The sequence below is a fragment of the Chryseobacterium sp. CG10_8 genome (assembly GCF_058117085.1).
The window spans coordinates 1-57,671 of the sequence record NZ_JBYVEB010000002.1 but is presented as its reverse complement, the minus strand read 5'-3'; the positions used below and the strand labels follow the sequence as shown (position 1 = coordinate 57,671).

Below are 57,671 nucleotides of genomic sequence, written 5' to 3'. Positions count from 1 at the left end.
TTTTAAAAAGGAGTATTTATCGACAATTGAAAGGAGTATTTCGTTTTTGATGGTGATGGGATTTTCAAATTTCAATGTTGCATTCTCTTGTTTAAAATATAAACCATCATCCGAAATTTCGACGTTTTTAATCGTTTTTCCATTCCAGAAAACTTTTTTCAACGGTTGTTTCCCAATCCATTCAATCCAAATTATGGTGTGATTTTCTGACAGAAAGCGTCCCCATTTGAGCTCTGTAATTGGAAGTTTCCAAGGCGCAAAATTCATTTCCAACGTTTCAGCATAACCTAGTCCATAAAAAGAGTAATCTCCACATCTTACTTCAAAATTTGCTTTTGGGTGGTGGCAATTCCAATATAGTTTTTTACTATTATTTTGTAATAGAACTTCTGAAAATCCATGGTCAATTTTTTCCCAATTTCCACAAATTTGATATGAATTTAATAAATGAAAACTGGCTTTTTTTGATGTTATGACCGTTGCTTTTTTAAGAAATGATTTTTCTAACGGACCATCTGAATTTGAAATGATAAATGAAGAATAAGGAATTGGTATCCCAAATAAAGAGAGTTTTGCAGAATACAAAATTATTGTATTTCCTTTGTCATCTATCCCGTCGAAATAGTGTTTTTTTATTCTAAACATCAATTTGAAAAAACTAAAATACAAAAAAAACACCTTCCAAATGGGAAGGTGTTTTATAAATACGAGATTTAATCTTAATCATAACCTAATTAATATCCTCCTTTTTCCACAAAATGTGCTGCAATTTTTTCAGTTAATGCAATCACGTTCGGGTTATTGGTGTACTTTGTAAATCTTCTAAGAGCAGAAAGCATCATTCGTTGCTCATCGCCTTCGGAGAAAGAAAGGATTCCTTCTTTTGCTGCTACAATGATTTTTTCAACCGCTTTGTAAAGATTCAGTTGAGCCATTGCTGCTTGGATAGAATCTGGTGTGAACGATTTTTCAGCTCTCAAAATTGCAGATTCAGCCATGTAAATTTGATTCAAAATTTCTGAAGCATTCAACAAAAGATGTTGATGTTTTTCGATTTCCATCATGTATTTCTGCAACGCAGCTCCAGAAACCATCAAGAATACTTTTTTCAAATTCGCAATTAGCGCTTTTTCTTCACTCATAAAAGCAGAATAATCTGGAACTTCGAAAGATGGAAGTCCCATCATTTCTTTTTGAATGGCCATTGCAGGCGTTAACAAATCTAATTGTCCTTTCATCGCACGTTTAATCAACATTCCTACCGCTAAAAGTCGGTTAATTTCGTTGGTTCCTTCATAGATTCTTGCAATTCTTGCATCTCTCCACGGTGCTTCCATGGGAGCATCTGCAGAGAATCCCATGCCTCCATAAATTTGAATTCCTTCATCGGCTGTATTTTGGGTAAGATCTGAAACAAATACTTTAAGAATGGAACACTCTACTGCAAATTCTTCCACACCCTTTAATTCTGCTTCTTGATGATTCATTCCTCCAGCAACCAATTCATCGATTTTATTCTGAACATCTTTTGCTGCACGATAAGACCCTGCTTCAGAAACGAAAACTCCAGTAGCCATTTCTGCTAATTTTTTGCGAATAGCTCCGAAAGTGGAAATTGCAACTCCAAATTGTTTTCTTTCGTTGGCATATTGTAAAGAATAATTCAAAATTCTTCTTTGTCCATCGAGATTTGCAGCTGCTAATTTAATTCTTCCAACATTCAAAGCGTTCAATGCGATTTTGAAACCGTTATTTCTTTCACCCAAAAGGTTTTCAACAGGAATTTTCATATCATTAAAGAATACCTGTCTTGTTGAAGAAGAACGGATTCCCAATTTGTGTTCTTCTTCTCCCATTGTCAAAGAGTTTGGATCTTCTAGTTCGCTTCTGTTCACCACAAATCCAGTGATGTTTTTATCATCATCTATTTTAGCGAAAAGTGTGAAAGTATCGGCAAAACCTGCGTTAGAGATCCACATTTTTTGACCATTAATGATATAATGTTTTCCATCGTCGGAAAGTTTAGCTTTCGTTTTTCCAGAATTAGCATCCGAACCGGCATCGGGCTCCGTTAAACAATACGCTCCAAACTTTGTTCCACCTGCCAAATCTGGCAAGTATTTTTGCTTTTGTTCTTCGGTTCCGTAAAGAAGAATTGGAAGGGTTCCGATTCCAGTGTGCGCTCCATAAGCCGTTGCTAAGGAACCGTTTGCTCCAGAAGCCATATCACATGCTAACATGGTGGTTACAAATCCCATTCCGAGTCCACCGTATTCTTCAGGAACGGCGATTCCCAAAACGCCCATTTCTCCCAATTTCCGCATACATTCTTCTGTTAATGCGTAATCTTTATGCTCGAAACGCTCACGAAGTGGAACGACTTCTTTGTCAATAAATTCTTTGATGGATTCGCGAAGCATTATTTGTTCTTCGCTAAGGTTTTCTAAAGTGAAAATTTCGTTTGCAGGGGTTTCCTTGATTAGGAATTCTCCGCCTTTTAATATTGTGCTCATTACTTAAATTTTAAATTATGGATTATAAATTTTAAATTATGGATTCGGTGTTATAAATTTTCAGATGAAGTTTTAATTATCTTGGTCAAAATATTAATGATGCTTTCAACTTCTTTTAAATGAGTTTCAATATCTATTTGAACCAAATTTGAAGATTGATAAAGTCTTAACCAATATTTTGTTTCACGAGCTTCTTTGTTAGCTATTGAAAGTTTAGAAATAAAATCTTTCTTCGATTGAGCTGCAATTGCTTCTTCTACATTGGCTCCGATTGAAGTACCACAACGAAGAATTTGTTTTGATAAAATAAATTCATTTTGAGACTTACATTCTTGATAAAATTTGATTATCAATAAAGCAAAATCAAAAGTTTTTATTTGAATTAAATTATCTTCTTTGAAGCTCATTTCATCTAAAATTTATAATTTAAAATCTATAATTTTTAAAGAAGTTCAAATATACTCGCCGCACCTTGTCCTGTACCGACACACATGGAAACCATTCCGTATTTGTTGCCACGTTTTCTCATTTCGTCTAACAATTGAACGGTTAATTTTGTTCCAGTACAACCAAGTGGATGTCCAAGAGCTATTGCGCCACCGTTTACATTGAGAATATCAGGATTAAGGTTTAGTTCTTTTTTGATGGCAACCGATTGAGAAGCAAAGGCTTCATTCAATTCAATTAAATCGATATCATTCAGTTGAAGTCCAGCTTGTTTCAATGCTTTTGGAATCGCATAGATTGGTCCCATTCCCATGATTCTTGGTTCAAGACCTACAGTTGCGTATGCCGCTAATCTTGCTTCAGGTTCAAGTCCTAATTCTTTAACCATTTCTTCGCTCATCACAATCACAAAAGCGGCACCATCACTCATTTGAGATGAATTTCCGGCAGTTACACTTCCTCCGTTTGCAAAAACTGGTCGAAGCTTTCCTAAACCTTCCAAAGTCGTATCTGCTCTTGGTCCTTCATCAATAGTGAAATCAAACTTTTTGGTTTGCATTTTTTGATTTTCGTCCAAGAAATTATATTCAACTGGAATTGGTGCAATTTGATTCGCAAAACGATTTTCAGAAATGGCTTTCAAAGCTTTTTGATGCGATGCAAATGCAAATTCATCTTGCTCTTGGCGAGAAATATTAAATTCCTTGGCAACCGCTTCCGCAGTGTAACCCATTCCCCAATAATAATCGGGATTGGATTTTGCGATATCCGTTTCAGGAACAGGTTTGTAACCTCCCATTGGAATGTAACTCATGCTTTCTGTTCCACCCGCAATAATGCAATCTGCCATTCCTGCTTGGATTTTTGCAGAAGCAATCGCAATCGCTTCACTTCCAGATGCGCAATATCTGTTCACTGTAACACCTGGAACTTTGTCTGTATCTAATCCCATCAAGGAAATTAGACGAGCAACGTTAAGACCTTGTTCTGCTTCTGGCATTGCGTTACCAACGATAAGGTCGTCAATTCTATTTTTGTCCAATTGAGGTACTTCCGCCATCAGTTTTTTAATCACTGTAGCGGCCATTACATCAGGACGGGTAAATCTGAGACTGCCTTTCGGTGCTTTACCGACAGCAGTTCGGAATCCTTTTATTATGTATGCTGTTTTCATTTAGATTAGAGATTTAAAGACGAGAGATTTGAGACTCTCATCTACTTTAAATAATTCTTTTGTTGATATTTTCTTTAAAAACATAAATCATTTTTTGAACTTCATCAAGCTTATTTAATAAAGGTTCAATAATTTCTTCAGAAATAAAATTCAATCGATGACAAATTATTAATTGAGTTTGTAGTTCATAAGAAGAACCATAGGCAATATTCAAAAAATAGAAAAACTCTTTATTCCTTTCTCTTCCTGCTCCTTCTGCGATATTGGAAGAAATTGAAACAACGGCTCTTTTAATTTGTGAAGAAAGTCCATATTTTTCATCATTAGGCATATTCGCTAATGCTTTGTAAACTTCAACACACAAATCAATTGATTCATTCCAAATTTTCAATTTTTTAATATTGTGCATAAATGGTTTAGATTTAAGTTTTGTTATCTTTTAGTCTCGAGTCTTAAAGTCTCAAGTCTAATTCCTTAGCGGTTTCCCATTCTGTAACATGTATTGAATTCTTTCCAGCGTTTTTCTTTCGCCACAAAGTTGTAGGAAAGTCTCACGTTCTAAATTCAATAGGTATTGTTCCGTCACTAAAGTTGGTTCTGAAAGATTTCCGCCAACCATAACATTCGCTAATTTGTCCGCAATTTTTTTGTCGTGGGCAGAAATGAAATTTCCAGCTAACATTTGGTCTGTTCCAACATAGAACATTCCGAGTGCGTCTTTACCTAAAACCGTTACTTTTTGTTCAATTGGTTGCGTGTAACCTTGTTCGGCTAAAAGTTTTGCAACTTTTTTAGCTTCAGCGATTTGACGATTTTTGTTCACGACCACAATGTCTTTACCTTTCTCCAAAATATGCATGTCATAGGCTTCGTAAGCAGAAGTTGCCACTTTTCCCATCGCGATATTCATGAAAGCATCACGAAGACGGTTGTTTTTAACGTCATCTTTAACAAATTCACGGGAAGTTCTTAAGGTCATTTCTTTGGTTCCACCACCACCAGGAATTACTCCGACACCTACTTCAACCAAACCGATATACGTTTCAGCGGAAGCAACCACTCGGTCTGCATGAAGCGTCATTTCGCAACCACCACCTAAAGTCATTCCGAAAGGTGCAACCACAACTGGAATAGAAGAATATCTTACTCTCATCATCGATTTTTGGAAATAAGCAATCGCCATATTAAGGTCATCCCAATCTTGGTCAACAGCCATCATCAAAATCATCGCAAGATTAGCTCCGACTGAGAAATTTGCCCCTTGATTGGCGATAACCAATCCGTCATATTCTTTTTCGGCTAAGTCAATCGCTCGGTTCAAACCATCTAAAACACCACCACCAAGAGAATTCATTTTGGAACGGATTTCAAAATTGATGATTCCGTCTCCTAAATCTTCGATTGCTGATTCTGAATTGCTCCAAAGCGTTTTGTTTTTTCTAATATTATCAAGGATGATAAAGGATTCTTGACCCGGAATTTGGTTGTAGTTTTCTGAATTTTTATCAAAGAAAATACTTTGACCTTCGTTACTTACTTTGTAAAACGTTTCACCTTTTTCAGCCAATTGTTTCACCCAATCCGAAACGCTGTAACCCGCTTCTTGAGCCAATTCGATTCCTTTGGAAACACCAACTGAATCCCAAATTTCAAAAGGTCCGTTTTCCCAACCGAAACCTGCTTTCATGGCGTCATCTATTTTGTAGATTTCGTCTGAAATTTCAGGAACTTTGTGAGAAACATAGGCAAACAAAGCACCTAAAGATTTTCTGTATAATTCTCCAGCTTTGTCTTTTCCGTTAATTAAAACTTTAAATCTATCCAAAGGTTTATCAATGGTTTTGGTCAGCTCCAAAGTTGGGAACGACGATTTTCGTTGCAACTCGTATTGCATGGTGTCCAAATTCAATCCATGAATTTCAGACTTACCTTCAGCATTTTTAACTTTTTTGTAGAAACCACCATCAGCTTTAGAACCTAACCATTTATTATCCATCATTTTTTGGATATATTCAGGCAAAGCAAAAACATCATTAAAATCATTAGCTTCCATACCACTTTGTCGAACGCCGTTTGCAACATGAACCAAAGTGTCTAAACCAACAACATCCGCTGTTCTAAACGTCGCTGATTTTGGACGACCAATGACAGGTCCTGTTAATTTATCCACATCAGAAACGGTTAATCCTAATTTCTGAACGTTGTGCAACAAATCCATCATGCTGAAAACCCCAATTCTATTGGCAATAAAAGCAGGAGTATCTTTCGCAAGAACGGTAGTTTTTCCTAAAAATTGAGCGCCATAATTCATGTAGAAATCTGCAACTTCAGGAAGTGTATCCTTGGTTGGAATAATTTCTAAAAGCGGTAAATATCGAACAGGGTTAAAGAAGTGAGTTCCCGCAAAATACTGCTTGAAATCGTCGCTTCTTCCTTCTGTTAGGAAATGAATAGGAATACCCGAAGTGTTGGAAGACACCAAAGTTCCAGGTTTTCTGAATTGTTCAATTTTTTCGTAAACGGATTTTTTGATGTCCAATCTTTCAACCACGACTTCTATAATCCAATCCGTATTTTTGATTTTTGCCATGTCGTCATCAAAATTTCCGGCAGAAATTCTATCCGCAAATTTCGGTGAGTAGAGTAGAGCAGGACTTGCTTTCTGAAGTTTAGCAAGATTCTCTGTGGCAATACGATTGCGTACCACTTTGTCTTCTTTGGTAAGACCTTTTTTCTGTTCCGCTTCAGTCAGTTCAAAAGGGACAATGTCCAAAAGTAGAACTTCGACGCCAATGTTGGCAAAGTGCGCCGCAATTCCGCTTCCCATAATCCCAGAACCGAGAACGGTAACGTGTTTGATTCGTCTTTTCATATATAATAGTTGATTCGTTTTAATCGTTCGATGTAACCTTTCGGTTTCATTTTTATACGTTATTTCTTAATCTCAGTCTGAACCTATTTCTTATTATTGAGTTCCTGAGCTGTTTTCATGATGGTGTTCATCACTTCATAAAAAGTGTCCAATTTGTCTTGAGGAACTTTGTTAACCACCCTTTGATTAAAGCTGACAACAACATCTTTGGAAATATCTCTATGTTCCATTCCTTTTGGAGTCAGTTTAATAATGACCTCTCTTTTGTCGCGAACAGTTTTTTCCTTATAAATGTATCCATTGTCTTCAAGGAGTTTTATAATTCGGGTCAAAGACGTGGGCTCAATGGCCATTTTTGGTCCCAAATTGGTGCTTCTTGTTCCTTTTTTGGGGTCAATCTTCAATAATGTTAAAGCCTGAACAGCTGTTGAATCATATTCCGAAGCCAGATCCGAATACATCTTTGCGACAGCTAACCATGTGGATTTCAGGACTAAATCTATTTCTAGTTTTTCTTTTGTAGTGTTTTTCATGTTAAGGGTTTTACTTCCTTTTCAAATATAATAAATATTATGCATGCATAGTATATTGATGCTGTTAAATTTTATTAAATATTGATAATCAATTAATTAAATCTTATGAAAAGCATAATTGATTTTATTAAATATTTGTTGTTTTTAGCAATGTTTAAGGGCTTTCGTAATGATTGGGAGGTATGTTGAATTGAATTTTAAAAGTGTGGTAATTTTGTTGAATATTTTGTAATTGGGATTGCCTGAAAACGGTATTGAATCTTTAATTTATTGATAGAAGACTTTAATTCCTCAAAGATTTAGTGTTAAGAAATAAATGTTTTTGCTGAATTCAAAGGTTTAATTTTAAATTCAGATTGTGGGAGAAAGGGTAGAAGTTAGGTAGGGAATTCTCCTTTAAAATATTTAGATTTAAATTATTTCTGAAGGTAAATTCTAATGAGTTATCACCTATTTGGAAGTTAGCTTCACAGGTTGGAGTTTAAAATTCAGAAAAGAATAGCTGATATTTTGATGGTATCAATTTCTACCAGTTTTGGTCGATGATATAGACGATTTGCGCCATCGTAACTGCGCCTAAAAGTAATTCTCGGCGATTGACTTTTTCGAAGGTGTCTTCAGAAGTGTGGTGGATATCAAAATATCTTTGCATGTCCGGAACAAGTTCCGCTAAAGGAATATTTTGCTTTTTGAGTGGCGCAATATCTTGACCCGAATATTCTTGGTCAAAATCATAAACTCCAAAAGGTTCAAAATACTTTTTCCAATCGAAAATCTGCTTTCTTCTTTGAGGAATCATGTCCAGCGAAATTCCACGAGGTGTAAAACCTCCAGCATCACTCTCAATCGCGAAAAGGTGCTTTTCTTCACTTTTTTTTACTTGATATGCATAGGTTTCTCCTCCAGTAACACCATTTTCTTCATTAGCAAAAAGCACCACTCTGATGGTATGCTTTGGTTGAATTCCTAGAGCTGTAAATGCTCGAAGGACTTCCAAACATTGTACAACACCAGCTCCGTTGTCATGTGCTCCTTCAGTAATATCCCAAGAGTCGAGGTGAGCAACGACGAGAATCACGCTATTGTCACTTTTTCCTGGGATTTCACCAATGACATTATGATCGATTTTTTCGCCTTTAGTCCCAGAAGTTGAATTGATTTTAGCGGTTACTTTCCCTTTTTTGAGCATTTCCTCTAATTCATCCGCACTTTTTGCACCAATAGTCAATGCAGGAATTTTGTTGACAACATCATTATCATAATACATGCTTCCTGTATGCGGAACATCGTCAAAACCTGAAGTGGCTGACCTTGTAATAATGGCTTTGCAACCTTTTTTGCTTACTTGATTAGGAGCTGACCAACGGTACTTTCCTGCAATTAGATAAGCTTCTGCGGGATTAATGATGGTTTGGTCAAAGGCATAATTAAAGAATATAATCTTGTCTTTGACATCCGCGGAAAACATTTGACTGAATTCTGCCATATTCTTGACAAGCAAAATTTCCCCTGTCAAATCCTTACCCGCTGTCCCTTCGGAACCGCCTAAAGTCAGCGTTTTCAAGGATTTCCAGTTGCTTTTATCTGTCTTTATTTGTAGAGAAGTATTTCCTCGTTGCCAGTCAGGAGATTTAACTTCTTGTTTCCAAACTTTGGTTGCACCAGCTTTTTTAAGCTCTTGCTCTGCCCAAGTAACTGCTTTTGCATAACCAGGTGTACCGCCAAAACGGGGTCCAATACCTTTGGTGAGTTCTCTTAAATTTTGATAAGCATCGCTATTCAGTAAAATTTCGTCCGATATTTTTTTAAACATTTGAGGATAATCCACGGTTTTGACAGCCGTTTTTTTCTGCCCGAAGAAAAGGGTAGAAATGAAAACAGCACATAGCCAGAGGAACTTATTCATAGTCTAATTGTAATTATCGGATTTAATTCAATCTCGATGGTGGGTCACAGAAGCCTACTTCATGTCATACATTAACAATGCAGTCACAAGTTTTGGTTCGATAAAGGTACATTTTGGAGGCATACTGATTTTATTGTCCGATATCTTCAACATTTCGTTGAAACTTACCGGATATACTCCAAATCCAACTTCGTACTTGCCAGAATCCACAGCATCTTTTAATCTCAAGATCCCTTCAATTCCTGAATTTCCTTTCAAGTAATCGATGTTTTCTGATTCGTCGGTTTTTTCAATTCCAAGAATATCTTTAAAAACAAGTTTGTCCAACAAGTGATGGTCTAAGTGGTTCATGTTGATATCGTCGGAACGCAAATCATGTTTGACGTGTAACGAATAGAATTTACCATCCATATACATCGAAATGTGAAATTTCTTAGATGGGAAATAAGGCGTTTCACCTTTTTCATGTATCAAGAAAGAATCTTCTAATTTTTTCAAAAAGACATCTTTAGGAACTCCATGAAGGTTCTTCAAAAGTCTATTGTAATCGTGAATCTTAATCGATTGATTAGAAACAATGAATGAGTAAACGAAGTTATAAGGCTCGTTACCTGTATGTCTCTTATTTTTTTCCTTTTGGTGTTTTGCGTGAAGAGCAGTGGAACCCATTCTGTGGTGTCCGTCAGCAATATAGAACGAATCAACTTGGTCGATTACTTCTTTTAGCTGTTGCATCTTTAGTCTGTTGTCAATTTTCCAAAGTTTGTGTTTGATTCCCAAACTATCTTCGTAATTAAGGATTGGAATATTTTTCTCCTCATGATTCATGAGAAGCTCTACTTTGGAATTGGCTGGATAAGTCAATAGAACAGGTTCTGCCTGAATGTTGACTTTATCCAAATAATGAGCTAGTTTTTCTTTCTTTTTCTGAATGGTACTTTCGTGACGTTTGATTTTGTCATTCCAAAAATCTTCCACACTTACCAAGCCCAAAAGTCCACGAAAAACATTTTTGTTAGGATAAATTTGTTCGTAGAGATAGTACGCACCTCTGTCTTGATGCAATACATTTTTCTCCAATAATTCCTCATAATTATGCCGAATCTTTCTCAGATTTCTATCGACGTCTTTGGACTTACTACATACATAGGGTTTAATCATCTGTATGTACGAATTTTCAATCTGTGCTTTTTTATTAATTTCTTCTTGAGTAAAATTATCTAAAGGATGAGATGGAAAACAATCCACAAATTCGCCTTGAGGTCTTACTCCTCTTAAAGGTTTGAAAGTTGGCATATCTTATTACAATTGCTTTTGAATTTCTATAATCTGTTCTGCAAGTTCGGTTCCTATTTTTTCCTGCGCATCCAGAGTGTTACCACCCAAATGCGGTGTAAGCGAAAGTGCAGGATTCATAAGCAGGGCGAGTTCTGGATTGGGCTCATTTTCGAATACATCCAATGCGGCTCCTGCAATTTTTCCCTCTTCGATAAAGTCTAACATGGTCTTTTCGTTAATCACACCACCTCTTGCTGTATTCACAATAAATACGCCGTCTTTCATTATTTCGAATTCGGGGGTATCAAGGATATACTCACTGGTTTTCGGGGTGTTAAGACTTAGGAAGTCAACATCTTTTAGGAAGTCTTTCATGTCATTGGTGGAAGTAATTTCGAATTCCACTTTTTGACCGTCAAAAAATTCTAGGCTTAGTTTTTCGGTTTTTGGTTGTCTGGTGCAGACTTTAACTTTCATTCCAAGGGAAATACCAATTTTGATGACCTCTTTTCCTATTCCACCAAAGCCAATAACTCCAAGAGTTTTTCCTTGAAGCTCAACTGCATTGGTATAAGCTTTTTTGAGTTGATTGAAATTAGTATCGCCTTCAAGCGGCATCATTCGATTAGATTCGTGCAAAAATCTAGCTAAAGAGAAGAAGTGTGCAAAAACCATTTCCGCAACAGAACGAGATGAAGCATTAGGAGTATTAATCACATGAATTCCTTTTGCTCTTGCATATTCGACATCGATATTGTCCATTCCAACACCTCCTCTTCCGATGATTTTGATGCTTGGACAAGCGTCGATTAAATCTTGGCGAACTTTGGTTGCGCTTCTAACCAACAAAACCTCCACTTGATTCTCATTGATGAAGTCAGCAAGTTGTTCCTGGGCAACTCGATGGTCAAGTAATTCCAAACCACCATTTTTTAGTGCGTTTTCACCTGCTTTAGAAATTCCGTCGTTGGCTAGTATTTTCATTAAATCTGACTATAATTTAAATTATTTCTTAAAAAATCTTTTAGGACTAGATAGATTTCATTACATCTACAAGAACTTGTACGCTTTCAATTGGAAGAGCGTTATACAAGCTTGCACGATATCCTCCTAAACTTCTGTGTCCATTAAGTCCATTGATTCCAGCAGCTTTCCAAGCATTATCAAAAGCTTCTTTTTTGCTTTCGTCTAATAATTTGAAGGAAACATTCATGTTAGAACGATCTTCTAATACACAGAATGTCTCAAATAATGGATTGCGATCGATTTCGTCATAAAGCAATTTTGCTTTCGCATTATTTCTTTCTTCTGCTGCAGCAATTCCTCCATTTTTTTCTAAATGTTGAAGTGTTAGCAACGAAGCATATACTGGGAATACAGGCGGAGTGTTGAACATTGACTCCTTCTTGATGTGCAACGCATAATCCAAGTAAGAAGGGATGTCTCTTCCTGTTTTTTCTAAAATTTCTTTTTTAACCACAACTAAAGTTGTTCCCGCAGGTCCCATATTTTTCTGCGCCCCTGCATAAATCAAGTCAAACTTGGAAAAATCCAACTGTCTCGAAAATATGTCAGAACTCATATCACATACCATCAAAGTATCCACTTCTGGGAATTCTTTCATTTGAGTTCCGTAGATGGTATTGTTAGAGGTACAGTGGAAATAATCGTAAGAACTATCTACGGTATAATCTTTTGGAATAAAGGAATAGTTTTGTTCTTTGGATGAACCAACAACATCAACATGACCTAATTTTTTAGCTTCTTTGATGGCGCCACTAGCCCAAGTTCCTGTGTCTAGGTAAGCTGCTTTTCCTCCAATTTTTAATAAATTGTAAGGAACCATCAAAAATTGCAAACTAGCACCTCCTCCAAGATAAAGCACTTCATAATCATCATTAAGGTTCAATAATCTTTTGACAATGGCTCTGGCTTCATCCATTACCGGAACAAAATCTTTGCTTCGGTGAGAAATTTCTAACAACGAAAGTCCAATACCGTTGAAATCTAGGATTGCTTCTGCTGATTTTTGAAATACTTCTTGTGGTAAGATACACGGTCCAGCGCTGAAGTTATGCTTTTTCATAAAAGGTAAATGATTTTGGGGTGAAAGATATTACAATTTTTAGAACTATTCTTGATGTAAGAAAGCTTTTTTTGTTAACAACGATTCTTCCGATTCTACGTGGCTGTCATCAGGGATACAACAATCAACTGGACAAACTGCAGCACACTGAGGCTCCTCATGGAAACCTTTGCACTCTGTACATTTGTCTGGTACAATGTAGTATACATCATCGCTTACAGGTTCTTGTGGTGCATCTGCGTCTGTAGTAAGTCCTGATTTCAAAGTTACCATTCCTTTGAGGGAAGTTCCATCGGAAGCTTTCCAATCGACAGCTCCTTCGTAAATCGCATTGTTTGGACATTCTGGCTCACAAGCCCCACAATTGATACATTCGTCAGTTATTACAATAGCCATTGCTAATTATTTTTTAAATTTGCGCAAATTTACTAAAAATTTGTCAATTTTACCGTAATATGGGTCGCGAAAAACTAATTATCAGTCTTGCAAAATTGGGTCACTATATCCAGGGATTTTTTGAAAAAAATCCCGAAAATTATAACAATAATGATTTGATTTTCTTCGAGAAATTAAAGAGATCCGAAATCGAGAATCCTTGGTTTACTCAAGAAAATCTCCGATTTTGTCTTACACAATGGTCAAATGTACTGACTGAAGAAAAAATAGAGAAATGGCTTTCTCATTACGGATTTTCTAATTCGGGTAAAAGAGTAGGGTTAATTCTTGCCGGCAATATTCCTATGGTTGGATTTCATGACGTACTCTGTGTTATTTTGAGTGGTCATTTGCCTTTGATTAAATTGTCTTCTAAAGACAAACAATTAATTCCATTTCTGTTAGAAAAATGGAATGAGTTTTCAGGTGGTGAGGTCAAATATGATTTTGTTGAAAGGTTGGTGGACTTTGACGCAGTAATCGCAACAGGAAGTAATAATACCGCGAAATACTTGGATTATTATTTCAAAGATAAACTCTGTATTATCCGTAAGAACAGAACTTCAGTCGCCGTAATCAAGGGTGATGAAACTGATGAAGAAATTCAATTGTTAGCGGAAGATATTTTTAGATATTTTGGGTTAGGTTGTCGCAATGTTTCTCGAATTTTTATTCCTCAGAATTTTGAATTAAGTAGGTTATTCGAGAATTTTATGGGGTTTCAAGATGTGATTAATCATCATTCTTATTGCAATAATTATGACTATCACAAAGCTATCTATCTGTTGAACCAAGATAATTTTTGGGATAATAATTTTGTGATGATGAAGGAGGAAGAATCTTTGTTCGGGCCTTTGTCTGTTTTGAACTTTTCCCGTTATGTAAACCTTCAAGAAGTTAAAGATTTTCTATCGAATAACGAAAAAGACATCCAGTGCATCGTCGCAAAACCTGAATTGGGACTAGCCTCTGAGAATTTTGGTCAGGCACAAAATCCAGCCCTTGATGTGTATGCAGACCATATTGATACCATGAGATTTTTGGAGGTTATCTAAATTGTAACATTTTTAAAAGCATAAAATTCTGTTATTCTTTGGTTCTATGATTTTTTCTGGTCTTGGAAAAGTTAAGATTGATAAATATAGTATGTGTATTTTATAGAAAGTGTCAGACTAAGTTCGTCGAAGGATAAGATGAATTTTTTAGATAATTTGGCCTAAGTCCCTACGTAAATTTCTATTGAGTTGATTTTTTGCATTATTTTTTTAGTTATATTTATTAAAAATTTTAACCATGAAAAATAATCAACTTCTCTTGCGTGCGCAAGAACCAATGGCGGGCTATATTTATAGGGTTTTCTATGATGCTCCTTCTCAGTTCACTAATCCCATGATGCTTGCATCTTGGAAGATTTCAGAAAAAATAATCAATAATAGAATTTGATATGAGAAGAGTTGATAAAATATTTGTTGCGTTAAGTGTAGTCGCTTTACTCTATTTTGTTTTTTTGTCCACATTTAGTGGTTGGCCGGAAAAAATTAGAAATTCGGAATTTGTCGATATGATGATTGCATTTTTAACAGTGCCAATGTACGTTTTTGTATTTACAATGCTCCTTTTGAGTTGCTTTCGACTTTTTAAAAAGGATAAAAATTACTGGTTGGTACTCATCATCAATCTGGTTAGTGCCGTCTTTATTACCATTAAATTGTTAGAAAATTAAGATACTCTATTTTGAATAAAAAAACCTTTCCATATTTTTGGAAAGGTTTTGTTTTTTTGGTTGTAGACAATGTCTTAAGACAAGTCAATAGAACCCAGTACTTTTTTAGAAAAAGCATTTAGGGCATCTTTTTCTATCATACCATTTTTTACGCTTTCATGGACTTCAAGAGCACCACAAATATTGGTGATTAGTTCTCCAGCAACGTTGATATCTTCTTCACTCACACCGCGAAATTCTGTGAAACTTTCCAAAACTTCTAAAGTTTTTTCGAGGTTTTCTGGTGTTTGATTTTGATAGAGTTGTCTTATAATTGGGATTTTCATCTTTTTATAATTTTAAATGAAACTAAATTATTTGCTCTCCGCAAAAAGTTGATTCAAGCTTTCTGCTTGATTCGTTTGCACTTGGTTAACCAACGCTCCGTTTTTGAAGACGGCAAAGGTTGGTAAATTGTCAACTTTCGCTAATTTTCTACTTTCAGGAAGTTTTTCTGCATCAACATAGTAGAAAGGGATTTCTTCATTTTCAGAAGCCAATTTTTTGAATTTTGGTTTCATGATTCGGCAATTTCCGCACCAAGTTGCGCCGTATTGTACTACTACTATTGGGTTTTCGTTCACAATATTTTGAAGGGTATCTTCGGTAAGTTCTGTGTACATTGTTTTAGATTTTAGGTTAAAAAAATGAGATTTAACCAAGGTCAAATCTCAAATTTATAGATTAAGGTTTTCCCTCTTAATTAGTGAGAAGCAAGATATGCAGCTGTTGACTTAAGGTCAGCGTTCATTGCATCTTTTCCTTCCTCCCAGTTAGCTGGACAAACTTCACCATGTTTCTGAACGTGGGTGTAAGCGTCAACCAAACGGATATATTCTTTAACGTTTCTTCCAAGTGGCATATCGTTTACTGATTCGTGGAAGATTTTTCCAGTTTCGTCAATAAGGTAAGTAGCTCTGTAAGTTACGTTAGAACCAGTGAAAATTTCGTTACCATCTTCATCATATTCGAAATCTTGGTCAACAATTCCTAAAATGTTAGCTAATTGTCTGTGTGTATCAGCAAGGATTGGATAAGTTACTCCTTCGATTCCTCCATTATCTTTTGCAGTGTTTAACCAAGCGAAGTGTACTTCGTTAGTATCACAAGATGCAGCGATGATTTTGGTGTTTCTTTTCTCAAATTCTGGTAGTGCCTCTTGAAAAGCGTGCAATTCTGTTGGACAAACGAATGTAAAATCCTTCGGGTACCAAAATAATAGTACTTTTTGCTGATTTTTTGTAGCTTCTTCTAATACGTTGATTCTTAAGTTGTCACCCATTTCTGACATCGCGTCAACGGTAACATCTGGGAATAATTTTCCGACTAATGACATAATTGTATAATTTTTTTTAGTTCTTCTTTTCAAAGTGCAAAGGTATAAAGATTACACCAATTGGTTCAAAAGGGCCAAAAGAAATTATCTATTAGAAAAATTGAGATTATAACTATTTTATTCTGAGATGGAAAGTAGGCAATTTTTGATTCTGTCCATCGCTTTTCGAAGGTCTTCTTCTGACGCAGCGTAAGAAAATCTAATACATTCTGGGCTACCAAAAGAATTACCGCCTACACATCCAACATGAGCTTCCTCTAATAAAAACATGGCGAAATCATCGGAATTTTCTATCAATCTACCTTTAAGTGTCTTTCCTAAATAATGAGAAATATCAGGAAAAAAGTAAAACGCAGATTGAGGTTTCGATACTTTGAAGTGCGGAATGTCTTGCATTAGTTCAAAAACAAGATCTCTTCGTTTTTGAAATTCTGCAATCATATAATGATAATCTTTAGGGTCGGTTTCCAAAGCGGTGATAGACGCAATTTGAGCAATCGTATTAGGTCCACTGGTCATTTGACCTTGGATTTTGTCACAAGCTTTTGCCAACCATTCAGGACATGCAGAATACCCCATTCTCCAACCTGTCATCGCATAACCTTTGGAGAGCCCGTTGATAATAGCAACTTGCTCATATACTTCAGGAAATTCAGCGATAGAAGCATGACCTCCTTCATAATTGATGTACTCGTAGATTTCGTCCGAAATAACTGTGATGTGGGGATATTTTACAACAACATCAGCGATTTTTTTCAGTTCATCTCTGGTGTAGAAACTTCCTGAAGGATTACATGGAGAACTATAAAGAATAGCTTTGGTTTTCGGAGTAATCGCACTTTCTAATTGTTCTGCGGTCATTTTGAAATCGGTATCGAATCCCGTCTGAACAAAAACTGATTTTCCACCTACCATTTTGACCATTTCGTCATAGCTTACCCAATACGGAACGGGCAAAATAACTTCGTCTCCTTCATTAATAATTGAAAGCAAAACATTGAGAATTGATTGTTTGGCTCCGTTAGAAACGCAGATTTGGGTTGCTTTGTACTCTAAATTGTTGTCTCTTTTCAGTTTTTTGGAAATAGCTTGTCTTAATTCCAAAAATCCCGGAACAGGAGAGTAGTGACTGTAATTTTCATCTATAGCTTGATGTGCAGCAACTTTGATGTTGTCTGGAGTATCGAAATCGGGTTCGCCTAAAGTAAGGCTAATAACATCAACTCCTTGAGCTTTGAGTTCTCTTGCTTTGTTAGACATCACAAATGTTTGTGAATATCCCATTCTGTTAATTCGGTCGGAAAGTTTGTTCATAATTCTTCAATGCTTGAAATACAAATATAAAATTTTTCGAGAGTTTTGTTTTGAATTCCGTCATAAGAAATTTACTTTTGTGTTTAGAATTAGATTATGGGCGTAGAATTAATCACTAAGTATTTTCCGGAGTTAACTGAAAATCAATTGAATCAGTTCTCTGAATTAGAGAATGTTTACTTGGAATGGAACGAAAAAATTAATGTGATTTCCAGAAAAGACACGGAATTTTTGTACGAGAAACACGTGTTGCATTCTTTAGGAATTGCAAGGGTGATGAGTTTTTCTCCAGGAAGCAAAGTCTTGGATATTGGGACAGGAGGTGGTTTTCCAGGGATTCCGTTGGCAATAATGTTTCCCGAAACTCAATTTACGCTCGTTGATTCTATTGGAAAAAAAATTAAAGTCGTAGAAGCAGTTGCTGAAGAATTGGGCTTGACTAATGTTACAGCAATACATGGAAGAGCAGAGAAGGTCAAAGACCAATTTCATTTCGTTGTAAGCCGCGCTGTGACGAGTATGCCAGAGTTTTTGAGATGGTTAAGAGGAAAGTTTTTGAAGGAGCAAATTAATCCAAAACACAATGGAGTTCTTTATCTCAAGGGCGGTGATTTGGCGGAAGAGTTGGCTGGATTGAGATGTGAAATTTTTCCTTTGAATAAGGAATTCGAAGAAGAGTTCTTTGATACCAAAAAGGTGGTCTATATTTCTAAAGGAAATTTCCAATAGCCCTAACTTTTTAATTTTTAGTATCTTTAGTTTTTAATAACAGAAAACAACATACCATGAAAAAGTTTTTATTTTTAATAGGTGCTTTTGCATTGCTTGCTTTGTCGGTGCAATGCGAGGATGATGATAGAGACAATTACGTAGAAATTGTTTCTGTGGACAAAATTGCCATTGATAGTGTTACTTTGGTTAATGATACGATGGACGTTTATTCGGTGCAAAGTATTAGGACTTATTCTACCTATGGAAGCGGATGTCAGAATTTTTATGGATACGATTATCAAAGGGATGGCTTTACAAGAAATGTAACAGCTTATTCTTACACCCATAACGGAAATTGTACTCAGGCTACTCATACAGAAATGGACCAATTTAATTTTCAGCCAAGAGAAGTAGGGACTTATACGTTCAATTTCTGGAAAGATAATTCTACGGTCATTACCAAAACCATTGTTGTTGAATAGAGTCAGTTTTGTCCTAGATTAGTCGTTGTCACTTTGAGTGGTGAAGCTTATTGAGAAGTATTGTTAAGGACTATTTTTCACTTTTTTGAAACTCAAATTTTAAATTTTTTAAATCCATTTCTTGAAATTTTTACAAAACATCGCCGAAGAACTTCTTGCAGAAAATGCTGATTTATCAAAGTTTTCTGTGGTATTACCGGGTAAAAGACCTTTGGTTTTTTTTAAGAGAATTCTGGAGGAAAAGCAATATTCGGGGTTTCTTCCTCAGTTTTTTACTATTGAAGAATTGATAGGCGAAATTTCTGAAAAACAAGAGATATCAGGAGTTTCTTATTGGTTGTTTGCTTATGAAGTTTATCAAAAACTTGGTCTGCAACCACAGGAAGATTTCGCAGGTTTTCTTAAATGGTTTCCTACGTTTTCCAAAGATTGGGACGACATGCTGAAATTTTCTGAAAATGATACTGCTATTTTGCAATACATGCATGATGAAGAGCGCATCAAAAACTGGTCTCAAAGGCTTGATGATGAAGAAAATTCGGCACACAAAAAATTCTTGAATTTTTGGCGTAATATGTCCTCCTTTTTACCGATTTTAAGAAAAGAATTGGAGAAGAAGGAATGGGCAACTTCCGGAATGGTTCACCAATCAGCAAGAGAAAAATTAAAAAGTTTTGTCGAAAGTACATCCAAGCGATACATCTTTTGTGGATTCAATGCGTTAACTCCTATTGAAGAAAAACTGGTGAAATCTCTTTTTGAATGGGACAAAGCAAGAATATTTTTTCAGGCAGATCAATATTATATTGATGATGAAAGGCAAGAGGCTGGACAATTTATAAGGCAGAATATTAAGTGGAAAGAATTCAATGATAGCAGAGAGTTTCAGTGGATTGAGAAGGATTTTGAAAAATCAAAAAATATACAAGTCTATGAAGTTTCGGGGACAGTGGCACAAACCAAGTTGCTACCTGAAATTTTGGAGCAATTTTCGGATGGAGAAAGTGCCGATTTTTCGGATACAGCCGTTGTACTTTTAGACGAGAACCTTTTGCCAGCGACTTTGGACTCGCTTCAGATCGTAGAACATCTCAATATTACGATGGGATTTCCGTTGAAGAATCTCAGTTTTAGTATCGCAATGAAGCATTTGTTTCATTTGCAGAAAAATTTGGAAAAGAAATCCGGTTCCTACTATTACAGTGATGTGACTTCAATCTTGGAGGAAGTTCCTGTTAATGTGGAGGAAAAGTCGAAAATAGATGCTTTTATTTCTAAGATCGAGAAGCACAATATGGTCTATCTTTCGACGAAATTTTTGACCGAATATCTTAACGAACTATCTGTTTTTCCGCTTTTAGTAAAAGCAAAAACTCCAATTGAATTTTTAGAAGGATTGCAGAAGTACTGCTTTGAACTGAAGTTCAGAGAGTTGGATGATGTTCTATTTGAGAATGTTTCGCATTTCGAAAAAGTATTCAAACTGATTAGAAATCAAATTTCGCCCTATAGTTTTCCAATCACTATGGAGACTTTGGAGCAGCTAATTCAACATTATATTAATACGGAAACAATTGATTTTCAAGGCGAACCGTTGCAAGGATTACAAGTGATGGGATTGTTGGAAACCAGATTGTTGAATTTTAAAAATATTATTTTACTCTCTGTTAACGAGGGGAAATTGCCTTTAGGTAATTCTCAAAACACTTTTCTTCCATTTGATGTAAGACGAAATTTTGGACTTCATACTTATTTGGAAAATGATGGAATCTATGCTTATCATTTTTACCGATTGCTACAAGATTCAGAGAATGTTCATTTGTTGTATAATGGCGTAAGTTCGGGGATGAGTTCTGGTGAAAAAAGCCGTTTTATTACGCAATTGGAGTTAGAAAGTCCGCACGAAATTCATCATCGAATTATTGAAAATTCATCAGAGCCTGTTGTCGAAAAATTGATGGAAGTTGAAAAAACGGAAGCGGTATTTTTACAATTAGAAAGATGGAAAAGTCGTGTTTCGGCGACACATCTTACTTCTTACCTTCATGACCCAGTTCAGTTTTATTTTAATAAAATTCTGAATACAGGAGAAGCCATTGAGATTGAAGAAGAGTTGTCGAATAAGAACTTTGGTAACTTAGTGCATTACTCACTTCAGATTATTTACGAAAATTTTGTTGGACAGTTTGTGACTGAAAAGCTTTTGAATGAAGCCCTAAATAATGTAGAGGAAGTCCTGAATCAAAGTATTAAACAGCTCGAACACCAACCAGAATATTACCAAAATGGAATCAATTATATCCAGAAATCGATTGCTAAAAAGGTGATTGAAAATGTGGTCAACTATGATTTGCAGTTGGTGAACAGTGGCAATCAACTTCGGATTATCGCATTAGAGCGCAAGTTTGAAGAAATTCGTTTTTACTTAGATGATGAGAAGGAGGATTCTATATCTTTTTATGGATATATCGATAGAATCGACGAGTTGAATGGTGAAATTAGGGTGATTGATTACAAGTCAGGGAAGAGCAAAAAATTAGGATTGTCCATCACTGAGGAAAATCGTGAAGATTATCTGATGAGTAAGGAGAAGGACCAAATTATCCAATTGTGCATTTATCAATATGTATTGGGGCAATTACCCGAATTTTCTGGTAGAAATGTTCAACCAGGGATTTGGAGTTTTAGAGCTGTCAATGAGGGAGTGATTCCGTTAGAGTTTATCAAGGGAGATCTTGATGATGCGATGGTTTCTGTCAAAAATATTATCCTTGAAATCCTCAATCCTGAGATTCCGTTTTTGGAAACCGTGAAGACTTCGTTCAATTGATTTTTCCTCTTTATGTTTAGTGGTAAAGATCTGGAAGTTGTTTCTTGAAGAATAAAATCCATTCTTCTTGAGCTTTCTTATTTACATAATGTTCTGTTTCTTTATCGTAGCGCTCGTTTTCCTTTTTGTATTTGTAATCAATTTGGTCGATAATATTCTTAATGTCTGACTGGTAAGTTTTTTTATCAAACTTTTTATTTAAAATCATCTTCTCTATTTCACGAACTTCTAAAATGCCAAGATTAAAATGTCCTTGTTCATGAGAAAGTAATTCATCTGTGGCTTTAGTCATTTTTATCCAAGATTTTTCTTCATCTAAAGATAGAATGATGTTCATTTGATATACGACAATATTTTTTCTTCCAGCCTTTTTTATTTGGTAATCATAATGATATTTGTAGTAAGTGCCAGAATCAAAATTGCTTTTTTCATCCACTTTTCCAGTATAATCATCCCATGATAACTTACTATTGGATTCTTTTCCGTTTACAATTATTTTTTGTGCAAAAGTAAAATGGAGAAAAAGCAGTGACATTAAGAATAGAATTTTTTTCATCTTTTCCTACATTCTACGAGAACGCATTAATTCCCGTAATGTCTAATCCGGTAATTAATAGGTGAACATCGTGAGTCCCTTCGTAGGTTATGACCGATTCCAAATTCGCTGCATGACGCATCATTGGGAATTCTCCCATGATTCCCATTCCGCCTAATATTTGGCGACTTTCTCTTGCAATGTCAATCGCCATCTTAACGTTATTTCTTTTCGCCATCGAAATTTGAGCAGGAGTAGCTTTGTGGTCGTTTTTGAGATTTCCTAATTGGAGACAAAGCAATTGCGCTTTGGTGATTTCTGTTACGAATTCTGCTAATTTTTTCTGCTGAAGCTGGAAAGAAGCAATAGGTTTCCCGAATTGTTTTCTTTCTTTTGAATATTGCAAAGCAGTACAATAACAATCAATAGCAGCTCCAATAACACCCCAGGAAATTCCGTATCTCGCTGAATTAAGGCAAGAAAGTGGTCCTTTGAGTCCTTCCACTTTTGGAAGCATATTTTCTTTAGGAATCTTGACATTTGCAAAAACCAATTCGCCGGTTTTTGAGGCACGAAGCGACCATTTGTTATGGGTTTCTGGTGTTGTAAAACCCTCCATTCCTCTTTCAACGATTAGTCCTCTTACTTTTCCGTCTTCACCTTTTGCCCAAACGACAGCGATATCGCATACTGGTGCATTGGTAATCCACATTTTGGCACCATTCAAAAGATAATGGTCACCTTTGTCTTGATAATGAGTCTCCATCGAACCTGGGTCAGAGCCATGATTAGGTTCAGTCAATCCAAAGCTTCCAATCAATTCTCCAGCCGCCAATCTTGGTAAAAATTTTCTTTTTTGTTCCTCCGAACCATATTCATTAATAGGAAACATCACCAAAGAGCTTTGTACAGAAGCTGCAGAACGAACTGCAGAATCACCTCTTTCTAATTCTTGCATAATGAGTCCGTAAGAAATCTGGTCCAAACCTGCGCCACCATATTCTTCCGGAATATAAGGTCCGAGTGCTCCAATATTACCCAATTCCTTCATTAAGTTGGGTAAATCTGTGTGATGTTGAGCAGCGTCATCAATTCTTGGCATTACAAAACTCTCCACCCAATCTCTAACAGATTGACGTATTAACTTGTGTTCTTCGGTTAATAATTGGTCAATGCCAAAGTAATCAGGGATGCTGGTCAGCGGATAATAAGACATAAAAATGGTTTTTGCTAATATAAGATTTTTGAGAAATTTGAGAAAAAAAACTTGAAACCAATTTCAATGAAAAAGGAACATATCGCCTGATATGTTCCTTCTTTTAATGGTTATAGTCTTATGGCTTTATTCTGTTTGCTGGAAGACGAAGCTTACATCTCCTGCATAATAGGAAGTTGAGAATGAGGTTGGATACGTTTGAGTTGAACCTGTTGCGTAACCATAACGATTTATGCTTATATTGCCAGAAGTTACAGGATAAGTTGTTGAACTCATATCTGTTTTGCTTCTTTGATACCAATCGTTGCTATTCATAGTTATCGCATACTTTTTATCTTTTTCCAAGGCTAAATCCGAAATCGTAGCTGTTATTATTGTATTAACACTTGAGACATTGATGATTTCTGTTCTTAAGACGGTTTTGTTTGTGGCGTCCCAGATAGTAACTTTCAGATTGTTATTAATTTCTGGTAGTTTTGCAGTGATGGCTTTTATTTTTCCTTTTACGTTAGGGGAAAATTCTATACCGAATTCATAATTTCCACCATTAATAGTAGGTACATTGGTCTGATTAAATCCTGTTGAAGAAAGATATCCTTCCAATGGATTTTGGTCTGGATATACAATTGCAGGTGTCTCGTCATCGTCATTCTTACAAGATGTGATGGTCATAAAAGTAAGTACGGCTAACATGAGTACTCGTGCAAGAACTGAAGTGAAGATTTTTGTTTTCATAATTTTTGATTTTTTTTGTTGAATTATTTTTCTGATGCAAAGATTCAACTTAATAATGTTAATATTTTGAGGGTATTCATTGAAAAGTATACCGTGTTTTTCCTATTTCTTATAATTTTTAACATCAAAATTCTGAAAACAAAAAATCCGGTCAATTTTGACCGGATTAATATCTTGTATAGATGATTATTTTACATATCGTACTTCTCCATCACTTTTTGGGAGACTCCTGTATTGCTGAAACCTCCATCATGGAAAAGGTTTTGCATTGTTACCATCTTGGTCAGATCACTGAACATGGCAACACAATAATTAGCGCACTCTTCTGCACTGGCATTACCAAGTGGAGACATATCTTGTGCATATCCAAAGAAACCTCCAAAACCTTTAACACCACTTCCAGCTGTAGTCATCGTTGGTGATTGAGAAATGGTGTTAACACGTACTTTGCTCTTTTCTCCCCAATAATAACCAAAAGTTCTTGCGATACTTTCTAAATAAGATTTGTTATCAGCCATGTCGTTATAATCAGGGAAAGTTCTTTGTGCAGCAATATAAGAAAGCGCCAAGATAGAACCCCACTCATTCATACATTCTTTTTCCCAAGCCACTCTCATTACTTTATGGAAAGATACCGCCGAAACATCCCATCCTTTTTCTAAGAAACTGTAATTCATTTCGGTATAATGAATGCCTTTTCTTACGTTAATAGACATCCCGATAGAGTGAAGGATGAAATCGATTTTTCCGAATTTTACTATCGCAGCATCAAAAAGTTTTTCCAAATCTTCCACAGATGTAGCATCTGCTCCAATTACTTCAGAACCTGTTTTTTCTGCAAGTTCATTAAGTTCGCCCATTCTCATAGCGATGGGTGCATTGGATAATATAAATTCTGCGCCTTCTTCATGACACTTCTCTGCCACTTTCCACGCAATGGATTGATTATTGAGTGCTCCGAATATGATTCCTTTTTTTCCTTTGAGTAATCCGTATGACATAATTTTCTGTTATTTTAAACAAAAGTAAGCATTTTTATTTTCCAAAGAAATAAAGGAGTCCAAAAAATAGGACTCCTTGTTATTAAATTGGTTGTAAGTCTAATGGCAAATAATCATTTGTCATGCTTTTTGGTTTTTGCCCATGACTTGTTGCCAAGCGTCTTTTGCAGTGTCAGAAATCTCACTCCATCCATCCTGAAGGTCGTTTTTGAGGGTGGTCATCCAATCTTCCTGATTTGCGGTTTCAGAGGCTGCTTTCTGCTGGTTAATGTATGCTTGAGCACTTGCCTGAAGATTTTCAATAGTTTCTTTTGCGTCTTTGATGCCTTTTTCAATGTCATGTTTTGCATCTTGAATTCCTTCTTTGATGTCATGTTTTGTTTTTGCAAGCGCAATTTGAAGTTTGATTTTCTCTACTGTTTTTTGAAATTCGTTCATGATTAAAAATTTTTAATGGTTAGTCTATCAAAGTTACTGATTTATAATAAAAAAGCAATTTTTTTCTACGGAAATTTCATTTCAATTTTTAAAAATTGAAGTTATACTTTGTTGAACAACGGTCAATGCTGACTTTTGAAGTTTTTATAAAGATTTTATCAATGACATTTATATTAGGAATATGTTTTTTGAAAACGTGATATTTTTTAAGAACCGATTCATTAAATTTGATTTTTATAAAATTGAAAACAAATGGATAAAAAGAGGTGTGGTTGGTGCGAGAAAGATGATTTGTACCGCAATTATCATGATACCGAATGGGGAAAGCCAGTGTATGATGACGAAACTATTTTTGAGTTTTTGGTTCTCGAAAGCTTTCAAGCAGGACTGAGTTGGTACACGATTCTGAAAAAAAGAGAGAATTTCGAGAAGGCTTTTGATCATTATGATTACAAAAAGATTGCTAAATATTCTGACAAAAAAGTTGAAGAATTAATGCAGAATGAGGGGATTATTAGAAATAGACTTAAAGTTTTGGCGACCATCAGCAATGCGCAAAAATTTATGGAAGTACAGAAAGAGTTTGGGAGTTTTTCCAAATATATTTGGGGATTTGTTGGGGGAGAACCCTTAATTAATCACCATCAACAATTAAGCGATATCCGTGCGACAACAGAAATTAGTGATGCATTAGCCAAAGACCTTAAGAAAAGAGGATTCAAGTTTTTGGGTTCGACTGTGGTCTATGCTCACATGCAAGCGACGGGGATGGTGAATGACCATTTGGTGGATTGCAGTTTTAGAAACTAATTTTATATTTACAGCTAATTTAACATAATATTGAAACTACTATTGTTTTATGAGAATTATTAAGACTTCTTTATTTCTTTTAGCGTTTTCGCTCAATACTTTTGCTCAGGAAAAAATCGATTATCAAAAGCCTTCACAAGAAATACTTCAATTAGCAGATTTCGAAAGAGCACCATCTGTCATCATGAACAACAGCCGTGAGTGGATGGTTTTTACTTATCGACCTACTTATAAAACTTTGGAAGACCTTAGTCAAGATGAGATGAGGTTGGGTGGTTTAAGGGTAAATCCAATAACTAATATTTCGAGTACGGTAACTTATTCTAATAATTTAAAAATTAAAAAATTAAAGGATAAAACCGAAGTTCAAGTGAAAGGATTACCTCAGAATCCTAAAATTTCTAATTTAAGATTTTCACCAGACGACAAGAAGTTAGCTTTTACGAACACCACGAGTAAGGGTGTTGAGCTTTGGATTTTGGATTTGGCAACGGCTACCGCAAGTAAAATCACCTCTGATAATCTTAATGCCAATATGGGAAGCCCATTTGATTGGATGAAAAATTCTTCCGAATTATTGGTGATGAAGCTTCCTGCAAATCGTCCTCAATTATTAGATGACAAAAAAAATCTTCCAACAGGACCAACAGTTTCTGTTTCGGATGGTAATGTGTCTCAGAATAGGACTTATCAAGACTTATTAAAAAATCCAACTGACGAGAAAAACTTTGAAACTTTAACGACTTCTGAGATTGTAAAAGTGGATTTGCAAGGAAAGGAGACGGCTTATAGATCGGCAGGAATTTACACCGGAACGTCAATTTCACCAGATGGAAATTACGTAATGATTACTACCATTCAGAAACCATTTTCTTATATCGTTCCGTTGAGTAGATTTCCGATGATTACCGAAGTCTATGATATTAAAGGTGTTTTGGTGAAAAAAGTAAATGATATTTCACTTAATGAAGTTCAACCGAAAGGATTTTCTTCTACACGAAAAGGAAAAAGAAGTATGAATTGGAGAGCGGATAAGCCTTCGAGTCTCTATTTTGTCGAAGCTTTAGATGGTGGTGATGCGACAAAAGCAGCTGAACTTCGAGATGAAGTGTTTACTTGGGACGCGCCATTTAATAATGCGCCTGAGTCTTTGATTAAAACCAAACAGCGTTATAACGGAATTGATTTTGGGAACGACCAAATTGCAGTAGTCTATGATAGTTGGTACGATACAAGGTCTACCAAAACCTATCTTTTGAATCCAACTACTAAAGTGTCAAAAGAAATTTCGGACCGTAATTTTCAGGATAAATACAGTGATCCGGGAAGTTTTCATACTTCAAGAAATCAATATGGCAGGGAAGTTATCGATATCCAAAATGGCAAAGCTTACATGCAAGGAGAAGGTTTTACCAAGGATGGACAGTTTCCGTTTGTAGACGAATTTGATTTTACGACTCTTAACAAGAAAAGACTTTATACTTCCAAACTGACGGATGCTAAAGAGAGTATTATTGATATTATTGATGGTAAAAAAGGCAATATTTTGGTGTCAATGGAATCCAAAAATAAGTTCCCTAATTATTATTTAAGAAACATCAAAAATAATAAGGCAGAGGAGTTAACTAACTTTAAAAACCCTTTTGAGAGTATCAAAGATGTTCATAAAGAAGTAATCAAGTATAAGCGAAATGATGGGGTAGAACTACAAGGAACGCTTTATCTTCCCGCAAATTATGATTTTGCTAAAAAACCAAAACTTCCGCTTTTGGTTTGGGCTTATCCAGAGGAGTACAAAGACAAAGCAACAGCTGGACAAAATACCAAGAATCCTAACGAATTTACATTTCCGTATTATGGGTCTTTTGTGTATTGGGTAACCAAAGGATATGCAGTCTTGGATGATGCGAGTTTCCCAATTATCGGGGAAGGAAAGACCGAGCCTAATGATACTTTTATTCAGCAATTGGTCGCAGACGGAAAAGCGGCGATTGATGCAGTGGATCAATTAGGATATATTGACAGAAATAAAGTTGCTGTTGGAGGACATTCTTATGGTGCATTTATGACAGCCAATTTATTGACGCATTCTAATGATTTTGCTTGTGGAATTGCAAGAAGTGGGGCTTACAATAGAACGTTGACTCCTTTTGGATTCCAAAGTGAGCAAAGGAATTATTGGGATGTTCCAGAATTGTACAATACCATGTCACCATTTATGAACGCTAACGAAATGAAAAAACCTTTGTTATTAGTTCATGGTGAAGCAGACAATAATCCGGGTACTTTCACCTTGCAATCGGAGCGTTACTTCCAGGCTTTGAAGAATTTGGGAGCAAAAAATGTCAGAATGGTTATTCTTCCAAAAGAATCTCACGGATATGCAGCCAAAGAGAATATCTTTCATTTGCTTTGGGAGCAAGACCAATTTTTAGAAAAATGTCTAAAGAAGTAAAATTTAACAAAAGGAGATGAAATTTTCGATGAAAGAATCCGCTCTTTAGAAGCGGATTCAGTAGATAAAACATCTCATTTTTTTAGTTATACAACAACAAAAAGGGAAGTCGATGCGACTTCCCTTAAATTTTATTTAAGTAATTAATTTTACTTGGTATGTGCGGTTTTTTTTCATGATTTCAAAAAAATCACCTATTCAAATATACAATTAATTTTCACTCAAACAAGAACTTAATGTTAAAATTAACAAGTTATCCACAAAAAAATGTGGATAAGTGTGATTTGTTAAGAGTATAACGATTTTAAATAAATTTTCTAAAACTCAAAAATAAATCCAAAGTACGGAAGTGGAGTACTACTGTCTTCTTCGCCCATTTGTAAAAGGTAGTATTGTTGGTCATATGAAGCCGATGGATTAGCAATAATTCCATTATAGTCACTGTCTCTCTGCAAATCGACTACAGGTAAATTGCTTGGATTTTCGGAACCATAAACATTGACAAAGTCAATATAGGCGGTCAATTGCCATTTTTTAAAAACCCATTTTTTCTCAGCTCTAATGTCTAATTGATGAACGGTATTTCCACGAAGGGAGTTGAGTTGCGTGTTATCAGTTACAGGACCGTTCTGAATGTTCCAAATGGAAATCAAAGCACTTCTTGTTAAATCATAAGGCGTCTCTGGAAGTCCAGATTGCATGCGAAATCTTGCTCCGATATTCCAATTTCTTTTAAAATATTTTCCTGCCGTCAGTGTAAAAATATGTCTCGAATCCCAACTTGAAGGCAGTAAGTCTCCTGTCGCATCACTAAATTTTGAATATCCAAAAGTATACGCCGCAATTCCATAGAAATTACTGATGGTTCTTTTTTGAGCTAATAATTCGAAACCATAAGTTTCTCCAAATCCTCTTGAATCCAATGGTTCGTTTCCTACACTTCCAAAATTGGCTCCCAAATTGGCTAAAGAAATTTGGTTTCTCAGGGAGAACGGATAGTTTTTGTATTTTTTGTAATATCCTTCTGCGGTAAATCTCAAATTGTCTTTTCCATTGTATTCCAGACCTGTAACAAAATGTGCGTTTTTGATGTATTCTAAAGTGCTTCGGTTGACAAAGACATCGTTGACTTTGAAACCTAAAGCCGTATAAGTAGGAAGTTGATAATAAATGCCCGAATTGAAATTGGCTGACCAGTTTTCGGACAATTTATAACTTAAAGAAAATCTTGGTGAAAACTGTTCAAATGGATTATTAGTTCGGCTGGAATAGTTACTGCCATCAATCCTTATACCACCAGAAATTTGAAGTCTGTTTTCAAAAATCTTCGTTGAAGATTGTGCGTAGAAGCCATATTGTAAAACATTGAGTTCTGACAAATAATCGTCATTGTTAATCGCGGTTTGACTTACGGATTTCACCACGGAATTGTTGTAATATTTAGCCCAATTTCCGTTTCCACCAACCATGAACGAAAATTTATTGATTCTGAAACTTCTATCCACTCTAATTTTGTTTTCAGATTCTTGAGAGTGGTAGTTATAGAGAAGATTATCAGGAGTTTCGATATTTCGGTAATATTTGACAGACTCTACATCAAACATATTTCGACTTAAAGTGAAAAGCCAGTTTCCATTTTTTGCCAAGTGACGATAGCCTGCTCCAAAAGTGTAATTCCATTGAGGCGAAGTCGGAACTCTGTCCAAAATGGTCAAATTACTTAAGGTTTTCTCTGCATCCAGATTTAATTTAAACTTATCAATCGCTCCTAAACCGATGAAATACAATTCGTCTCCGCTTTTGAACTTCTTTGAAACCTTGAAAGTCGTATCGTAATAGCTTGGTAGAAAAGGTAATCCTAAAGTCTTAAAAAGCAATTGCAAATTGGATTTTCTAACTGATAATAATCCACTCCAAGACTGGTCTTTAGAAAGGGGCCCATCGGCCATTACTTGCATATCACCCACACCCAAATTGACTTTGTAACCTAATTTATCCTTTCTCGCTTGTTTTAAATTAAATTCGAATAAAGACGATAATGCACTATTTCGTTTTGCAGGAAATGCACTACTGTAGAAATCTACATCTTTGATGAAATCGACGGTTATAATCCCTCTTGGTCCACCTGAAGAACCCTGAGTTTGGAAGTGGTTGATAATAGGAACTTCGATGCCATCAATGTAGAATCTGTTTTCCGAGGGACTTCCTCCTCTAATAAATAAGTCATTTCGGAAGGTTGCAGTACTTCCCACACCTGGAAAGCTCAAAATAGCTTTTGAAACATCTCGGTTAGAACCAGCATTTTTTTGGATCTCTTCTGCTGTAATATTTCGCAAGGAAACAGGACTTTCTGCGGTTGTTTTGTACACTTTTTTGCTAACGATAACTTCGTTAATATTTTGCGCAGCCTTGTTAAGGCCAATGGATAAAGTTAAATTTTGATTAGGTACAACATTAATATCGTTGAGGAAGCTATCTTCGTATCCTTGTGCGCTAACTTTGAAGTTGTAGTTGCCCACCGCAATATTAGGTAATGCCACATTTCCCTCTCCTTCGAATTTTTCTTCGGTGGAAACGATGGTGACCGATGCTTTAAGTGGATTTTTACTAAACTCATCATACACATTAATGTTAACAGAACCTGTTTGTGCGACCGCAATCATCGAGATTGTCGTAAAGATTAATGCTAAGAATGTTTTCATTTTGTTTTCAGTTTTTGATTTTAACTAATGGTTGCCTTCGAGGAAAATTTGCCCCGTCTTTTGCTAAAATAAAAGCACAAAATTAGTATTCCTTTTGATATAAACAGTCAATTATTATTTAACTTTTAAATTAAAAATATCAATAAAATTGATGAAAATTGGTTTTTCATTTTTAGATGTCATCAGTTCGAGTAAAATTCTGAAAGAATTCTATTTCGAAAGCATTCTATAATAAGATCGGATTTATTCACATATACACTATTTTGGCTTTGCAATACTAAGCGAAGCCAAATGCATTTTTTTTGGAATAAAATTTAGAATTTAAGGTAAGGAATCTGCTTCCATTTTTAGCTCCGACTTCATGATTTCAAGCAATTCTTTTTTGGTTACTCCATCTTTAGACTGAAAATCAAGATTCATTGTATTAACTTCTTTCGAAGAGTATTTTTTACCAAAAACTACTTTCGTGAAGTGTGATAAACTCATGTTTCGAGCTTCGATATTATTAATTATACCGTCTTTTTCACTGATTGTATAGTAGCTACTGCCCATTTCTTCGAACTGTAAATAGGTGACATTGAAGGACATTTTTTCGTTCTTAATTTCTACCAGTTGGGTGTTGTCATAGATGAGATATGGCGTAATAAGTAGAAAAAAGTTAAAAAAAGCATGAAAAAGCATGGACCAAATAAGGCCTAATCGATTTCTGATATACCCAAAGACAAACCCTGCAACCAATTGCGACATTACAATTAATGGTGATAGAACGAGGAAGAAAAATGTCCAATCGTTTTCAAAATTGGTCAAATGCATGTAACCAAAGGCAATAGCAAACGCATAGAAAAAGAATTTGTAATTTCTGTTCCAAAAATTGTGAATTTTATTTCCAGGAACGAATTCATTAAGAATCCACAAAAGAAAATTTCGATTCCATTTCAAAGGTAGTCGGAAGATTAATTCCTCGATAATTGGAGCAGCAATCACCGCTGCTAAAATCATGAAGTAGACATTCAAAGAGAAGAATATTTCTTTTGGATGTAATGGAAGAATAGAATCTACCAAATAACTGATGGGAATTACTACCACTGTTGTAAAGATCAGTTGAGCTATAAGTAGAATAGTGAAAATCCTCTGTTTGTCGTAGAAATTCAGTTGTTCATCAAAATTTTCAAATGGTGACTTGATGTATCTAAGGAAATAATTTAATTCCTTTTTGATATCTTGGAATATTGTGTTTTTCATTTTAATTTTTCTTCCAAAAATCTCGCTGTATGCGAGTTTTTATTTTTAATTAAATTTTCAGGAGTTCCGCTGAAAACAACTTCTCCGCCATATTTTCCAGCTTCAGGACCGATGTCGATAATCCAATCTGCAGATTTGATAATGTCGGGTTGATGTTCGATGACAATCACCGAATGTCCTAAGTCGATTAAAGCTTGAAGAGATTTCAATAATTTGTTAATATCATGGAAATGTAATCCTGTTGAAGGTTCATCAAAGATGAATAAGGATTTTTCTGTCGTAACGCCTTTTACTAAGAATGAAGCGAGCTTCACACGCTGCGCTTCACCACCAGAAAGGGTAGAGGAGCTTTGTCCTAATTGCAGATAACCCAAACCTACATCTTGAAGTGGTTTTATTTTGGTAACGATTTTTTCTTCTTTATTATCTCGGAAAAAAGCGATGGCTTCATCAACAGTCATGTGCAGAATGTCGGAAATGTTTTTGTCATCAAATTTGACTTCCAAAATTTCGTTTTTGAAACGTTTTCCTTTGCAAACTTCACATTCGAGTTCAATATCCGCCATAAATTGCATGGAAACGCTTATTACTCCTTCACCTTTGCATTCGTCGCAGCGACCACCATCTACATTGAAGGAGAAATGTTTGGTTTTGTAACCCATCATTTTCGAAAGTTTTTGCTTGGCAAAAAGGTCTCGGATGTCGTCATAAGCCTTGAGATAAGTCACAGGATTAGAACGGGAAGATTTTCCAATAGGATTTTGGTCAATCAGTTCCATGTTTTTGATGAGTTTTTTTGGAAATTCAACGGAATCGTAATCTCCTTTTTTACCACCCATTCCCAACTGAATTTGGAGGTCGTTGGTCAAAATTTCTTTCATCAAAGTTGATTTCCCACTTCCAGAAACTCCAGAAATAACGACCAGATTTTCGAGCGGAATGTCCACGTTGATATTTTTCAAATTATTTTGTCGAGCGCCTTTGATGTTGATCCATTCTTTGGCTTTTCTTCTCGTCGAAGGAACCTTGATTTCTAATTCACCTGTCAAATATTTGGAGGTTAAAGTATCGGCGTCTTTCAAATCTTTAAAATTACCTGCAAATACCAATTCGCCACCCAAAAAACCTGCTTCCGGACCAATGTCAATAATGTAATCTGCCGCTCTCATCACGTCTTCGTCATGCTCCACAACAATAACAGTGTTTCCTAAATCACGAAGGTTTTTTAAAACTTCAATCAGATTTTCGGTATCTCGAGAGTGCAATCCAATACTCGGTTCGTCCAAAATGTAGATAGAACCTACCAATGAACTTCCCAAACTGGTTGCCAAATTAATTCTCTGCGATTCTCCTCCAGAAAGGGTGTTGGAGGTTCTATTTAATGTCAGATATCCAAGACCAACTTTCAGTAAGAAGTCTAATCTTGTCGTGATTTCATATAATAATCTTTTGGCAACTTCTTGGTCGTATTCGGAAAGTTTTAAATTCTGAATCAAAGGTAAAAGTTCATCCAAAGGCAACTCAATCATGGATTGAATGTTATGACCATCGATTTTGACATATTCGGTTTCTGGTCGAAGTCGAAGTCCTTCGCAGTCGGGACAAAGCGTTTTTCCTCGATAACGAGAAAGCATCACTCGGTACTGGATTTTATAAAGATTTTCCTCCAACATTCGGAAGAAATTGTCAATTCCAGGGAAGCTTTTGGATTGGTCTCCTTTCCAAAGAAATTGTCTTTGCTCTTTCGTAAGTTCGAAGTAAGGTTTATGAATAGGGAAGTCTTTCGCTTTTTTAATAAATTCTTTCCTCCATTCGCTCATGGATTCTCCTTTCCAAGGCGCAACCGCTTCTTCGAAAACCGAAAGTCGCTTGTTGGGAATCACCAAATCTTCATCGATACCAATCACCTTTCCGTAACCTTCACAAGTTGGGCAAGCGCCGTAAGGATTATTAAAGCTAAAAAAGTGAACATTAGGTTCCAAAAATTCAATTCCATCGAGTTCGAATTTGTTGGAGAATTCTTGAATATTACCTTTGTCAATATTTTTCAAAGAACAGTAGCCATGACCTTCGTAGAACGCCATCTGAACGGAATCAGCCAATCTTTGAAGAAAATTTTCGTCCTCTTCATAAGAAAAACGGTCAATCATCAATTGGATATCCATCCCTTTCTCTGGAACGAAACCGAAGCTTTCCAAATCTTCGATTCCTGCAAGGTTACCGTTAACTTCTAATCGGGTAAAACCAGAAACTTTTAAAGTGTTTAGAGTTTCGTTAAATGTTTTAATTTCATAGCTTAGAGGAGCTCTTAAAAGAAAAGTTTCACTCTTAGAATTTTTGATAAAATCAATAACATCCGAAACCGAATCTTTTTTGACCTCGTTGCCAGAAATAGGAGAGAAGGTCTTCCCAATTCGAGCAAAAAGAAGTTTCATGTAATCGTAGATTTCCGTAGAAGTACCCACGGTCGAACGTGGATTGCTGGAAATTACTTTCTGCTGAATCGCAATAGAAGGAGCAAGTCCTTTGATATCGTCGATTTTTGGTTTTTCTAATTTACCTAAAAATTGGCGCGCATAAGAGCTCAAACTTTCCACATAACGCCTTTGTCCTTCGGCGTAAATGGTATCAAACGCCAAAGATGACTTCCCCGAACCCGAAACTCCTGTAATGACCACCAATTTGTTTTTGGGTATCAGTACGTCGATGTTTTTCAGGTTGTTGAGGTGTGCGTTTTTGACAAAAATTTCCTTCTTGATGTCGATTTCTTTTGCTGTAGCCATGATAAAATTAAGACTTGCAAAAATACGGAATTTATAAGAAAGAAATCATCTTTGAAGAGACACGATTCGTTGAAGGACAAAAAAAACGGAAACCATTGGTTTCCGCTGTATTTACTTTTGCAATTTGAAATCTTCTTTGAATCTTTGTGATAAAAATTCAAACATGGTGTTGGAGTTTTCATCCTTCCAAAATTCGGTTTTGAATTGGCTTTTTGTTCTATCGAATTTTACTCCTTTTTCGAGCTCGTTTTTATTTTTATTGAAAACCTCTTGAGGGTAGAAGTTGGAGATACCGTTAACTATTGCAAAACTACTTTCGGTTTTATGTTTGATTTCGATGCTATTATAATCTGTCTTACTAAGTAATCGTTTTGGGCTAATCTTTTCTCCTGCAAATTTGAGAGAACTTTTGTATGCGACATTGGTGAAAACATATCCAAAAATTTTGAATTCCTTATTTTCGAGTAACTTTTCCGAATAATCGAAACTCACTTCACCCAATTCTTTGTTGATGACTTTTTTAAAATAGGTGTTTTCTTCCAATTTTTTTAAAGGGCTAAGATCCGGTAGTTTCAGTGTGTTGTCAAAAACAATACTGGAAACCTGTTTGCGATCTTCTGTTTGATTTTCTAAAATAAAAGTGCGATATTCCAAAACTGTTGTTTCTTTTAGCTTATTAGTATCGTTATCAAACGCATACTCAATAATTCCATCAGCAAAAATGTTGAAAACTCCATTGTTAGTAACATAAGCATTGAAATATCCTCTTACAACGGTGTAATCTTTTTTAGTAGGAGTAATCGCTATCTCAGGAATCTTTAAAACTCTGACTTCTTTGACGAAATAGGCATTATCTGTGATTTTGTTTGTGAAAAGGGTGTCGTTATCAAGTGTTGGATGATTCAGAATATAGAATTCGTCGGCTTGTTCGGGAAGGGTTACTTCTCCGTTGATATCGGTTTTTCCAGTCATATTCCCATTTTTGTCAATAAGAATAATACCTTCAATTCCTTCAGGATGGGTACTGGATTTAATGGTAATTTTTTGGCTGAAAACGGTTGTAATGCAAAATAGAAACAGCAACGAACTAAGAAATGTTCTCATTGTAGAAATTTTTTGTTTTTTTATGCAACAAGAATACGAAAATTATCATGAAAAAGCCTCAAAAAATGGTGATTTATTGGGGCTTTTACACATTTTTATGTTTTAAATTTTATCGAACTTCTTGCATCAATTTTTTGACAAAAGGAGAAATCAAGATAAGGATAACTCCTGCAATTACTGCGTAAATTGCCAATTGCTTATATCCTTCGGCATAAGTAATTAATGCTTCAAGGTTAGAGGTTCCTTCTTTTGCTGTTGCCATATTGGCTCCTATGATTCCCGCAACATATTGTCCGTATGCAGATGCTAAGAACCACATCCCCATCATCATTCCTTGTAGATTTTTCGTCGAAAGTTTAGTCATGATCGATAGTCCAATTGGTGAAAGGCAGAGTTCTCCAAAAGTGATAATTAATAATGCAATTGTAAAAAATCTTAGAGAGGTTATTCCTTCCGCATTGGCAAAAAATTTAGTTGCATACAATGCGTAAAAACCTAAACCTAAAAATATAAAACCTAAACCAAATTTTATAATGGTATTGGGTTCGAATTTTATTTTACTTAACCAAATCCAAAGTAATCCTAAAAGAGGAGCAAGAAAAATAATAAAAAATGCACCTCCCGAATTATTCACTCCATTTGGATCTAAACCGAATAGATCCTTGTTAAGATTTTTTGCAGCAAAAATACTCAGCGATCCACCACTTTGTTCGTAAATTCCCCAGAAAAGGATAGAAAACAATATAAATATTAAGGCGGCCCATAATTTTTTTCTTTCGGCAACAGTAACTTTTGACATTTCATAAAATAGATAAATGAGTGTCAAAGGTCCGATGGTGTACATGAAATAGTCAGTGTATTCTGTTTTTGCAACCATCACCATAATGATAGGAACAAAAATCAATGATAAAACGTAAACCCCATATTCTTTCCACTTTTCTATAGGAGCTACCTTTAATTCAGATTGTGGATGACCTGGTTGAAGTCCAATTGTTCCAAGACTTTTTTGTGTAAAAACAAAATTGATTAAGCTAATAACCATGACTATTGCCGCCAGACCAAATGCGACATTCCATCGAGAACCTTCCTTGATTACACTACCAAATAATTCACCTTTTCCAATTGCAATACAAAAATAACCTCCCAATAATGCACCTAAATTAATACCTGCATAAAACAAAGAAAATCCTGCGTCAGCTCTGGAATCATTTGGTTTGTAAAGCTGACCAACCATTGATGATATATTAGGCTTGAAAAAGCCAGTTCCTACAACTGTAAAAGCAATTCCTAAAAAGAAAAATTGATGCGGATCGGTTGCCAAAATCAAACTTCCAATAATCATTAATAATCCTCCCCAAAACAATGATTTCCTAAATCCTAATATTTTATCTGCAAATAATCCTCCGACAAAAGTAAATGCGTAGACAAATGCTTGGGTTGCTCCATACTGCAAATTAGCTTGTTCTTCTTTGAAGTTTAATTGAGAAATCATAAAGAAAACCAGCATTCCTCGCATTCCGTAGAAGCAGAATCTTTCCCACATTTCGGAGAAAAATAGTGACCAAATTTGTCTTGGATATTTCCCTTTGAAATTTTGGATTTGCTCTAATGTTTGTGACATATTGTAAGAAATTAGTTGTTATAAACTGCTCCAAACAACATTGTCGCCTAAAGCAAAGAACGAAAATAAAAAAAACCTCTGACAAAGCAGAGGTTTATATGATAATGTTGGTGATTATTATTTTACACCATGCATCATTCTAGTCAATACTTTGTTAAGAGAAATGAGTAATACTCCACAAAGAATAACGAAAATTGATACGTATAAGAAGATTTTTCCTGCTCCAAGAGCTTCTACATAAGAAGCTAAATATCCTCCAACGATGTTAGCAACAAATGAAGATAACAACCAAACACCCATTAACAAAGAAGCTAATTTTGGCGGAGAAAGTTTAGTTACTACTGATAGTCCAACTGGAGAAAGACAAAGTTCACCAATCGTATGAAGAAGGTAAGTTAATACTAACCACATTAAGCTTGCTTTAACTGCAGTGTCTTGTACATCACCACCCCTTTCTGCAACCGCTCCTAGCATAAAGAAGAAACCTACACCTAGAAGAATCATCCCAACTCCCATTTTGATAGGGGTGGATAATCTTTTTCCTAAGTTAGAACTCCAAAAAATACTAAATAATGGGGCTAATAATACGATAAATAATGGGTTAACTGATTGAAAGAAGGATGTTGGAATCGTATATCCAAAAACTGTTCTATCGATAAATTTATCGGTGTACAAACTTAGTGAAGAGCCAGCTTGCTCGAATCCCGCCCAGAAGAAAATCGCAAATAAGAAGAATACGAAGATAACAGATACTCTTTGCTTTTCTGCTGAAGTTAAAGGATGATTAGCATCAGAAGGCTTTTCGCTATCTACGTCAATAGCGCTACTTTGTAAGCTTCCAGGTCTCTTTCCAAGGTCTCCTAGATATTTTTGAGCCAAAAGATTGAAAAGGATTTGTCCTAGAAACATCCCAATTGCTGAAGCTAAGAATCCGTATCTATAACCATATTTTACAATTACTCCCGCTTCATTTTTTTCAGCGAAGATATCGTCGGTTAATACTCCGATTACAAGTGGAGCCAAAAATGCACCTAAGTTGATTCCCATGTAAAAAATAGAAAACGCAGAGTCTCTTCTATCGTCATTGTCACCATACAATCCACCAACAAGTGTAGAAATATTTGGTTTGAAGAAACCGTTTCCTAAAATGAGTAAAAATAGTCCCAAATAAAGACCAGTATGTGTATTCATGGCAAAGAGCACCAATTGCCCAATCATCATCGTAATACCACCTATCGTAATCGAAAGTCTTTGTCCTAAAAATTTGTCAGCCAACCAACCTCCAATAAGCGGAGTGAAATATACGAAGCCTGTAAAATAACCATAAATCAAACTCGCTGTTTGCTCATTAATGGCTAATCCACCTTCTAAAAATGTTTTTGTTAAATAAAGAATAAGAATCCCTCTCATTCCATAGTAGGAAAAACGCTCCCACATCTCAGTAAAAAACAATAGGTATAATCCTTTTGGATGTCCTTTTGCTGGCTGTACTGTATCCATATTTTAATTGTTAAATTTTGTTAAGATTCACAAATATAGTTTTAATTTTCGAAAAAATGTAAAACGCAATATTTTAATGTTTCGTATTGCATTGAAGTTTGAGGTATCTACATAAAAAACCACCGAATGTTTCGGTGGTTCTATCTTTATTTATGGAAATATTAGTGAACGTTGTTCTCTTTCATTACTTTGTTAAGCCATTTCAACATTAAGAACATCAGAACTGCTGCTCCCATCACCAATCCGAAGTTGAGATAGAAGAAATTTTGTTTTTCTGGGATGGTTTCCCAAAGGCTCGAAAGCATTCCAGAAAGTTTGTTTCCTACAGAAATGGCCAAGAAGAAACCACCCATCATTAATGCGGTAATTCTTGGAGGTGATAGTTTGGAAACCAGTGATAATCCCATTGGAGAAAGGCATAACTCACCAATAGTGATAACCCCATAAGAAGCAATCAGCCACCAAGAACTTGCTTTGGTAGATAAGTCATTGGTTGCATACACTGCACCTACCATTACCAATGCTGATAAAGCTGTCACAACAAGTCCAATTGCAATTTTTGTCGGAGTACTTGGTTCTTTTTTCTTTCTTCTCAACATACTAAAGAAACCTACTACAATCGGTGTCAAAATAATAATCCAGAATGGATTAATTGATTGATATAATTCGGTTGAATAAAGTTTTAAATCTTTTCCTTGCTCAGGAATTTCTGATTTTGGAAGGGTTTCGAAGTACTTTCTTGATTTTTCTAATTGTCCAATTTCATTAGAATAATTGGCTTTAGCTTGTAACTCTTCTTTAGTTACAGAAGGCATTGCTTCCTCCTTTTTTCGCATCTCTTCAATCGTTGCGTCAAAGGTGGCTTGGTCTCCAGAAACAACATCGTTATTAACAACAACTTGCGCCATTCCTACTTTGTCTGCAGCTTTAGCCACTCCTTCTGGCATGTTACGATTGGTGTAATCTTCAGCCCAAACAGTTAATGCATCTCCATTTTGATGGAAAATCGCAAAAAACAAAATCACGCAGGTGAATACTGCTAACAAGGCTTTAATAGCTCTGCTTTCTTTTGCTTCGGATTTGAAAGCCAAATAAATAAAAAATCCAATGACAGGCAAACATCCTATAATGAACGCATCATTAGTGTCAGAGCCTAAAAAGTTTCCAGGTATGAGGTAACCAATAATTCCAAAAACAAACATAGGAAGAACGGTCATTCCTAAGATTTTACCGGTGGACATATCACCTTCTTGAACTGGTTTTACAACATCTGCTTCTTTGATATGTTTAGTTCCTGATAGGAAAATGATTACACCAATAAGCATCCCAATTCCTGCAGCAACGAAGGCAAATCCCCAACCATAGTTGATTCTCATGTAAGCAGCTACAAAGTTACAAGCGAAGGCACCAATGTTAATTCCCATGTAGAAAATGTTGAAACCTGCATCTTTTTTGTCTTTCAACGATTCTTTACTGTACAGATTTCCTACCATTGTAGAAATATTAGGTTTGAAAAAACCATTCCCGACAATAATCAAACCTAAAGCAATAAAAAAGGCTGTGGTGTTATGAATGGAAAGGCAGAAGTACCCAGAAGCCATCATTAATCCTCCAATAACAATAGATTTTCTGTAACCCAAAACCCGGTCGGCTAGTAATCCTCCAATAAAAGGCGTCAAATAGACTAATCCAAGATAGGTTCCATAAATATCTGATTTTTTGGTGGGGTCGAATCCCATTCCTCCATTGTTCCATCCGTCCAACATGTAGAGAGAGAATATTCCGAGCATTAAGTAATACCCAAATCTTTCCCACATTTCTGTCCCGAACAAATACCAAAGTCCCTTAGGATGTCCTTCTGGCGTCTGTGTTGTATTCATATTGTAATTGTTTAGTTTATAGTTATTTCACAAATATAGTTTTTTTGATGCGATATGAAGAGAATCAAGAAAAAAATCGCAGCATCAAGCTGCGATTGGTATTCTAAATAAAGTAGATTTAGGTCAACTTTTTTCTATCGGTTTTCTAATGACCTTGCTCTTTCATGATTTTGTTGAGTCTTTTCAGCATTGTTAATCCAAGTAGTGTCGCGAAAACCAAGAGTCCAAAATTGACTAAGAAATAGTTGGCTTTGTTTTCATAGCTGTACCAAGTGCTGGCAAGAATCCCTGAAAGCTTATTACCAACGGAATTAGCTAAGAAAAAACCTCCCATCATTAATGCGGTAATTCTTGCAGGAGAGAGTTTTGATACGAAGGAAAGTCCCATTGGAGAAAGACAAAGTTCACCAATGGTAATCACTCCATAACTCGCAACAAGCCAAAGAGGAGAGACCTTAATTTGACCATTGCTTCCTGCGTATACAGCAAAGACCATAACAAGACAAGAAAGCGCAGAGATAAATAATCCCAAAACGATTTTCGACGGTGTAAAAGGTTCTTTTCCTCGTCTTCTGAGAAATGCCCAAAATCCCACAACAACGGGAGTGAGCAAAATTACCCAGCCTGGATTAATGGATTGGAAAAGTTCGGTGTTATATAGATATACTTTTTGCGATGGATTCTTTTCGAGTTCAGCTTTTTCTGAAGGTTCAATATTTTTAAAGTAAATATCCTTTCCAATCGTTTTGATGGTTTTTCCAGCTTCATCTTTCTGAGAACGAAACTGGTCATCATAGGTTGGAGTTTCCTTGTCTTCATAAGTTTTTTCTTCAACCAAATAGAGATCAGCAAGCGGTTTTTCAATCGATTTTGGAGCAGTTCTTTCGGTATAATAATTTGCCCATCTAGTCAATGCGGTTCCGTTTTGTTTGAAAACTGCCCAGAAAAACATAGAGATAAGAAATATTGATAACAAAGCACCTATAGCCGGCTTTTCTTTCGAATTAGATTTGAAATAAAGCGAGATATAGAAGTATATGACTGGGATACATGCAAAAATAAAGGCATCTGTATTTTGACTACCAAAAATGCTATGACCAAGCATTTTGTCTGGACCAAACCATCCTAGAACACCTGCAATAATGGCTGGACCAAAAACTTTCATAAGAATTTCTGAAAGCTTGGTATCACCTTCTTGGACAGGTTTCATCTGTGCCGCATGCGAATAATGTCTGCGACCAATACTGAAAATTATCAATCCTAAAAGCATCCCGACTCCTGCAGTAATGAAAGCGGGTCCCCATCCGTATTTATTTCGCATATAAGCTGCAATAATGTTGCAAATAAATGCACCAATATTAATTCCCATATAAAATATGTTGTAACCAGAATCTTTATTGGCTTTATACGGCTCTTCTGAATATAGATTTCCTAAAACGGTTGAAATAGTCGGTTTGAAGAATCCATTTCCAATGATGATTAGTGCGAGCGAAGAATAGAACAATGGAAGTTCCTTAAAAATCCCCATTCCGATGTAACCTGCGGCCATTAAGATTCCTCCCAAATAAATAGATTTGATGTAGCCCAAAACTCGATCTGCAAGAAATCCGCCAATAAAAGGAGTGAGGTAGGTCAAGGCGATGTAGGTCCCGAAAATGTCGTCTGCATTTTTGTCGGTAAGTCCTAAACCTCCTGATGCGCCTTCTGGTTCGATGCAGTAAAGCACAAAAATTCCTAGAATTAAATAATAACCAAACCTTTCCCACATTTCGGTGAAGAATAGAAAGGGTAGTCCTTTTGGGTGTTTTGAAGTTGCTTTTTCCATTTAATTTCTATATTTCCCCAAAAATACTTTTTTAAAATTTAATACACAGGGTGACTTGTTATTCTGTTCAAAATTTCCCTATGAGCTGAATTCAATTTTATTTTAAGGAAGGGTATCGTGTTCTTGTCCAATCTGCGATTCGGTAGGATTTTGTCGATAGACTTTGTATTGGTTACATTTTGCGGTAGGTTCGAAGTAATATTCGACGCCATTCTCTGAGAATGAACCAGATATTTTATTGTTGGATAAAGTGAAAGAAATAATGCGTTGGTCATCTTTGCTCTTTCCTTTGAAGGTATAAATATTGGGAATCGGTGTTTCTGAAATCGAATGCTCATTGACCACAAAAGGAATGGTCTGTCCTTTTACAGAATACAAAGTGATGGATTGAGCCGGATTTTTAGTTTTTAAAAATTCTTTTTTGAATTTCTTTCCATTAAACTTGAAAATGTATTCTTGCTGTTGAGAGAACACGAAAGAAGATAGAAGTCCGAAAAGTAACACTAATGTTTTCATAATTTAAAGATATCAAAAAAACCACTTCTCAAGATGAAGTGGTTTTTTGTAGAGATTTATTTTTTAATGAAGCTGGTTTGATAAACCGTTGCATCATTGTTTAGTAATTTTAGGAAGTAAGTTCCAGTTTTCAACCTTCTGACATCGATACTGTTGTCTTTGTAGTTGTCTTTTGCAATTAGTCTTCCAGAAGCGTCATAAACTTCATAATGACTGATTTTTTTCTTCGTAAATACTTTTACAAAATCGGTCGTAGGATTTGGAGCAATCATCGTACCGTCAATAGAAATGTTTTCAGAAGTCCCAAGACTTGTGCTTGATGTAATTATCAGAGTTCTGGAGTTCTTACTTCTATTAACACAAGCTCCATCTATAACTACTTGGCTAAAGGTTTTTCCAACAAATGTTGATGGAGAAACGCTATCAGCATAGGAGATTCCGTATACAGAGTAAGTTCCAACTGGAAGAGTTGTGAAATTTGCAGTACTGTTTTGTGCAGCGATGAGACCTGTACTTTCATTAATTGCAATGAATGTGTATGAATATCCAGTAGGAGCTGTCGTTGTTTCGTATACCATACCAGGGCCATTAAATGACACTGTATGAGTAACGCCAGACTGACTTCCCCAGTTTGTTCCATAGAAATAATAATCTACTCCAGCTGTTAAGTTCACAGGTTGTGTAGATGGAATAATATTTGCGCCACCTGAAATCTTGTAACTGTTTGAAGTAAGGAATGTAGACGTTGTGAAAGGTATTTCCTTATGGAAGCTAATCATGAAAAAACCACTTGATGCCTTAACAAAAGTGTAAGTTCCAGATTCAGTAACTCTAAATTTATTTACATAGCTACTTGTGTTTCCATATGAATATGCTGAGGTATAAGTATTATTAAGGTAGATCACTAGGTTATTTGAGCTATTTGTAGGTGTAGGGTAAATAATAGTTTTACTTGTATATTCTTGCCCTGAAATAGCAGCAGGAGTAGTCATTGCAAGATTAGCATTAGAACTACCTGCGATTGTTGTAACTGATGTTGTAGGAGAGATGTATGTTCCGTAAGCCCCACAAGATGAAGTAATCGTAAAATCATTGTTTGATACATCAAAAAATTCAGCGTAAGGATTGATAACTCCCACAACTTTAATTCTAGCAGTTGTTGTTCCAGGAACATTAGGTATTGTTACAGTTGCTGTACCATTATTTGGAACATCGCTTCCTAATGTATAAGGAAAAGTATTACCACCATCAATAGAAAGCATGATATTAACATTAGGTTGTAAATTATTCGTAGTATTTACGTCCCAAGTAACATTCATACTGCTACTACTAGCTAAACTAATTCCTGTTGCGTTAGGATAAGTTACTGCAAGAGGACCATCATCAGTAACATTTACAACAATTTCATCAGAGTCTAAACCACCATTATTCGTGTCATTATCTCTAACTGTAAATCTAAATTTCATTGTTCTGGCAACTAATGATAGTGCTTCAGCTTCTGCAGTTGCAGGTTCATTTTGATTATTTAGAACATAAGTCATTTTAGGAAAATATCTTTCCGTTGTAGTTGTACTTTGTTTAGATCTAAATAATGGTGCTGTTGTACTGTTCACGGCTGTGTAACCTCCAGCTCCAGCTATTGTATTTCCAAATGCTCCTTTATCGTTTGCAGTTGCAACATTAGCTTGTTCCCATGTGTAGGAAAGATTGGTGTTATTTGGATCACTTGCAATACCTTTTAATTTAAAAGGCGTGTTTTTCGGAATACTAATATCAACTCCTGCATCTGCTGAAGGTGCGGAATTAGAAGAGGCTACCAATGTATGACAAGTTGCATTATTTTTTAGATTGGCAAGAATCTGATCAAGACTCTTTGCATTAAAATAATCTAAACTAACATCTCCTGTGTTGGTGTAATTAGGACAGTTTGAATTATATCCCATCAATGTTGTTCCTCCTCCTGGTTCAACTGCAGAGCTTGAACTCCAACTACTTGTACAAAAAGTTGGAGTTGAAGTTCTTCCTCCAATTGCGTTATATGTATGACCTGCACCAAATTGGTGACCCATTTCATGAACAGCAATCCCTACAACGTTTGAATTTCCGTAGCCGATTGACCACTCTGTCCATGCTCTAGCTTTTGTTGTGTTATTACAAGGTTGTGGCCCAGCTTGTCCACTAACACCACTACCAGTTGAGATGATATTGAAAGTATGACCAATATCGTAATTTGCATAAGGTAAAGTTCCGTTGGCATTTAAGGTATTGAAGCCTGTTTGAGAATTTGCAGCACTTGCAAAACTTGTATTAATAGTGAATGGATCGGTTGTTCCGTCCGTGAAAATTAATGATTTATTGGTTGTTTCAGCTACCAACGTAAATGTTAAAGAAACCTCCGATTCGTAAATCTTATTAATTAAGTTTACTATAGCAACAACTTTTGCTAAAGCTAGGTCTTGATCTCCCGAATGTGCAGCTGTAAATTCACCTGTTGTAGCAACTGCTAAACGTAATCTTTTGAGTTGATTACCAAATGGAAAGTTAGTAGCAGATTTTGAGGTATTTAATTTTCCTAACTCATCAATCTCTTGTATGATATTAGAATCATAATCGATACCACAATAACCTTTTTCACCAAGATCATCTTTTGCGCTGTAAATACGATATTGTCCTTGTTGTGTTTTGTAAGGTTCAACAAAATAGTATCCGTTATTGTTTTTGATAATCGCTTCGAAGTGGTCATTGAAAAGCGATAATTTCAGAGATGATAATCCGTCTTGGCTTACCCCGTCAAAAGTGATAAGATTGGATAATCTGGTTTCGGTCAAATCATTTTCCTTCAACAGATAAGTGATGTTTCTGCCATAGGAATCAGGAAGAGTGATACTTCCGTTTTTTATTTTGCCTTTGGACAGACGACTGTTACCAAATTGACTTTCGAGTTTCTGAAAGTCAAAATTAAATGTTGTTCCTGGGATTGATTTGGTATCTGATTCTTGAGCGAACCCGAATCCAAAAATCATCACCAGAAATAAGGTAAAGAAATTTTTCATACTCATAATTTTAAGAATGTTTGTATAGTTTATGGTTTTTGCAACGAAGGCGTTTTATTAAAAAATTGTGCCAATAATATATTTCTCAATGAGATAGGTCAAAGCCTCGGACGTCGATTATTAACGTAGGTTTAATAATTTATAGCAAATTTAACTAAATTTTATTCAAATTTTATTAAATACATATTAATAATCGCATATTGAAGTTAAATTGATTTTTTTTAAATATTTTCTGTAAAAATACTTTAAGAATTTGTATTTTGTGAAAATCTTATTCTTTTAATTTATCAAAAGAGAAAAATTTTAAAAAAAGCCACTTAAAAAAGTGGCTTGATTGATATGAAAGATTGATGTTATTTTTGAGATATAAGTCAATTTTCAACTTGTTTAATTTTTCTTAAATTACTTAACGATTTTCATTTCGTCAATTAACCATTTGGAATCAGCGAACTTATCGATAACGAAAAGAATGTATTTGGTATCGACCATGATATTTCGACAAAGTTTTGGGTCATAATTAATGTCGCTCATCGTTCCTTCCCATTGACGGTCGAAATTGAGTCCAACCAAATTTCCTTTTGCATCCAGCGCTGGACTTCCTGAGTTACCACTCGTGGTATGATTGGTAGCTGTAAAATTAACAGGGACTTCTCCGGTTTTATTTTTATAAATTCCATAATCCTTGGAATTATAAAGCTGAATTAATTTTTTCGGAACATCGAACTCGTAATCTCCAGGAATGTACTTTTCCATGATTCCTGAAATATGCGTTTGGTAGGCGTAGGATAAAGCATCTTTTGGATTAGAACCTGCTACTTTTCCATATGTCACCCTCAAAGTAGAGTTGGCATCGGGAAAGAATTTTCGATCCTTGTCAGTCTCCATCAACTGCTCCATATATTTTTTCTGAAGCGCGTCAATCTGGGTTTGATAAGATTTGTATTTTGCAGAAACGTTAGTGTCATAGGCGCTTTTCATCTCAACTGCTAACTGAAAAAATGGATCTTTTTGAAGTTCAGTAGCCAGATTCGGGTCATTAAGAATTGCTTCGAGGTCGTTGTAAACCGTTTTCCCGTTGAGGTTGCCTCTTCCTGTAATGATAGAAGATTTTGACCAGTTTTCAAAAGTTTCTTCGTTCTTTCTAGCATCGCTGTACTTGGCGAAGTTGCTCGGTAGAAAAGCAGGATTATTTTTGTTTTGATATAATGCCACTACTTTTGCCGTTACTTTTGCGTCCAATGCACCGTCATAATCTTTGTAAAAAGTAGTCAACAAATCAACCAATTTAGCTTGATTTTGTGGAGTCATTTTTCCAGCTTTCTTGTCATTGAGGAAAGCAATGAAATAATTAGCCAAACGCAGTGTCTCTGCATTACGGGTTACTTCTCCATAATACGCATTGTTTAATGCATAAGGCGCTTGCTCTTTGTAAAGAGTATTGAACTGAGTAATGGTTGACTTGATTTCAGGATTTTTGGAACTCAAATAAGTCTCGTATTGTTGTTTTTTCGCTACTGCATTGGATTTTTTTAATCCTTCAACCTCACCGATCCATTTTTTCCAATAGTTAGATACACGTGCGTACTTTGATGAATATTTAATTCGGGTAGCATCGTCTACTCTCATTTTTTCGTCTAAAGTTTTTAAAGACAAGTCACGGACAGTAATCATTGCAGGGTCTGTCTCATTGACAATTTTTTCAATAGCTACAGATGGAAGATATTCTTGAGTTCTTCCTGGAAAACCGAATACAAATGTGAAATCTCCTTCTTTTTTATCCTGAATCGAAACAGGAAGGAAATATTTCGGCGTGTAAGGTACGTTGTCAGGCGAATATTCTGCTGGTTTGTTATTTTTATCAGCATAAATTCTAAACATCGAAAAATCTCCACTATGTCTTGGGAACACCCAGTTGTCTGTATCCGAACCAAATTTCCCTATTGAACTTGGCGGTGCTCCAACCAAACGAATGTCTTTGAAGGTCTCAATAGTGAAAGCGTAATATTTGTTTCCATAATACATGGATTTTACCAATACTTTCTGATCACTGGTTCGAGTAATATTCTTTTCCAAAGACTCGATATTTTTTTTGATTTGTTCTTCGGATAGATTTTGTCCATTAAGAACATCTGAGGTCACGTCTTTGATATCTATAATAAAATCAACGGTTAGTCCAGGATTAGGTAATTCTTCACCCATGTTTTTTGCCCAAAATCCATCCGTTAGATAATCATGTTCCAAAGTCGAATGCGCTTGGATTTCACCAAAGCCACAATGGTGATTGGTCAAAAGCAAACCTTTTGGAGAGATGATTTCTGCGGTACAACCACCACCAAATTGTACGACTGCATCTTTGATACTCGGTTTTTCTGGGTTGAAAATGTCTTTAGCGGAAATTTTCATTCCCATTTTCTTCATTTCTTTCTCATTGAGTTCCGTTGGGATCCACATTCCGCCGTATTGTTGAGCAAATGCAAAAGTTACAGAAGTCAATAGGGCAGAGATGATAAAGGTCTTCTTAATCATGTTCAAAAATTTGCGTCTAAAGTAAGGAAAATTGATGAGGTGAAAAAAGTGGGTTTTAGAATCGTATTTCTCTTCTTTTTGAAAAATTAAATTGATGGCTACAGATTTCCGGAAACTAAGCGAAAATTCCTATCTTTGGATGGGTGGCGAAAATTTGAAAAATTTTTGACGGGGTGGTTTTAGAGTTGAATGTTTTGCAGTTACTTCTTTTTTTCCAATAGAGCGACTCCACCACAAGAAATGTTAGCAAACTCTTTCCATTTGTGTTGATGCTGAAAAGGGATCACGTACCAACCATTCATAGGTCTGTTTTCTTTTGGAGTAAAAAGTCCGACTCCTTCTAATTTGAGAGCTTCTTCCAAAGTTTCACCGGTAATTTTGACGATGAGTTCTTCGTTCTTAAAGAACATTCCTGTCTTTCCGTTTTGCATTTTTGCACTTGGACAACCAAACATTTTTCCTGGAATGGCATCTGGGATTTCAGCTAAAATTTCATTAAAAAAGTCTTCTGCAGTCATTTCAACATAAATTTGAGTAGGTTAAAAGTAAATAAAATTTTTGATCTACATTGATAGATATTTTTCTAAATTGAATTTAGAATTTTTAAGTTTTTAGCACAAGAATTAACAAAATTTTATTTGAATATACGAAGGTATATAGAATGGAATTTTATTTCTTTGAAAAAAAATACGCAATGAGGATTTTTAGATTTGTACTTCTTTTAGTTTCCGCTCTTTATTATGCTCAAAGTTCGCAAAAGATTAAAATAGTTGATGAAGAGACACAAGAAGGTATTCCAAATGTCAGGATTATCTCATCTGATAATGTGGTTTACACTAATGATGATGGAGATGCTTTTGTCAGTAGTGGTGTGAATCAATTTCAGATCACGAAATGGGGTTATGAAACTGAAAATTTTAAGAAACTGGACGACATCATTCGCTTAAAGCCTAAAGTTAAAATGATTTCTGAAGTCAAAATTGTTCCTATTGATATTAAGCCTATCATCAATGATGTGATGAGTTCCTATAGCAAAAGATATTACTGTAATGCTTCTTTGTATGATATCCTATATAAACAGAGGATTATTAGAAATGGGAAAATTAATCTTTTGCTTGTTGCCGATGCAAAATATTGGACAGATTCTAATATGTTTATTTTTAAATACGCTCACAAGGAAGATTATGATGAGTTTGTTCAGATGCAACTTAATAGAATTAGATATAACAAAACGGCGCAGGAAAGAGAAAGGATTAATTTTAAAACAAATGAAAAAGAATCAAATGATTTTATTGGAACACTTTTCTTAAATCACGAATTGTATCGAATTCAAGTTTTACTTGCAACCCCTGGGACCAAAGTCAGTGGAAACCTATTAGAAGACAATGAAGTGGAGCAAAGTATTTCTTTTATGTTGTCCTCTAAAGAGGGATTGGATTTTTCAGGAAATTTTGTTTATAATAAGTTGGATAAAGTAATCACCTATTATGAAATGGATTATGACCAAAGCAACTATGCAACTAAAGATAAGGTCAACACCGATGGAGTCGCCTTTCAACAGAAATTAGGTAACGGAAAATTGACATTTGAGTTTTACAAGTCCGATAAGAAGTATCTACCTTCTCGTTCCTCTTTTGAAGGGTTTGGGTTCGTTAATACAATCAGTGGAAAATCTTACACCAGTGATTTTAAGCGTGAAATTATTTTTATGAAGTTTCAGAAAGGTAACGCGAAAGGACTGTCTCCAAGAGTGGATTTGTCAAAAAGTCTTGCTGATAATGAGCAAGTGAAATCGGAAACGAAAGAGAGTAAAGTCTTGCTCTCCGAAGCCGAACAAAGATTTGTAGATGAAAATTAAAAAAAAACGGAGCCGACGGGCTCCGTTTCTTGTTATTGATTATTGGTTAAATCCAAAAACTGTTGTTCGTCCAAGATAATGACGCTTCCTAAAGCTTCGGCTTTTTTGAGTTTGCTTCCGGCTTTTTCACCAACCACGAGATAATTGAGATTTTTGGATACAGCGGAGATGTTTTTTCCACCATGTTGCTCGACCAATTTTTCGGCTTGTTCTCGAGTGAAGAGCGAAAGCTTTCCAGTGAAGAGGAAGGTTTTTCCTTCTAAAACATTGCTTAGGGTAGCGCCAAAATTTTCAGCTTTTTGCAACTGAACGCCGTAGTTTTTCAGTCGGATAATCATTTCAATATTTTCGGGTTTTTGAAAATAATCAGCGATACTTTCGGCGATTTTTCCGCCGATGTCTTCCACTTGGTTGAGTTCTTCAAAGGTCGCTTTTTCTAATTCTTCAATCGTTGGAAAATTTTTCACTAATTTCTTCGCAACGGTTTCGCCCACGTGACGGATTCCTAATCCGTAAAGAACTTTTTCAAACGGGATTTCTTTTGACTTTTCGATTCCGTCTAAAATGTTCTGAGCAGATTTTTCAGCCATTCTTTCTAAAGGTAAAAGCTGTTCTTTGGTCAAGGTGTAAAAATCGGCAGGATTTTCAATCAACTTTTCGCGATACAACTGTTCGATGGTTTCGCTACCGAGATTTTCGATGTTCAGGGCTTTTCTAGAGACGTAATGAATCATTCTTCCTACCACTTGTGGAGGACAATGTGCCTCGTTAGGGCAAAAATGAATAGCTTGGTCTTCAATTTTTACCAATTCGGTTCCGCATTCCGGACAGTTTTTAATATATTGAATTTCAGATTGATAAAGATTTCGTTTTTCTAAATTAACCCCGACGATTTTTGGAATAATTTCGCCTCCCTTTTCAACATAGACGAAATCTCCATTATGCAAATCTAATTTTTTGATAATATCTTCATTATGCAAACTTGCTCTTTTTACAATAGTTCCGGCTAAAAGCACAGGTTTGAGGTTAGCTACAGGGGTAATTGCGCCGGTTCTTCCAACTTGGTAAGAGACAGATTGTAGCTCAGTTTCTACTTTTTCAGCCTTGAATTTGTACGCCATTGCCCAACGTGGAGATTTGGCAGTGTAGCCAAGTTGTTGTTGCTGTTTCAATGAGTTGACCTTCAATACGATTCCGTCAATTTCAAATGGTAATTCGTGGCGTTTTTTATCCCAAATATTGATAAATTCTTTTACTTCTTCAAGAGTGGTGCATAGTTTGGCGTGTTCCGAGATTTTGAATCCCCAATTTTTCGCATTCTGAAGGAGTTCCCAATGGGTTGTTGCTGGGATTTCGTCGGAGATAAATTGATACAAAACCGCGGAAAGACTACGTTTTCTCACTTCGCCAGAATCTTGCATTTTGAGACTTCCAGATGCGGTATTTCGCGGATTCATAAAGGGGTCTAATCCTTCTTCTTCACGCGCAGTATTGATTTTATCAAAATTTTTCTTTGTCAAATAGATTTCTCCTCGCATAAAAAAACGCTCTGGGAAATTGTTTTGCAAGGTTAAAGGTACGTCGGAAATAGTTCGAACATTAGCGGTAATTTCGTCACCCTGAAATCCATCACCACGCGTTACCGCTTGCGAAAGTTTTCCGTTTTCGTACAAAATTGAAATTGAAGCGCCATCATATTTGAGTTCTGCTACGATTTCTACAGGTTCTTCGATGGTTTTAAATATTCGTTTTTCCCAGTCTTCCAAATCATCAAAATTATAAGAATTGTCCAACGAATACATACGGAATTGGTGTTGTGTGGTCTGAAAGTTTTTGGTGATTCCGCCACCAACACGCAGAGTAGGAGAGTTGTCATCGTGAAATTCAGGGTGTTGCGCTTCTAATTCTTGTAATTCTTTCAGAAGGACATCGAAATCAAAATCGGAAATGGTGGGCTCGTCCAAAACATAATAATTGTAATTGTGTTGATGGAGTTCTGCTCGTAGATTTTCAATTTTTTGTTGAATGTTGTCGGACATCTGAAATATATTTTGAACAAAAATACAAAATGAGCCTGAGTTCAAATGATATCTTGAGATTAAAATTGATGCGTTCTCTGAGAGAATGCCTTAATAAAAATGTTTTAGAGGCTTTAGAGTTATGAAATATTACAGATATTAAGTGTACTAAAGATGAAGACCTTTGATTTTAATATTGATGTGACTTCATTTTGATCCTAATTAATTAATTGAATATTTATTTTTTTTTATAAAAATTAATCATTTGCTATATTTTAAATAGGGGGTATATTGCAGAAATATTTGTTTTATTAAAAATTACATCTAATTTTGCGGGGGTAAAAAATAAAATAGATGAAAATTGAAAAACGTTGGATTGTTTCCTTTATCATTATTTCTTTAGTTTCTATTGTGGGACTTTTTTGGAAAACAGAAGCTTCGACTGGGGATTTTTTCTTAACCGAGGATAAAATTGTAGGCGCGGATGTTGCATGGATATTGGCTTCTTCAGGCTTAGTCTTGCTGATGACACCAGGATTGTCATTTTTCTATGGTGGAATGGTGGGTCGCAAAAATGTGATATCGACCATGCTCCAAAGTTTTATCACATTGGGTGTTATTTCAATATTGTGGTTGGTGGTTGGATTTTCGCTGTCGTTCGGTGAATCAATAGGGATTACCATCAATGGTGAGAAATATGGAATTATAGGAAATCCGTTTAGTTTTACTTTTTTCAATCAGGTAGGTGTTTTGCCTCATAAAGAAATGGCGAGTACGATTCCATTTGTCTTGTTTGCCTTATTTCAAATGAAATTCGCTGTCATTACCCCTGCTCTTATCACGGGTTCTTTTGCTGAGAGAGTTCGGTTTATTTCATATTTGTTGTTCATTATTTTGTTTAGTTTGGTGATTTATACTCCACTTTGTCACATGGTTTGGTATCCAGATGGATTGTTGAATAAATTTTTTGGAGTTAAAGACTTTGCGGGTGGAACGGTAGTGCACATGAGTGCCGGATTTGCGGCACTTGCGGGAGCAATGTTTTTAGGAAAAAGAAAGAATCCTCATCACGAGCCTTCCAATATTTCTTTTGTTTTGTTAGGAACAGGGATGTTGTGGTTTGGATGGTTTGGTTTCAATGCAGGTTCGGCTTTGGCGGCTAATGCAACGGCAGCAATGGCTTTTGGTACTACAACCATTGCTTCAGCTTCTGCGATGATGACATGGATATTTTTTGACCGAATTAATGGAAGAAAAGTTTCAGCTTTGGGAGCATGTATTGGAGCGGTTGTTGGATTGGTAGCGATTACACCAGGCTGTGGATTTGTAAGTCTTTCGGAGAGTTTATTCATTGGTTTTATTTCAGCTATTGTTTCTAACATGATGGTCAATTGGGAAAAATTGAAAAAAATTGATGATACTTTAGATGTTTTTGCGTGTCATGGAGTTGGAGGAATTATGGGGATGATTCTCACGGCAATTTTAGCTCATGGCGAAAACGCCAGTCTTCTTCATGGTGGATTTGAAGTGTTCTTGCATCACATGATGGCTTTGGTGTTGGTTTCTGTCTTTACTTTTTTCGGTTCTTTGCTTCTCTATAAATTGACCAATAGTATTATTCCTTTGCGTGTTGGCGAAAAATCGGAGGAGATGGGATTGGATAAGTCTCAGCATGGAGAAAAAATCTAAAATTCAATAATTTAATTTGGAAATTTAAAATACCTTTAAGGTTTAAAAATAGGTAGCATGAAATTTTATCAAATTCTGTTTTTATTCCTTATAAGTATGATCAGTGCACAAACTCAAATAATTGCTCATCGTGGTTTTTGGAAAACTGAACCCGAAACCTCAAAAAATTCAGTTCAATCACTGAAAAATGCCCAAGAACTAAAGGTTTATGGTAGTGAGTTTGACGTGAGAATGACCAAAGATGGAAAGTTAGTTGTCTTTCACGACGAGCATCATGGAAAAGTCGAAATTTCTGAAACCAATTTTAGTGAAGTTAAAAAATTGACATTGTCTAATGGAGAAAAGATTCCAACTTTAAAAAAGTATCTTAAGCAAGGTTCAAAATTCCCTAAGGTCAAACTAATTGTCGAAATCAAACCTGCGAAATCGCCTTCCGTTGAAAAAGAGATTGTCACCAAAACTTTGGCTCTTGTCGAGAAAATGGGATTAGAAAATCAGTGCGAGTTTATTTCATTTAGTTTAAATATTTGCGAAGAAGTCAAAAGGCAATCTCCTCAATTCGTTGTTCAGTATCTTGCGGGAGATATTGCTCCAGCGTTGCTTAAAAATAAAGGCATCGATGGTCTGGATTATCATTACAGTGTTTTGTTGGATAAACATCCGGACTGGATTTTAGAAGCGAAAAATTTTGGGTTGATTATCAATACTTGGACGGTTAACGATCCTGAAATTTTCAAAAAATTAAAGGAAAAAGGAGTTGACTTTGTAACGACAGATGTGCCCAATCAATTTCTTGAAGAATCCTTTTAATTAGCCTTCATTTTCATTAGTTTTGCATCACAATTTATAGACATGCAAAATTACCTCGAATTCAATTTTAAAATCAATCCCGTTCAACCTTGGAGCGAAATCTTAATGGCAGAACTTATCGAAGTTGGTTTCGATAGTTTCACAGAGGAGAGTTCCGGAATTTTGGCTTACATTCAAAAAGATTTGTTGAATGAGGAAGACTTAAATAATCTTTGGTTATTGAATTCGGAAGAGGTAGCTATTTCGTACTCCTTTCAGGAAATGCCTAATATCAATTGGAATGAAGAGTGGGAGAAGAATTTTGATCCAATCAATGTAGAAGATAAAGTCTTGATTCGTGCCGAGTTTCACGAAGCGAATCCTAACATGCATGAAATTGTCATTCAGCCCAAAATGTCTTTTGGAACAGGGCACCATCCAACCACGCATTTGATGATTCAGCAAATGTTGGAAATGGATTTCGAAGGCAAAACGGTTTTGGATATGGGTTGTGGAACTTCGGTTTTAGCAATTTTTGCAAAGCAAAAAGGAGCTGATAGAGTAGTGGCTATCGACATCGATGAATGGTCCGTTGAAAATTCCATCGAAAATGCACAGAGAAATGATGTAGCCTTAGAAATATCTCAGGGAACAGCAGACAATTTAGGATCTGAGAGTTTTGATATTATCTTAGCAAACATCAATCGAAATATTTTGATTTCAGATATTCCAACCTATGTTTCTGTTCTTAATAAAGGAGGCCAGTTGTTACTTTCTGGTCTTTGTTTTTTTGATGTGGATGATATAATGGAAGTTTGTACCGAGCAAAATTTAACTTTAGAAAACAAACAACAGCGCGAAGAGTGGTGTAGTTTGTTACTTAGGAAATAGTTTTCCGTTAGTAAATGTAAAAGTTAATGGAAATTCTAAAAATTCATCATTTGAATTGTGGAACCTTGCGCACTGTTTTTTTGAAAATGCTGTGTCATTGTTTGCTTTTGGAAACAACAGAAGGTTTGATATTGGTGGATACGGGATTGGGACTTAAAGATATTGAGTCTCCCCAACGACGGTTATCCTGGATTTTTAGAAAAATGAATCGCCCTGTTTTGGATAAGCGGGAAACTGCTTACATGCAAATAAAAAATCTAGGTTTAAATCCTGATGAGGTTAGAAAAATTATTATTACTCATATTCATCCTGACCACATTGGAGGAATTACAGACTTTAGAAACTGCGAAATAATTGTTTCTAAATTAGAGTTTGAAAATTATCATAAAAACCCTCTCTTCGATGCCCAACTTTCTGACGATATTCTATGGAAACCAGTAGAGGTTGAAGACGGTGACTGGAAGGGTTTTCGATGTGCATCTCCTTTTAACACAGATCAATTACAACTAATTGCACTACCAGGACACACGTTTGGACATTGTGGTGTTCTAATAAAAATGAAGGATTCCGAAATTTTATTTTGTGTAGATTCCTACTATGATAGAGCAGAAATAGCAAATGAGAAATCTTTTAAAGCGATTGTATTTCAACTATTTCAAAGGCTTATTAGTGATGATTTTAATGCATGTAAAAAAACGCAAAGAAAAATAGAAAACTTGAATCAGGATAAAAACATTAAATTTTTCTCTACGCATGATGGAAATGAATTTAAAATGTTTAGTAGTCGTTACTTAGATGATTCTTT

Annotated in this window: 46 protein-coding genes (1 of these 46 running past the window's edge); 12 read left to right on the top strand and 34 right to left on the bottom strand. The window is 35.6% G+C overall.

Annotation, left to right across the window (positions count from 1 at the left end; translation table 11 throughout):
- From AC4AGG_RS00730 to AC4AGG_RS00675, 12 genes are all read right to left on the bottom strand, one after another.
- Window positions 1–645: the 5' portion of a hypothetical protein gene (locus AC4AGG_RS00730; protein WP_489770051.1), read on the bottom strand. It extends 258 nt beyond the left edge of the window; 645 of the gene's 903 nt are visible here — the first part of the coding sequence; it begins with the start codon at window positions 643–645; its stop codon lies beyond the left edge, outside the window.
- Window positions 646–734: 89 nt separating this feature from the next.
- On the bottom strand, window positions 735–2,513 hold the full coding sequence (locus AC4AGG_RS00725) for an acyl-CoA dehydrogenase FadE (RefSeq protein ID WP_489770050.1): 1,779 nt from the start codon (window positions 2,511–2,513) through the stop codon (window positions 735–737).
- Between the two features lie 50 nt (window positions 2,514–2,563).
- Window positions 2,564–2,920, bottom strand: a complete 357-nt coding sequence (locus AC4AGG_RS00720; RefSeq protein WP_489770049.1) for a four helix bundle protein — start codon at window positions 2,918–2,920, stop codon at window positions 2,564–2,566.
- A 35-nt stretch (window positions 2,921–2,955) separates the two neighbouring features.
- Complete coding sequence (locus AC4AGG_RS00715; protein ID WP_489770048.1) at window positions 2,956–4,134, bottom strand: thiolase family protein; 1,179 nt, start codon at window positions 4,132–4,134, stop codon at window positions 2,956–2,958.
- A gap of 46 nt (window positions 4,135–4,180) precedes the next feature.
- Window positions 4,181–4,525 carry a four helix bundle protein gene (locus AC4AGG_RS00710; protein ID WP_489770047.1) on the bottom strand — a complete coding sequence of 115 codons (345 nt, stop codon included), beginning with the start codon at window positions 4,523–4,525 and terminating at the stop codon, window positions 4,181–4,183.
- Window positions 4,526–4,600: 75 nt separating this feature from the next.
- Window positions 4,601–7,006 carry a 3-hydroxyacyl-CoA dehydrogenase/enoyl-CoA hydratase family protein gene (locus AC4AGG_RS00705; protein WP_489770046.1) on the bottom strand — a complete coding sequence of 802 codons (2,406 nt, stop codon included), beginning with the start codon at window positions 7,004–7,006 and terminating at the stop codon, window positions 4,601–4,603.
- 83 nt (window positions 7,007–7,089) lie between these two features.
- On the bottom strand, window positions 7,090–7,539 hold the full coding sequence (locus tag AC4AGG_RS00700; RefSeq protein ID WP_489770045.1) for a MarR family winged helix-turn-helix transcriptional regulator: 450 nt from the start codon (window positions 7,537–7,539) through the stop codon (window positions 7,090–7,092).
- Between the two features lie 526 nt (window positions 7,540–8,065).
- Window positions 8,066–9,445, bottom strand: a complete 1,380-nt coding sequence (locus AC4AGG_RS00695; RefSeq protein ID WP_489770044.1) for a M20/M25/M40 family metallo-hydrolase — start codon at window positions 9,443–9,445, stop codon at window positions 8,066–8,068.
- Window positions 9,446–9,499: 54 nt separating this feature from the next.
- A complete protein-coding gene (locus AC4AGG_RS00690) occupies window positions 9,500–10,741 on the bottom strand; it encodes a DUF1015 domain-containing protein (protein WP_489770043.1) in 1,242 nt (413 codons plus the stop codon).
- 6 nt (window positions 10,742–10,747) lie between these two features.
- Window positions 10,748–11,707, bottom strand: a complete 960-nt coding sequence (locus AC4AGG_RS00685) for a D-2-hydroxyacid dehydrogenase (protein ID WP_489770042.1) — start codon at window positions 11,705–11,707, stop codon at window positions 10,748–10,750.
- A 46-nt stretch (window positions 11,708–11,753) separates the two neighbouring features.
- Window positions 11,754–12,809: a 3-phosphoserine/phosphohydroxythreonine transaminase gene (gene serC, locus AC4AGG_RS00680; protein ID WP_489770041.1), complete on the bottom strand. Its 1,056-nt coding sequence runs from the start codon at window positions 12,807–12,809 to the stop codon at window positions 11,754–11,756.
- 45 nt (window positions 12,810–12,854) lie between these two features.
- Window positions 12,855–13,205 carry a 4Fe-4S dicluster domain-containing protein gene (locus AC4AGG_RS00675; protein ID WP_489770040.1) on the bottom strand — a complete coding sequence of 117 codons (351 nt, stop codon included), beginning with the start codon at window positions 13,203–13,205 and terminating at the stop codon, window positions 12,855–12,857.
- Between the two features lie 59 nt (window positions 13,206–13,264).
- Here AC4AGG_RS00675 and AC4AGG_RS00670 point away from each other — a divergent pair, with 59 nt between their 5' ends.
- Window positions 13,265–14,299, top strand: coding sequence for an acyl-CoA reductase (locus tag AC4AGG_RS00670; protein WP_489770039.1), 1,035 nt, complete (start codon window positions 13,265–13,267; stop codon window positions 14,297–14,299).
- A 238-nt stretch (window positions 14,300–14,537) separates the two neighbouring features.
- Window positions 14,538–14,687 (top strand): hypothetical protein, encoded by a 150-nt coding sequence (locus AC4AGG_RS00665; protein WP_489770038.1) that lies wholly within the window; start codon window positions 14,538–14,540, stop codon window positions 14,685–14,687.
- A gap of 354 nt (window positions 14,688–15,041) precedes the next feature.
- On the opposite strand, the gene AC4AGG_RS00660 is transcribed toward AC4AGG_RS00665, so the two are convergent.
- The 4 genes from AC4AGG_RS00660 to AC4AGG_RS00645 form a co-directional block, all read right to left on the bottom strand.
- Window positions 15,042–15,293, bottom strand: coding sequence for a DUF6952 family protein (locus tag AC4AGG_RS00660; RefSeq protein WP_489770037.1), 252 nt, complete (start codon window positions 15,291–15,293; stop codon window positions 15,042–15,044).
- Between the two features lie 27 nt (window positions 15,294–15,320).
- Window positions 15,321–15,629 carry a thioredoxin family protein gene (locus tag AC4AGG_RS00655; protein ID WP_489770036.1) on the bottom strand — a complete coding sequence of 103 codons (309 nt, stop codon included), beginning with the start codon at window positions 15,627–15,629 and terminating at the stop codon, window positions 15,321–15,323.
- Window positions 15,630–15,709: 80 nt separating this feature from the next.
- Window positions 15,710–16,342, bottom strand: coding sequence for a peroxiredoxin (locus AC4AGG_RS00650; RefSeq protein ID WP_489770035.1), 633 nt, complete (start codon window positions 16,340–16,342; stop codon window positions 15,710–15,712).
- A 117-nt stretch (window positions 16,343–16,459) separates the two neighbouring features.
- Window positions 16,460–17,656: a pyridoxal phosphate-dependent aminotransferase gene (locus AC4AGG_RS00645; RefSeq protein ID WP_489770034.1), complete on the bottom strand. Its 1,197-nt coding sequence runs from the start codon at window positions 17,654–17,656 to the stop codon at window positions 16,460–16,462.
- Between the two features lie 96 nt (window positions 17,657–17,752).
- On the opposite strand from AC4AGG_RS00645, the gene rsmG reads away from it, so the two are divergent.
- The 3 genes from rsmG (at window position 17,753) to AC4AGG_RS00630 (ending at window position 21,679) form a co-directional block, all read left to right on the top strand.
- Window positions 17,753–18,385 (top strand): 16S rRNA (guanine(527)-N(7))-methyltransferase RsmG, encoded by a 633-nt coding sequence (rsmG, locus tag AC4AGG_RS00640; protein WP_489770033.1) that lies wholly within the window; start codon window positions 17,753–17,755, stop codon window positions 18,383–18,385.
- Between the two features lie 56 nt (window positions 18,386–18,441).
- Entirely contained in the window at window positions 18,442–18,849 is a 408-nt protein-coding gene (locus AC4AGG_RS00635) for a hypothetical protein (RefSeq protein ID WP_489770032.1), read from the top strand.
- A gap of 121 nt (window positions 18,850–18,970) precedes the next feature.
- Window positions 18,971–21,679, top strand: a complete 2,709-nt coding sequence (locus tag AC4AGG_RS00630; RefSeq protein ID WP_489770031.1) for a PD-(D/E)XK nuclease family protein — start codon at window positions 18,971–18,973, stop codon at window positions 21,677–21,679.
- A gap of 16 nt (window positions 21,680–21,695) precedes the next feature.
- Here AC4AGG_RS00630 and AC4AGG_RS00625 read toward each other — a convergent pair whose 3' ends face one another.
- From AC4AGG_RS00625 to AC4AGG_RS00605, 5 genes are all read right to left on the bottom strand, one after another.
- Entirely contained in the window at window positions 21,696–22,235 is a 540-nt protein-coding gene (locus AC4AGG_RS00625) for a DUF922 domain-containing protein (RefSeq protein ID WP_489770030.1), read from the bottom strand.
- Window positions 22,236–22,248: 13 nt separating this feature from the next.
- Window positions 22,249–23,430 carry an acyl-CoA dehydrogenase family protein gene (locus tag AC4AGG_RS00620; protein WP_489770029.1) on the bottom strand — a complete coding sequence of 394 codons (1,182 nt, stop codon included), beginning with the start codon at window positions 23,428–23,430 and terminating at the stop codon, window positions 22,249–22,251.
- A gap of 126 nt (window positions 23,431–23,556) precedes the next feature.
- The gene (locus AC4AGG_RS00615) at window positions 23,557–24,165 is read right to left on the bottom strand and encodes a hypothetical protein (RefSeq protein WP_489770028.1); all 609 of its coding nucleotides are present in this window, start codon (window positions 24,163–24,165) and stop codon (window positions 23,557–23,559) included.
- Window positions 24,166–24,356: 191 nt separating this feature from the next.
- Entirely contained in the window at window positions 24,357–25,166 is an 810-nt protein-coding gene (locus AC4AGG_RS00610; RefSeq protein WP_489770027.1) for an enoyl-ACP reductase FabI, read from the bottom strand.
- A 120-nt stretch (window positions 25,167–25,286) separates the two neighbouring features.
- Window positions 25,287–25,604 carry a hypothetical protein gene (locus AC4AGG_RS00605; protein ID WP_489770026.1) on the bottom strand — a complete coding sequence of 106 codons (318 nt, stop codon included), beginning with the start codon at window positions 25,602–25,604 and terminating at the stop codon, window positions 25,287–25,289.
- Window positions 25,605–25,856: 252 nt separating this feature from the next.
- On the opposite strand from AC4AGG_RS00605, the gene AC4AGG_RS00600 reads away from it, so the two are divergent.
- Together AC4AGG_RS00600 and AC4AGG_RS00595 are read left to right on the top strand one after the other, a co-directional pair.
- A complete protein-coding gene (locus AC4AGG_RS00600; protein ID WP_489770025.1) occupies window positions 25,857–26,414 on the top strand; it encodes a DNA-3-methyladenine glycosylase I in 558 nt (185 codons plus the stop codon).
- A 49-nt stretch (window positions 26,415–26,463) separates the two neighbouring features.
- Window positions 26,464–28,869 carry a S9 family peptidase gene (locus AC4AGG_RS00595; RefSeq protein WP_489770024.1) on the top strand — a complete coding sequence of 802 codons (2,406 nt, stop codon included), beginning with the start codon at window positions 26,464–26,466 and terminating at the stop codon, window positions 28,867–28,869.
- Between the two features lie 317 nt (window positions 28,870–29,186).
- Here the strand turns inward: AC4AGG_RS00595 and AC4AGG_RS00590 are convergent, their stop codons facing one another.
- The 12 genes from AC4AGG_RS00590 to AC4AGG_RS00535 form a co-directional block, all read right to left on the bottom strand.
- Window positions 29,187–31,571: a TonB-dependent receptor gene (locus AC4AGG_RS00590; protein WP_489770023.1), complete on the bottom strand. Its 2,385-nt coding sequence runs from the start codon at window positions 31,569–31,571 to the stop codon at window positions 29,187–29,189.
- 321 nt (window positions 31,572–31,892) lie between these two features.
- Window positions 31,893–32,813 (bottom strand): CPBP family intramembrane glutamic endopeptidase, encoded by a 921-nt coding sequence (locus AC4AGG_RS00585; RefSeq protein ID WP_489770022.1) that lies wholly within the window; start codon window positions 32,811–32,813, stop codon window positions 31,893–31,895.
- Window positions 32,810–35,596 carry an excinuclease ABC subunit UvrA gene (uvrA, locus tag AC4AGG_RS00580; RefSeq protein WP_489770021.1) on the bottom strand — a complete coding sequence of 929 codons (2,787 nt, stop codon included), beginning with the start codon at window positions 35,594–35,596 and terminating at the stop codon, window positions 32,810–32,812. Before uvrA ends, AC4AGG_RS00585 begins: the two co-directional genes overlap by 4 nt.
- 111 nt (window positions 35,597–35,707) lie before the next feature.
- Window positions 35,708–36,700, bottom strand: a complete 993-nt coding sequence (locus tag AC4AGG_RS00575; RefSeq protein ID WP_489770020.1) for a hypothetical protein — start codon at window positions 36,698–36,700, stop codon at window positions 35,708–35,710.
- Between the two features lie 109 nt (window positions 36,701–36,809).
- Entirely contained in the window at window positions 36,810–38,321 is a 1,512-nt protein-coding gene (locus tag AC4AGG_RS00570) for a peptide MFS transporter (RefSeq protein WP_489770019.1), read from the bottom strand.
- 117 nt (window positions 38,322–38,438) lie between these two features.
- Window positions 38,439–39,821 carry a peptide MFS transporter gene (locus AC4AGG_RS00565; RefSeq protein ID WP_489770018.1) on the bottom strand — a complete coding sequence of 461 codons (1,383 nt, stop codon included), beginning with the start codon at window positions 39,819–39,821 and terminating at the stop codon, window positions 38,439–38,441.
- Between the two features lie 161 nt (window positions 39,822–39,982).
- Complete coding sequence (locus tag AC4AGG_RS00560; protein ID WP_489770017.1) at window positions 39,983–41,701, bottom strand: peptide MFS transporter; 1,719 nt, start codon at window positions 41,699–41,701, stop codon at window positions 39,983–39,985.
- A gap of 145 nt (window positions 41,702–41,846) precedes the next feature.
- Entirely contained in the window at window positions 41,847–43,526 is a 1,680-nt protein-coding gene (locus AC4AGG_RS00555; protein ID WP_489770016.1) for a peptide MFS transporter, read from the bottom strand.
- 102 nt (window positions 43,527–43,628) lie between these two features.
- Window positions 43,629–44,042 (bottom strand): hypothetical protein, encoded by a 414-nt coding sequence (locus AC4AGG_RS00550; RefSeq protein WP_489770015.1) that lies wholly within the window; start codon window positions 44,040–44,042, stop codon window positions 43,629–43,631.
- Window positions 44,043–44,098: 56 nt separating this feature from the next.
- Entirely contained in the window at window positions 44,099–47,095 is a 2,997-nt protein-coding gene (locus AC4AGG_RS00545) for a reprolysin-like metallopeptidase (protein ID WP_489770014.1), read from the bottom strand.
- A gap of 402 nt (window positions 47,096–47,497) precedes the next feature.
- Window positions 47,498–49,621, bottom strand: coding sequence for a S46 family peptidase (locus AC4AGG_RS00540; RefSeq protein ID WP_489770013.1), 2,124 nt, complete (start codon window positions 49,619–49,621; stop codon window positions 47,498–47,500).
- A gap of 200 nt (window positions 49,622–49,821) precedes the next feature.
- A complete protein-coding gene (locus AC4AGG_RS00535) occupies window positions 49,822–50,139 on the bottom strand; it encodes a hypothetical protein (RefSeq protein WP_489770012.1) in 318 nt (105 codons plus the stop codon).
- Window positions 50,140–50,315: 176 nt separating this feature from the next.
- Here AC4AGG_RS00535 and AC4AGG_RS00530 point away from each other — a divergent pair, with 176 nt between their 5' ends.
- On the top strand, window positions 50,316–51,479 hold the full coding sequence (locus AC4AGG_RS00530; protein WP_489770011.1) for a hypothetical protein: 1,164 nt from the start codon (window positions 50,316–50,318) through the stop codon (window positions 51,477–51,479).
- A gap of 32 nt (window positions 51,480–51,511) precedes the next feature.
- Here the strand turns inward: AC4AGG_RS00530 and ligA are convergent, their stop codons facing one another.
- Window positions 51,512–53,518 carry an NAD-dependent DNA ligase LigA gene (gene ligA / locus AC4AGG_RS00525; RefSeq protein WP_489770010.1) on the bottom strand — a complete coding sequence of 669 codons (2,007 nt, stop codon included), beginning with the start codon at window positions 53,516–53,518 and terminating at the stop codon, window positions 51,512–51,514.
- Window positions 53,519–53,851: 333 nt separating this feature from the next.
- Between ligA and AC4AGG_RS00520 the strand changes: the two genes are divergently transcribed.
- The 4 genes from AC4AGG_RS00520 to AC4AGG_RS00505 form a co-directional block, all read left to right on the top strand.
- The gene (locus tag AC4AGG_RS00520) at window positions 53,852–55,186 is read left to right on the top strand and encodes an ammonium transporter (protein ID WP_489770009.1); all 1,335 of its coding nucleotides are present in this window, start codon (window positions 53,852–53,854) and stop codon (window positions 55,184–55,186) included.
- 57 nt (window positions 55,187–55,243) lie between these two features.
- On the top strand, window positions 55,244–55,996 hold the full coding sequence (locus AC4AGG_RS00515; protein ID WP_489770008.1) for a glycerophosphodiester phosphodiesterase: 753 nt from the start codon (window positions 55,244–55,246) through the stop codon (window positions 55,994–55,996).
- 42 nt (window positions 55,997–56,038) lie between these two features.
- Window positions 56,039–56,866 (top strand): 50S ribosomal protein L11 methyltransferase, encoded by an 828-nt coding sequence (prmA, locus tag AC4AGG_RS00510; protein ID WP_489770007.1) that lies wholly within the window; start codon window positions 56,039–56,041, stop codon window positions 56,864–56,866.
- Between the two features lie 26 nt (window positions 56,867–56,892).
- The coding region (locus AC4AGG_RS00505; RefSeq protein WP_489770006.1) for an MBL fold metallo-hydrolase at window positions 56,893–57,671 on the top strand (779 nt) is incomplete at its 3' end.

Excerpts from the sequence above, each read along its gene's own strand:
- AC4AGG_RS00725 (WP_489770050.1), bottom strand. The coding sequence starts at position 2,513 with ATGAGCACAATATTAAAAGGCGGAGAATTCCTAATCAAGGAAACCCCT.
- AC4AGG_RS00720 (WP_489770049.1), bottom strand. The coding sequence starts at position 2,920 with ATGAGCTTCAAAGAAGATAATTTAATTCAAATAAAAACTTTTGATTTT.
- AC4AGG_RS00715 (WP_489770048.1), bottom strand. The coding sequence starts at position 4,134 with ATGAAAACAGCATACATAATAAAAGGATTCCGAACTGCTGTCGGTAAA.
- AC4AGG_RS00705 (WP_489770046.1), bottom strand. The coding sequence starts at position 7,006 with ATGAAAAGACGAATCAAACACGTTACCGTTCTCGGTTCTGGGATTATG.
- AC4AGG_RS00700 (WP_489770045.1), bottom strand. The coding sequence starts at position 7,539 with ATGAAAAACACTACAAAAGAAAAACTAGAAATAGATTTAGTCCTGAAA.
- AC4AGG_RS00695 (WP_489770044.1), bottom strand. The coding sequence starts at position 9,445 with ATGAATAAGTTCCTCTGGCTATGTGCTGTTTTCATTTCTACCCTTTTC.
- AC4AGG_RS00690 (WP_489770043.1), bottom strand. The coding sequence starts at position 10,741 with ATGCCAACTTTCAAACCTTTAAGAGGAGTAAGACCTCAAGGCGAATTT.
- AC4AGG_RS00685 (WP_489770042.1), bottom strand. The coding sequence starts at position 11,707 with ATGAAAATACTAGCCAACGACGGAATTTCTAAAGCAGGTGAAAACGCA.
- serC (WP_489770041.1), bottom strand. The coding sequence starts at position 12,809 with ATGAAAAAGCATAACTTCAGCGCTGGACCGTGTATCTTACCACAAGAA.
- AC4AGG_RS00675 (WP_489770040.1), bottom strand. The coding sequence starts at position 13,205 with ATGGCTATTGTAATAACTGACGAATGTATCAATTGTGGGGCTTGTGAG.
- AC4AGG_RS00670 (WP_489770039.1), top strand. The coding sequence starts at position 13,265 with ATGGGTCGCGAAAAACTAATTATCAGTCTTGCAAAATTGGGTCACTAT.
- AC4AGG_RS00665 (WP_489770038.1), top strand. The coding sequence starts at position 14,538 with ATGAAAAATAATCAACTTCTCTTGCGTGCGCAAGAACCAATGGCGGGC.
- AC4AGG_RS00660 (WP_489770037.1), bottom strand. The coding sequence starts at position 15,293 with ATGAAAATCCCAATTATAAGACAACTCTATCAAAATCAAACACCAGAA.
- AC4AGG_RS00655 (WP_489770036.1), bottom strand. The coding sequence starts at position 15,629 with ATGTACACAGAACTTACCGAAGATACCCTTCAAAATATTGTGAACGAA.
- AC4AGG_RS00650 (WP_489770035.1), bottom strand. The coding sequence starts at position 16,342 with ATGTCATTAGTCGGAAAATTATTCCCAGATGTTACCGTTGACGCGATG.
- AC4AGG_RS00645 (WP_489770034.1), bottom strand. The coding sequence starts at position 17,656 with ATGAACAAACTTTCCGACCGAATTAACAGAATGGGATATTCACAAACA.
- rsmG (WP_489770033.1), top strand. The coding sequence starts at position 17,753 with ATGGGCGTAGAATTAATCACTAAGTATTTTCCGGAGTTAACTGAAAAT.
- AC4AGG_RS00635 (WP_489770032.1), top strand. The coding sequence starts at position 18,442 with ATGAAAAAGTTTTTATTTTTAATAGGTGCTTTTGCATTGCTTGCTTTG.
- AC4AGG_RS00625 (WP_489770030.1), bottom strand. The coding sequence starts at position 22,235 with ATGAAAAAAATTCTATTCTTAATGTCACTGCTTTTTCTCCATTTTACT.
- AC4AGG_RS00620 (WP_489770029.1), bottom strand. The coding sequence starts at position 23,430 with ATGTCTTATTATCCGCTGACCAGCATCCCTGATTACTTTGGCATTGAC.
- AC4AGG_RS00615 (WP_489770028.1), bottom strand. The coding sequence starts at position 24,165 with ATGAAAACAAAAATCTTCACTTCAGTTCTTGCACGAGTACTCATGTTA.
- AC4AGG_RS00610 (WP_489770027.1), bottom strand. The coding sequence starts at position 25,166 with ATGTCATACGGATTACTCAAAGGAAAAAAAGGAATCATATTCGGAGCA.
- AC4AGG_RS00605 (WP_489770026.1), bottom strand. The coding sequence starts at position 25,604 with ATGAACGAATTTCAAAAAACAGTAGAGAAAATCAAACTTCAAATTGCG.
- AC4AGG_RS00600 (WP_489770025.1), top strand. The coding sequence starts at position 25,857 with ATGGATAAAAAGAGGTGTGGTTGGTGCGAGAAAGATGATTTGTACCGC.
- AC4AGG_RS00595 (WP_489770024.1), top strand. The coding sequence starts at position 26,464 with ATGAGAATTATTAAGACTTCTTTATTTCTTTTAGCGTTTTCGCTCAAT.
- AC4AGG_RS00590 (WP_489770023.1), bottom strand. The coding sequence starts at position 31,571 with ATGAAAACATTCTTAGCATTAATCTTTACGACAATCTCGATGATTGCG.
- AC4AGG_RS00585 (WP_489770022.1), bottom strand. The coding sequence starts at position 32,813 with ATGAAAAACACAATATTCCAAGATATCAAAAAGGAATTAAATTATTTC.
- uvrA (WP_489770021.1), bottom strand. The coding sequence starts at position 35,596 with ATGGCTACAGCAAAAGAAATCGACATCAAGAAGGAAATTTTTGTCAAA.
- AC4AGG_RS00575 (WP_489770020.1), bottom strand. The coding sequence starts at position 36,700 with ATGAGAACATTTCTTAGTTCGTTGCTGTTTCTATTTTGCATTACAACC.
- AC4AGG_RS00570 (WP_489770019.1), bottom strand. The coding sequence starts at position 38,321 with ATGTCACAAACATTAGAGCAAATCCAAAATTTCAAAGGGAAATATCCA.
- AC4AGG_RS00565 (WP_489770018.1), bottom strand. The coding sequence starts at position 39,821 with ATGGATACAGTACAGCCAGCAAAAGGACATCCAAAAGGATTATACCTA.
- AC4AGG_RS00560 (WP_489770017.1), bottom strand. The coding sequence starts at position 41,701 with ATGAATACAACACAGACGCCAGAAGGACATCCTAAGGGACTTTGGTAT.
- AC4AGG_RS00555 (WP_489770016.1), bottom strand. The coding sequence starts at position 43,526 with ATGGAAAAAGCAACTTCAAAACACCCAAAAGGACTACCCTTTCTATTC.
- AC4AGG_RS00550 (WP_489770015.1), bottom strand. The coding sequence starts at position 44,042 with ATGAAAACATTAGTGTTACTTTTCGGACTTCTATCTTCTTTCGTGTTC.
- AC4AGG_RS00545 (WP_489770014.1), bottom strand. The coding sequence starts at position 47,095 with ATGAAAAATTTCTTTACCTTATTTCTGGTGATGATTTTTGGATTCGGG.
- AC4AGG_RS00540 (WP_489770013.1), bottom strand. The coding sequence starts at position 49,621 with ATGATTAAGAAGACCTTTATCATCTCTGCCCTATTGACTTCTGTAACT.
- AC4AGG_RS00535 (WP_489770012.1), bottom strand. The coding sequence starts at position 50,139 with ATGACTGCAGAAGACTTTTTTAATGAAATTTTAGCTGAAATCCCAGAT.
- AC4AGG_RS00530 (WP_489770011.1), top strand. The coding sequence starts at position 50,316 with ATGAGGATTTTTAGATTTGTACTTCTTTTAGTTTCCGCTCTTTATTAT.
- ligA (WP_489770010.1), bottom strand. The coding sequence starts at position 53,518 with ATGTCCGACAACATTCAACAAAAAATTGAAAATCTACGAGCAGAACTC.
- AC4AGG_RS00520 (WP_489770009.1), top strand. The coding sequence starts at position 53,852 with ATGAAAATTGAAAAACGTTGGATTGTTTCCTTTATCATTATTTCTTTA.
- AC4AGG_RS00515 (WP_489770008.1), top strand. The coding sequence starts at position 55,244 with ATGAAATTTTATCAAATTCTGTTTTTATTCCTTATAAGTATGATCAGT.
- prmA (WP_489770007.1), top strand. The coding sequence starts at position 56,039 with ATGCAAAATTACCTCGAATTCAATTTTAAAATCAATCCCGTTCAACCT.